This window comes from Mucilaginibacter sp., assembly GCF_041660805.1.
Taxonomy (GTDB): Bacteria; Bacteroidota; Bacteroidia; order Sphingobacteriales; family Sphingobacteriaceae; genus Mucilaginibacter.
This window is the reverse complement of record NZ_JBAZVP010000024.1, coordinates 1-57,671: the sequence shown is the minus strand read 5'-3', so window position 1 is coordinate 57,671 and position 57,671 is coordinate 1. Positions and strand designations below refer to the sequence as shown.

Sequence of the window (57,671 nt, the reverse complement as noted above, 5' to 3'; positions counted from 1 at the left end):
TAGACAGTCCTATGGCTGCATCTGCGGGCAAGGTTTTACTGCATTACCCCGATTGGTTCACCATTAGTGAAAAAGAATGCGCTCAGATGTTCAGCGGGGTAACCATCAATGATAATCATCAGCATACCCAGGCGATCATTCGTCAGCGTGGCAGCAAGATCGTACTGGCGGCAAGCGGCATGATGACAGGGGGGCGCGTTTTAGAATACCTGAAACATTATATAGGCGATGCCAGAAATACCATAGTGATCATGGGCTACCAAGCGGAAGGCACCCGCGGCAGAGCTCTGCTCAACAAAGCTTACGAAATAAAGATCCACGGACAATATTATCCGGTAAGGGCGCAGGTTATGGAGATTGAAGGCCTATCGGCCCACGCTGATCAGACGGAATTATTGGAATGGTTAGGTCAATTCAAGGAAAAAATGCCGGAGGTTTATCTCGTACATGGCGAACCCTGCGCGCAGGAAGCGCTGAGGATCAAAATCAAAGACGAGCTGAAGCTAAAAGTGATCATCCCGGAACAGTATCAAAAAACACCTTTATACACGGTCACCGCTCATCAACCGGCGAACGGGCAGGCAGCTGCGGCTGATGGCGGATTAACTGCTAAGCTGTAATCTGACTCATCATTTATATCATGTTCAACCTTCATTACGGACAAAATTATCCGTTTGTGTATCCTTGAACTCTTAGATGATGAATTTGTCAGGCATACCGGAAGTCCGGTGAAGTTATGTTACCGAATCCACTGAACTACGAAAATCAGGGCTTAAATATGCTGTTAATCATGTAATCAGGTGATCAGTGTCATTCGCCTTTAAGAAGATAATTTCAATATTTGATCAGTATAGCGATCCGGTTAACCGCCGGAATAAAGACTAAAAAATGTCATCATGAAAAAAGTTTTAATTTTAACCGATTTTTCAGCGAATGCGGAGCATGCGGCTGAAAATGCAGCCTATATTTGCGCAAAATTGAATGCAGATATACTGCTTTATCACACATCTCAGGTGATACCTATCACACCATATGACGGGGGCGGACCGTACGCCGGGGAGTTAACCAGCATTTATACCGAAGAAGACAAAGAAAAAATGACCAAACATTCGGCTAAACTTAAAGAATTTGTTAAAAGACTCAACCCGGAAAGCCGCCTGTTAATACATAACCTTCACGGCGACGGAGGCCTCGGACCAAACGTAAAAGACCTGTTAGAACATAATGATATTGAGCTGGTCGTTATGGGCGCCCGATCCGGCAGCTATCTGGATCATTTCTTAGCGGGCAGCGAAACCCAATCAGTGCTGAGGAACACAGACAGGCCATTGCTGATCGTTCCGCCGGCTGTTAATCTTGAAAAAATCAAAAATGTCGTTTTCGCTACCGACTACAATGCAAAGGACAAAGCGGCCCTGAATTACCTGATCGATCTGGCGAAACTCTTAACCTTCCGGATACAGGTTGTACATATTAATGTGTTTGGTGAAGATGCCAATAAGGATATCATAGCGGAAATGGATTTTAAGAAGTTTGCCAACGAACTAAAATTTCAGGATATTACTTATCATGCTATACGTGGTAAAGACGTTGTTCCGCGGCTTAATCGCTACTGCGAGGAATGCGGCGCCGATATCCTTGCCGTCATCCATTATCATCAGGGGTTCTTGTCTCGGCTGTTTAACGCCAGTCAAACCACGAAGGAGCTGGCTAATCAAAGGCAGTCGCTGCTTATTTTTCCGCCAAAATTCACAGCGGAATAATCTTCGTGACAGGAAGACTTTCTTTAAATTGAATATACGGCAAGTTGACTCACAGTTAAATTCATGCTCTTGTCAAGGGTTAGGTATGCTGATTAACCAGGGAGCAAATGGTGAAGTATTAAGCGAAAGGCCCGCGGCTAAATAATTATTGCTATCCCCCCTTTGGATATAAAATAATTCACCGCCAATCGTAGCTCCGGGCTGAAAAACCTGTTCGCTATGAAGTGTTCCATCGGCATTGATTTTAAGCGCCCAGCCCCTAAACACTTCAGTAAAATTAAATGATGCCAAATCAAAATCGTAGCTACTGGAAAAACCGGCTGCCAGGTATTGTCCGTTATTAAGGTTTGTCAAACTTCTGATTTCGTCAACGAGCGTTCCGCCAAACACTTTTGCCCATAACTTATTTCCGTCCTGATCAGCTTTTAACACCCAACCATCCTGATTTTGAATGCCAGGTTCAAATGGGGGGTGCAAACCTGCCACATCCCCATCTTTACTTAATGTAGAACCTACTAAAATATAATTATTGTCTTTATCAATGATCATGTCATGAGCCAGATCAACACCAGAACCACCATAAAATTTCTGCCACAACGGGATACCCCGGTCGGTTAGTTTTATTAGCAAAAAATCTGGAGATGGCCCGTTAAAGGTAGTTTCCCCTATCACAAAATTGCCCTTTTTATCCTGCACCACCCGGGTTAAGTCAATACCGGAACTAATTTTTCGGTTCCATAAAAGTTTTCCATCCTTGTTAATCTTTATTATAGTCGCTTCTCCTACCGCTGCATAATTATTATCACAGGTGCTGATTATAGAGCTGATTAAATTCGTAATCCCCCCAAAGCTCTTCACCCAAATAACCTTCCCTTTACAATCGATTTTCATAATAAAGCTCGTGCTCGCGCTGCCCTCGTCCTTTAAAGCGGCGAAATCGCCGTCTCTGCTGGAAGTCACCCCGCCTATTAAGTAGGCGCTATCTGCAATAGCCAATATAGATTCTGCTTCTTCCATGCCGGACCCGGCGATTTTTTTTACCCATACATTTTGCCCCTGCTGGTTTATTTTAATGAGCGCAATATGAGGCCGGTCGACACCTATGTTACAGGCCAGAATATAGCCATTGTTGGCATAAGTGCTGATAAACGGCGTAAAACGATTATAGCTGTAGCCGGGAAATGTCACATTAAAATTCGTGGTTGAGGGAAATGGAGCGAGATCTGAAACTTCTTTTTTTACCGTTGCCTGGATTGGCACAAGTTCCTTTTTACATGCGGCCAAACCCAGGACGAAAATTATAAGCAGGCAGGCTTGATTTTTCATTGTGGCGGGAATTACATTAAAGACATATCAAATTTACCTTATAGTTAAATGATATTGTATCACATTAACTGGCAAATAGTACACGGTTTTGGCACACCCGTTGCAATTTGTATCGGCGGTTAAGGGTCGAATGCCTGGTGTGAAAATTAAGGTCGGGGTTTAATTGGAAAACCTCATTGTACTTTTAATTTGACCGGGAAGGAGTCTGTCATTAGTTGTAGGATGGTTAGAACATTGTCGCGAAACGGTTGGGGATACAGATAATCGTTGTTTCACAAAATGGCCTGCCTTCCATAAACAGGATCAGGACGGCGCAGTATAACGTACAAGATAGTGTTGAAAATGGATTCACGTGAGCGGTTTCCACTCAGTCCCTGACGGTCCATATTTTGGGATCCAAGCGCTAATTCTTCATCCTTGACGGAATAGCGAAACCATTTATTCCATTTCCATCCACTTAATGGGAAGGTCAAAATAGGAAGTGGCCGCAGCCACCCATACTGCTGTTTAACGTGTACAACAGGCCCTACCGGCATGTCCATTTCTCGTTATGCCTAGTTAGAAGCAATTAGGCTGAAACACGGCTTTATTATTATTCGCAATTGGACTTTTTACCGCTGCCAGCGCCCGGTGAATCCCTCGGCTCATTATTTGCCGAATAAAGTGAACCAGCGCCATCCAAACTGACTGGATCTAATCGCCCCTTAACTTTGCCTCCATGCTCATGGTTGTATGCGGTACCGCCATTAGCCGTTCTTTTTGAATCAGCTTTCCGGTCGAACGGCAGACGCCATAAGTTTTATTAGCTATCCGAATCAATGCGGCTTCCAGCTGCTCAATGAACTTTTTTTGCCTTGCAGCCAGTTGGTGAATGGACTCCTTTTCAAGCGTCGCCGCACCGTCTTCCAGAGTTTGATAAGCGCCTGATGTGTCATCTGTACCGTTAGGGTTGGTACTATTCATAGAGGAAACCAGGCTATCCAGCTCTTCCCTCGCTATTTTTATTTTACTATTGATCAGAGCCCTGAACTCGGCCAGCTCATTATCTGAATATCTCGTTTTTTCTGACGCGGGTATTTGTTTTTCCATGAAGTCCATAACACAAATTATCTGGTTTGGTTTCGTGAAATTATTGAATCTTATACCTCATCGGTAAGAATTGTGAGAGACACCACCCATGCTGCTAATCAGCGTCCAGGCTTCGTTTCTATCGCCTCTTTGTCGACAGTTATGGTTTAAGCTACAGTTTGTAGTCAAACGACAACATGGGTCTATAGCTGCCGTTTGCGGCTGGCGCTACCGCCAAATGATTTGACTTCATTCTAGTTTTTTTTCCAATTAACCGTTTATTGGATTTCATTTTGTAATGATGGCTATGTACATAAATAACACCACGATGTCTAAGCGTATACTGATTATTGACGATGACGAAGACATTTTGGAAATTCTCAACGTGATATTTCAGGAAGCCGGTTATGAGGTCATCTTGTCTAATACAAGCGTAGCCGCCGGCCACATTGAAGAGATCCGTCCTGACCTGGTTATGCTGGATATCCGTATCGCTGGTTCGAAAAAAAGCGGAATGGAAATGTGCCGGGAGCTTAAAAGCAATTATGAAACCAAGAACTTGCCGGTAATGCTTATTTCCGCCGAAGCTAACCTGCATCAAATAGCCAAAGACTGTGCTGCCGATGCTTATATTTCCAAACCGTTTGATATAAATGACTTGCTCCTTCAGGTAAAAGAATATCTATCGTAGCGCTGTTTTGGCGTGCATCGTCTGTATTGTGTTTGACAAAAGCCGTCGGGCCGATTAACTGAGTTGCAAAGATCAGGTGGCCTAAATTGATCAGTATTCCACGGCGGCGATAATCATATCCGGGCAGGCGGATTGCCCAGTAAAAGAGATAGTCGCGTGGTAAATGTTACAGTAAATATTCCGGAAACGCGAGCTGCGGGTACCCGCATAATTCGTTCAACCATCAGTGAATGCGGTTGGTACGCGTAGCCGGCCAGCCACCCGGCAGATTTCTCGCTTGATCCACCTTGCCGCCCGAAAGCACCATGGAAATTTCGAGTGCAATACTTCCGCGCATGACGGTTATTTTCACGGAATCGCCCGGGGCGGATTGCGCCAGCAGTTCCCGCAATTGGGGAGCTGCAATAATTTGGTGCTGATCAAAGCTAACAATGACATCGTCCCTGCGAAGCCCGGCCCGCTCACCCGCGCCGGCACGCTGGACGCCGGTTATCAGCACGCCGGTTAAATTTTTGTTATCCAGTTTTTTGTACTGAACGTCATCCATGTCGCCGAATAATACATCCAGATAAGCATGCCGCACTATACCATACGCCAGCAGGTCGTGCCAGGCTTTCTTCACGACGCCGCCAGGAATAGCAAAAGCGTATCCCGCGAAAGTCCCGTTGGGAGAAACAATAGCCGAATTGATCCCTATCAGTTTCCCGGATCGATCCACTAGTGCACTTCCGCTCATGCCTTCGTTGCTGGCGGCGTCTGTTTGCAGATAAGAATTGATCCGGGCCGGAGTTGTGCGATCGTCCAGAGCTCTGTAGCGGGCACTTAGTATCCCGGCAGTTACAGTCGAGGTAAGATCGAACGGATTGCCTACGGCAAGTACGGGTTCACCGATTTTCACGTGGTCCGGGTTTCCCGGTTCCAGAAAATCCAAACCGTTTTCAGCTATCTTCAGCAAGGCCAGATCGGCTGCATCATCTATCCCGGTCAAAACGGCGTGGTAAGTCCTGCGGTCGGGTAAGATCACCACCAGGCTGTCGCCGCCATTTAAGATATGGGCATTGGTTAAGATATAACCATCAGGGCTGACCAGAACCCCGGACGCACTGCCGGCAAGTGTACTTCCGCCCGATCCGAGCGACCTGATTCCCATTCGCGCCGCCAGCTTAGCGTGTTTCACATATAAGCTGTCAGACACAAAAGACTGAACCCGGACCACAGCAGGCAGCGCTTTGGAAGCAGCGGAACTCAGATCGGTTTGCTGGGCTGAAGCCTGTCTGCACAGCAGAATTGTTGAGGAGCAAATTATATATAAAGTCAGCTTTTTCATAGGAAACTTTTTGTAAAACTTAGGGTCCGCATTGCTAAGCGTAACTTGACCGGCATTCGTCATTGGGCCAGGTACCCGCCGTCAACGTTGTAATAAGCGCCGGTCACAAAAGATGCTTTATCCGAATTCAGCCAAAGCGCCAGTTCCGCCACTTCCTCGGGCTTGCCTAATCTACCCATCGGGTGCAAACTTCTAATTAATTTCGTCGTGCTATCATCCAACACATCCAACATGGGCGTCTGTATATAACCAGGTCCGATCGCATTAATGCGTATGCCCTGATCAGCGTATTCAAGGGCCGCAGCCTCCGTCAATCCGATCACGCCATGCTTGGCCGCGACATAAGCCGGAGAGCCCTTGGTACCTACCTTGCCCAGGATCGATGCCATATTAATAATGCTGCCGCCGCCGGAGGTTAGCATAGCCGGTATCTGGTAATGCATCCCATAAAATACACCGGATAAATTGATCGCGATCACCTTATCCCAGCCCTCGATCGGATACTCACCAACGGTATTTAACGGACCGCCGATCCCCGCGTTGTTAACTGTAATATGTAAGCCTCCGTATCGCCGAACAGTTTGCTCAACCAATCTCTTGTGCTCGTTTGGCAGGGCGGTATCCGCTTCGACGAAAATGGCATCGCCACCATGAACTTTTATTGCATCGAGTGTGTTATTTCCACCTTTTTCATCGACATCGGCCAGAACTATCTTTGCACCCTCCAATGCATACAATAGGGCGATTGCCTTGCCAATACCCGAGCCACCGCCGGTGATCAGGGCCACTTTGTTCGCTAAATTGCTCATATTGCTCAATTATAAGTCTGACCTAAAGGTAACGACCAACATCGAATCAGCCATGTCGATGGTCAGGTTTGACGATGATCTCCGACACTTTTTCATGGAAAATTGAACCGGCAACGGGCAGGTTCAACCCGCCTCCCACCAAAGCGACATCAAGACCGGGGTACCTTTTTTCGGAGGAAGCGAATAAGGCACCGCAATGGTCGTGCCCGGGTGGATCTGCAAGAAGTCGGGGTATAGCTTACCCCCGGCGTTTACGGATCATCCGTTCCAGGGTTGTTGCGTCCTTAGTTTGCAGGTGCGCATGGGTGACAAGGGACCTGGCCAGTTGCGCGGACCTGTCAAAAAGTATATTTCGAGCTCAGCGGATAGGAATTAAAAACCGAAAACAATCGGTGTTTTGAGTAACAAATAAGCGCAAGAAAAGCAGCTGCACGTAAATCAACCGGTTATATCAATTTTATCCTGACGGAATTCAATCTATACCTAATTTATTAACAAATTAACCGTTCAAACTTTGCCGGAACTCAACGAAGCTGAGCCCTATCTGATAGTTGCTTTCGTCCCGGTAACGCTTTCTGACAGTAATATCCGTATCCGCCCGCATCATCTTATTGGTTTCCTTTAAAAAACCGGAGGCCGTAAAGTGATATGGCCCCGGTGTTAATTGCCTGAATGTTGCACTCCCGTCAGCAGCAGAGATCTGCATACTTTGATACCTGGTATTGCCCGAACAATCTTTCAGAGGTATTCCCGCATAGTAGTAAACGGGGATATCTGGTACAGGACGCTGATGGTATTGTAAAACAACGTTGACATTCCCGTTGTAGACTACGGCCTTTTCGCAACCGGAGAATACAATAACGCTGAACAGCCAGACGATCAGCGTTATTCTGAAATTTGTTTTCATCGTTGACGGATTTTTTTGAGCTTCCATTATTCTGCTTTATTTTTCATCGCCATTAGCAGTGCATATGCACCCTTGATAACATAAACGCCCGAAAGGGTTTCGCTGTCCGGTGTAATAATCTCTGTAAAGCCGTTTTCGCTTTCACCTGTTTTTACCTCGGTCATCTCATACTGGTTTCCACCCCGGACCCGGTAGACATACTGTTTACCTTCGAACCGAACGATAGCAGCTTCCGGCAGGACGGAGGCCTTGCTGTTTTTAATCTGTATTTCAGCATTCATATAAGTGCCCGGAACAAGGGTTTTATCATAAGTTTCAAAGTGGCAATGCACATCGGCGTTCCTGTCGGCAGAAAGGTCACGGCCGATCAGTAAGATGGCTGCATCATGTTTTTTTGCCGGTTCGTTGTTCGTATAAGTGGTCAGTTTTTGGCCGATGTACAATTTAGCCAGGTCTTTTTCATAGACCTTCAGGGCCAGGTGAATATCAGTAGGGTTAACGAGTTCAAACAACACCTCGGTGGGAGATACATATTTGCCGATATTGACATTTACTTTGGATACAAAACCGGCAATAGGAGAGTAAATGTTTACGCTCCGCGATATTTTAGACGCGCTGATACTCCGCGCATTTATCCCGATAAGTTGCAATTTTTCAGCTAATGAACTGATTAGCACCTGCTGGCTTCTGTATTCGGCCTCCGCCTGCTGAAAAACCTTATCGCTGCTGGCTTTACTCTGATTAAGATCCTTCTGACGGTTGTATTCATTTTCCAGGTAGCCTATTCGTGCTCTTGCAGTGAGGTAATCCTGTTGTAGCTGAATGTATTGCTGGTCCTCGATAACCGCTATGGCTTCGCCTTTGTCCACGTGCATGCCTGGTAGTAACTTGGTAGACCTCAGATAGCCGCCTAGAGGAACGCTGATGGAAACCATGTTTTGCGGCGGCACGTCGATTTTCCCGTTGAGCTTTAATACCGATGAGATTTCCCTTTGCCCGATCTTACCGGTGGCTATGGAAGCATTTTTCAGTTGGGCAGCTGTCAGGGTTACCATATTGGGATTGATTGCTTTCTCTGTATTTTCAGAAGTTGTTTTTTTACCGCCGCAGGCCGATAACAAAATAAGGATGAGTGGAAAATATATGGTGGATTTCATGATCTGAATTTTAGTTGTTTGAAAAATAGTTAAGTTGAATGATGGCCTCATTTAGGTTGCGGACAGCCTCCAGGTAATCATTTTTTATGGTTACGGCCTGGTTAACCAGTTGTACCCACTCCAGGTAGTTGATATTGCCGGCCGCTATTTGCTGGTTGGCGGTGGTGGTAATCAGTGCAGCATTTTTTAATGGCTTGCTTTCAAAATAGGTAACTGTTTGCAGCTGTTTACGATATTGAAAAATGGCCGATTGGTACGCGGAGGTCATCTGCTGCACCTCCATCGCATAATTGTTTTCAGCCATTTGTTTGTTGATCCGTGCGCTGTTGACCCGGGCCTTTTGGGCGCCGGTAAAAATTGGAATACCGACCCCTACTTGCACCGAATTAAAACGGTTTGAGCCATTGTAGAGTTTATCATCGGCACCGAGACCTTTGATACTGGTATTATTGTAGCCTATGGAAAGGTCTGGTAAAAGCCGGCTTTTCTCCAGCCGGATCGCTGCGTCTGCAACCTTTTGTTGCTGCGCTATCAGCTTTATCGCCGGGTGTTCCTTTAAATTCAAGGTATCTGTGGCAGCTGCAACGGGCAATTGGTAATCGGAACCAGCTGGCATCAATTTCTGCGTGGAGTTCAGCAGCAGTTGAAATTGTAACTGCAATACTGCTACGTCATCAATTAACTGGTGCAACTGCATTTGCACTTGCCCCAGCAGTGTTTCCGCGCTAGTTTTTTCCAGGATATTGGTTTCTCCTTTCGCCAGTCGTAACTCCGCTTTTTTATAAAAGTCGAGATACAGGCTGTCGATATGCTGCAATAACCGTTTTTTCTGTTCCAGATACACCAGGGTATAAAACACCTGGGTAACCTGCTTCTTCAAGATGGCTTCATTTACGGCAACTTTAAGGGCACTGCTTTTCCAATCGGCTTTTAACAGTTCCTTTTGCCTGCTGTAAACGGTAGGGAAGTTAAAAGACTGCGAGATCCCGAATTTGGTGTCCGTATAACTGCTGTTGATCTGACCTGCTTCGCCGAATAAGGTTGCCTGTGAGATGCTGGCTGAAGTGCCTATCAGCATTTGCTGGTATTTTGCCTTTAACTGCTCCTGTTTAACCTGTAAGTTGTTGTTCAAAGCCGTATCAATAGCTGCTTTAAGCGTAATCGGGGTCTGTGCGCTGGAAGTCTGGCTTATCACCGTCAATAAGGCCATAGTAACTAAGCCAGTTGTTGTTTTGCCAAGCACTGTTTTGAAGCCTTTTTCAAACATGATATAGAGTACAGGCAATACGAATAAAGTAAGAAATGTCGCGATCAACAAACCGCCGATAACGACAGTAGCCAAAGGCCGTTGTACTTCGGCACCTGCACCGTTACTGACAGCCATCGGGAAGAAACCCAATGAAGCCACAAATGCGGTCATGAGTACCGGCCGGAGCCTTACTTTAGTACCCATTAAAACAATGCGTTTCAGATCGGTTACACCTTCTTTTTTTAGCTGGTTAAATTCAGATATCAATACGATGCCATTGAGGACTGCCACGCCAAAGAGCGCTATAAATCCAACGCCCGCGCTGATACTGAATGGCATACCCCGTAAGGCCAGGAACAGGATACCCCCGATAGCTGATAAAGGGATGGCCGAGTAGATCAGTAATCCGTGCTTGATGGAGTTGAATGCGAAATACAATAACAGGAAAATAAGCAACAGTGAAACCGGCACCGCAATCATCAGGCGCTGTTTGGCCGCATTCAGGTTTTCAAAGGCACCCCCATAGGTTACATAATAACCCGCAGGGAATTTTAACCGTTTATCTACCTTGGCTTGCAGCTCGTTTACAATGGTCTGTACATCCCGGCCGCGAACATTAAATCCCACGACGATGCGGCGCTTGGCATCCTCCCGCTGTATTTGGTTTGGGCCATCCTTGATCTGCACATCGGCCACTTGGTATAAAGGCACCTGGGTACCCTGCGGCGTTGGTATCAGCAAATTCTGGATATCCTTAAGATCTCTTTTTTGCTCACCACTGATCCTTACCACTATTTCAAATCGCTTTTCGCCTTCAAACAGTGTGCCGGTGCTTTGCCCGGCAAGGGCAGTATTCACCACTTTATTAATATCGGTGATGTTGAGGTGGTATTGCGCTATAGCATTGCGGTTATAGCTGATGATGATCTGCGGCATACCGGCAACAGCTTCGACATACAGGTTTTTAGCGCCATTTACCGTATTAATGATCTTACCCAGCTTATTCGCATAAGCCGCAAGGGTGTCCAGGTCTTCGCCAAATATTTTACAAACCACGTCCTGGCGCGCGCCGGTCATCAGTTCGTTAAAGCGCATTTGCACCGGGAACTGGAAGCCCGCGGTAACCCCCGGCACAGCCTGCAAAGCTTTACCCATTTTTTCGGAAAGTTCATTAAAGGTTTTGGCAGATGTCCATTCGGCTTTAGGTTTTAAAATCACCATCATATCACTGGCCTCCATGGGCATCGGGTCGGTTGGCACCTCGCCACTGCCGATCTTGGTAACCACTTTTTCTACTTCCGGGAACTGTGTCTTTAAAATGTGGGCTGCCTTTTGCGTATTGGTGATGGTTGTGTTCAGGCTGCTGCCTGTTAGTACGCGTGTATCAACGGCAAAATCACCTTCTTCCAGTGCGGGAATAAACTCGCCGCCTAATGTGGTTAATACATATGCCGAAAATATAAACAGTCCCGCAACAGTTAACAAGACCACTTTCGGAAACGCTATTACCCGGTTAAGGCCCGACTGATACGCTCTTTCTACCTTCGCCATCAGCCGGTCTGAAAAATTGGGCCTGTGCTTGATCTTTTTGCTCAGGACGAGGGCGCTCATCATAGGGATATAGGTAAGCGATAAAATAAAGGCGCCTAATAAAGCAAAGGCCACCGTTTGTGCCATTGGCTTAAACATTTTGCCTTCGATGCCCTGCAAAGTGAAGATCGGCAAATAGACCACCAGGATAATGATCTGGCCAAATACTGCGCTGTTCATCATTTTGCTGGCGGAGTTGTTTACCTCCTTATCCATATCTTCCTGACCTAATACGCCAACCTTTGTAAAATGCTTACTATGGCTAAGCGTATGCATCACGGCTTCCACGATAATGACGGCCCCGTCCACGATCAAACCGAAATCCAGCGCCCCAAGGCTCATCAGGTTACCGCTGACGCCAAAAAGGGTCATCATAATAATGGCAAACAGCATCGCCAGTGGGATCACCGAGGCGACCAATAAACCTGCCCTGAAATTACCAAGGAACAGGACCAGCACGAATACCACAATAAGTGCCCCTTCCAGCAGGTTGCGCTCCACGGTACCGATGGCATTATTCACCATTTTCGTACGGTCCAGGAACGGCTCGATCACCACGCCCTCGGGCATCGTTTTCTGGATTTGTACGATACGCCCCTTCACGTTTTTAATTACTTCGCTGCTGTTGGCCCCCTTAAGCATCATGACCACCGCGCCTGCAACTTCGCCTTCATCGTTATAGCACATGGCCCCGAAACGGGTAGCATAGCCTATTTTAACATCGGCCACGTCTTTGATAAAAAGCGGTGTCCCATCTGTAGTATTTTTAATAACCGTGTTGTTGATATCATCCATACTACCGATCAGCCCCTGGCTTCGGATGTATAAAACAGTGGGGCCTTTTTCAATATAAGCGCCGCCGGTATTCTGATTGTTATTCTCTAACGCTTTAAATACATCCGTTATGGTAATATTATGCGAAAGCAGTTGATTAGGATTAACCTCAATGGAGTATTGCTTCAGCTTTCCGCCGAAACTGCTCACCTCCGCCACGCCCTTAACACCCAATAACTGGCGGCGAACGATCCAGTCCTGTATGGTGCGCAGATCTGTTTCGTTGTATTTTCCGGCATAGCCTTTTTTAGGGCGTACGACGTATTGATAAATCTCTCCCAGCCCGGTACTTACCGGGCCCAGCTCGGGCGTTCCGATGCCAGCAGGGATTTGGCTTTGCACTTTTTGCAGGCGTTCGGCCACCTGCTGCCTTGCCCAGTAAACGTCTGTGGCATCGTCAAAAACAATGGTCACCAATGAGAGGCCAAATCTGGAGAAACTCCTGATCTCTTTAAGGCCTGAAATATTGCTGTTGGCCTGCTCTATGGGATAAGTAACTAAACGTTCGATGTCGGTAGCCCCAAACGACGGGGCAATGGTAATGACCTGTACCTGGTTATTGGTAATATCGGGTACGGCATCAATGGGCAGCCTGGTAAACTGGTAGCTGCCATAGCCGATCAGGGCGATGATAAAAAGCCCTACGATCAGCTTATTCCTTACGGAAAAGGCAATAATATGATTTAACATAAAATTAGATCTTGAAAATTAGTAATTCAAAAAGTACCGCATAGCAGCAACTGCCGGGCGAAGCACAGTTAGTAAAATTGAAAGGAAGACTAATTAACAGGATTTTGGCGGCTGCCAGATACTGAATAAGTACGCAGACGGGATCAACCCATCTTTCGGTATATACATTTCCTTTTCGGGGATATAGATCACAGGATTTTCTAAAGTAGGTGCCAAATACGGAATGACTACCGGTGATACCATGGATACACAATTATCCGCCGTTTTAAAAGGCAGTTTCATGTCCTCACTGTAGTCTTTATCCCTGGGGCTGCCGTGCATATAGTGCATATCCAGGAATTGCAGGAATGAAATGTCCTTATTTTCCTTCCGGTGTTCGGCAAAATGTTCAAAAATCACCGGCAATTTCAGCAACTGGTGGAGTTCCGTTGTTGAGAACAGGAAGGCTGTTAAAAGCAATATGGCGGTGAACTTTTTCAAACTGTACAAAAATAGGCATTAATAATCAATCGTTTTTGATACAGATCACTAGATGACCAACTCTTGATCATTTGATGCCTGTAAAAATATCGGTATCCATCAGGAATGTCTGCCGCGCTACCCCGATGTAATTATCCGCCATTCCTTAATAAATATCAAAGCGGTTAGGGAGGCCGGATCTAAGGTACCCAGGCCAAGGAATACTAAAAGCGCCGGTATTATATTTCGATAGACCATTTTTTATACCTTCCTGATTTCGCGTGTCCGCCATTTATACAATTCAAACCAGACCACCGAACTAAAGCCAATAGCCACGCTTATCGCCAGCTGATAGCCGTGAAGCGGTTCGAATCCAAAGAAGTCTGCCAATGGTTTAATATAGATCAATGACGCTGTAATCAGCAGCGTGATGCCGATGATCAGCAACACCAGGTTGTTTTTATACCTGATGGTGGTAAACAGCGAATAGTAAAATGACCGGTTGACGAGGGTAAGTACGATATTAGCCGCTATCAGGCAGGTGAATACCATGGTACGGGTCAATTGCTCATCCCCTCCCTTGCTCAGGGCATATTGGTAGGTTGCCAGTGTTCCGATAGTGATCGCGAGGCCCTGTACAATACTCGTCGTTAATTCCTTCCAGTTAAAGAAAGTAGTGCTGAACGGACGAGGTTTTTGCAGCATCGTATTCTTTTCCATGGGCTCGTTCTCATAAATGATGGAACAGGTCGGCCCCATGATCAATTCCAGGAAGATAATATGCACCGGTGAAAAGATATTTGGGTAGATCCAGCCCAAAGCCAGCGGGATAAATACAGTCAATACGATAGGGATGTGGATCGAAATAATGTATTGTATCGCCTTTTTCAGGTTCGTATAAATGCGCCGGCCCATGGCTACCGCATCGGCCATTTTTGAAAGATCGTCTTCCAGCAGGATCAATGAAGCCGCCTGCTTGGCGATCTCGGTCCCTTTTTTTCCCATGGCAATACCAATATGCGCGGCTTTTAAAGCAGGCCCGTCGTTCACCCCGTCTCCCGTCATCGCTACTATTTCATTATTCGCTTTCAGGGCATTGATGATCTTTAGCTTGGCATCCGGGAACATACGGGTGAAAATATTCACGGTTTTTACCTCTTCTCCAAGCTCTTTTTCTGAAAGTTTCATCAGCGTATCTCCGCTTATGCACTGATCCGCTCCCTGAAAAGCAATTTGCCGGGCAATAGCGCCGGTAGTTTCCGCATTATCGCCGGTAATGATCTTAATCACAATGCCCGCCTGGTAAAAGTCGCGCAGAACCGCGCTGATATTCTTCTTAGGCGGATCGTAAAAGGCAACCAGCCCTTTAAAGACAAAAGGGAATTCCTGCTGCGTCGCCGGAAAGCTGTCGCCTGTAAAATGAGTCTCGCCTACGGCCAGTACCCGGTAGCCTTCCGTAGCCATTGCTTTAATTGCGGCATCAATCTGCTTTTTTTCACTGCTGTTTAAGTTACTGATGCTGATCAATGCTTCCGGCGCGCCTTTAGCCGCGATAATCCGGTGCCCCTTTCCATTTTCAAACAGGTGGGTCATCATAGGCGGCTTACCGCCCAGGGGATATTCGTGGATCATTTTATAACCCGGACGCTCGTCGCCAAGGCTCGTTTTTGAATAGGCATCGTGCAGGGCGGTTTCCATGGGATCGAAAGGGATCGGCTCGCTGGCCCACATGGCCAGTGCGATCAGCCCCTGCTCAGTGCTGCCCGGTATCTTTCCCGTCGCGTCAGCGATGCGATTCTCCTTCAGGGTGTATACTTTCGCCAGGCTCATCTTATTCTCGGTCAAGGTGCCGGTCTTATCCGTGCAGATCACCGAGGCGCTGCCCAAAGTTTCCACTGTTTTCATTTGCTTGACCACGATGCCCATTTTCATCAGCCGCCAGGCGCCTAATGCCATAAAGGTGGTAAAGGCGACCGGGATCTCTTCGGGCAAAATACTCATCGCCAGGGTAAGCGCTTTAATCAGGCTGTCTAAAACATTAGCCGAATGGAGATAGTTAATGCTCCACACGATCAGGAACACGATCGCCCCGGCGATCACCATCTTTTTTACAAAATTGTTGATCTGCAATTCCAGCGGCGTTTTTTCTTCCGTAATGGATTCCAGGCTTTGGCCAATTTTGCCCAGCCGGGTTTGATTGCCTATAGCGGTGATGGTGGCAATGGCCAGGCCGCTTGCAACCGTCGTACCATGAAAAATTAAATTGTCATCAGCCGCCTTGTCTTTATAAACCGGCAGGGACTCACCGGTGAGGATGCTCTCGTTGACGGAAAAATCATTGGAATGGACGATAATCCCATCTGCGTTTATCGAAGTTCCTTCTTCCACCATCAGGCTGTCACCCACCACCAGTTCTTCGCTTTTTATTTCTAAAACTTCTCCGTCCCGGATGACCTTGCATTTTGGTTGCGAAAAGTCCTTCAATTTTTCAAGTGCGTTCCGGGTTCGCGAGTCCTGGTATAAGGAAATACCTGCAACCAGCACAATGGCCGAAGCCAGAAAGATGCCATCGCCGGCTTTTCCGCTAATAAAGTAGATACACGAGGTAACCAGTAATAAGATCACCATCGGCTCTTTGGCCAGTCCTTTCAGGGCATCAGTAAATCCGTTTTCCTTTTTAAACGACAGGCTGTTTGCCCCATACTTTGATCTTGCTGCGATGACCTCCCGGTCGTTTAACCCCTGTATGTTGAAATTATTTGCTGTCATTGGTCTGGTCTGAGGGGATCACCATTAAAGGTATAGCCTGGTTGTCCAGCGCGGTAGCCGTTGTGGACCGGTCGAACAGGCCGGAAAGGAAACCATCCCGATGATGAACCAGCGCCAGCATATCGGAACAGCTTTCTTTGCATAGCTTGTTCAATCGCCTGATGACATCTTTTCCCCCGACCTCCTGGTAAGTGATGTGTTCCTGTTTCACCGTGTTTAGGTGAGCGAGTACCGCATTTTCTTTTACCGGGTCATCATTTTCTTCGGGCAGCGAAACGTGAACGACCTCCAGTTCAAAGCCGAGTTGTCTGCCCAGGTCAGTCATATAGCTGATCGCATTGATATCAGCCAGTTCAAACGCGATGGCCAGTGTCACTTTCTTCAATTTGTTCATTTCCGCCTTTGGCGGGATGACCAGTACCGGGCAGGCGGCATGATCGATCACATCCATCGTATCGCTGCCAAAGATGACGTGGTCGATCGCGCTGTCTGTACGACTGCCGATCACGACGAGCCCGACCTTACGCTCCTGGATGATAACGGCCATATTTTTACCGAGTGGACCTTCGCCGCATTGATAATCAGTTTGAGGTTTGAAATCATCTTTCGATATCCCGGACATGATATGCTTTAACTGAATGGCCAGCTGGCTGAGTTGGGCGGTGCTTTCATCCTTTTGAAAAACAAATTCTTCGACTACCCAGGGGCCGCCGGCATAGGTCGGCAATATTGGGTGATCATAATAGGTGTTATAAAGCATTAGGTCTGCCTTTAATTGGGGAACAAATTTAGCGGCAGTTTTCGCAGCGTGGTTCGCATTTTCAGAAAAGTCAGTGAGCATTAGGATCGTCTTCATGGCTGTTGTTTTAGATCATAAAATTGGCGGTTTACCCGCGAAAAATAAATGACAAAGATCATGAATGCGCTTGACCACGATTACTTAAATACCACGGTTAAAAATTGAACTTCGATAAAAAAAGTCATGAACGAGACACACATCCACCTGCTGATCACCCACCTGCCTATTATCTGCGCTGTGCTGGGGGCTTTTGTTTTGATCCACGGGATATGGAAAAAAAGCAATGTTACGTTGATCGCTGCTTACAATATTTTGATCATTTCCGCTATTGGCGCTGGTATAGCTTATGCTACTGGCGAAGGTGCCGAAGAAGCAGTTGAACATTTACAGGGCATATCTAAAAATGTTATTGAAGAACATCAAGAATCTGCCTTAATATCTTTGATCGGTTTGATTGTCATCGGCATCATCGCTGTAATCGGGCTGTTTGTGACATGGAGAACGTCTTCCCTGATCAGGCCGGTCGCTTTAATTGCGCTGGTGGCGGCTTTAGCCGGCTTTGGGCTCATCGCCTGGACCGGGTACTTAGGAGGGCAGATCAGGCATACCGAGATCGGCAACCATTCGGTATCACCGGCGCAGGAAGGAAATGGGAAAGACAACGATTGATGGTACGCTTCCGCATGATCGGGTTAATGACCAGTATCATTAAATGAGCCGTTAACGGTCACCTTATTTTCATGCTGTTTGGTATAGCTTTAGTTTTTCAACATCAGTAAACGCTAAAATGACTATTCAGGAATCTAAATTTCTATTTTTTACAGGAAAAGGTGGTGTGGGCAAAACTACGCTGGCTTGTGCTACCGCCGTGGCCACGGCAGATAAAGGTAATAAAGTACTTTTGATCAGCACAGATCCGGCATCCAATCTGGAAGATGTGTTAGGCACCACTGTGACCGATCAGATAACTCCGCATAAAAACTTAAATAACCTGTTTACAGTCAATATCGATCCTGAAACTGCTGCGGAAGCTTACCGTAAACGGGTGATAGATCCGCTTAAAGGAAGCGCTTCAACGGAAATGATCAATAAGATAAGGGAAGAACTCTCTGGCGCCTGTACTACGGAGATCGCTTCTTTTGACGAATTTTCACGCTTTATAACCGGGGAAGGTCTTCCGGAAATATTTGATACCGTCATTTTTGATACCGCACCGACAGGGCATACCATTCGTCTTCTGGAATTACCCGCAGCCTGGGATGATTTCCTGGGGAATAACCCGAGTGGGGCTTCCTGCATCGGGCCTTCATCAGCCTTGAATAGCAGCAGGGAAAGATATAAAAAGGTGGTGTCCAGTTTGAGAGACCCCTTGCAAACTATTTTTTTCCTCGTAACGCGGCCCGACACGACATCATTGAAAGAAGCGGGGAAAACAAGTCAGGAACTGATCGATCTGGGAATGGCCAATCAAGGTTTACTGATCAACGGAATATTTCAGGCAAAGGAGCAAACGGACACTTTTGCGTTGGAGATGGAAAAGATAGCGGAAAAGGAATTACAGGAAATGCCAGAGGCATTAAAGCGTTTAGCCGCTACCAATTATCCCTTACTGCCGTATAACGTGCTGGGCCTGGAAAAGCTGCGCTCGGTATTCAATAGTACCCTTCGGGCTAAGATCGCGGCTGAGGCGCAATTAGCAATAAACGAAATTAACCAGCCGCTGCCTGATTTGAAAGAATTGGTAGACCAACTGGAAAGAAATCGTCATAGCGGCTTAATTATGACCATGGGAAAAGGAGGCGTGGGTAAAACGATCGTAGCGGCAGTCGTTGCTACGATGCTGGCCCAACGCGGGCATACCGTCCTTTTAACAACAACAGATCCGGCAGCACATATCAGGGACTTTATGGATCAATTAGCGGTTATTCCGGAAAACTTAACCATTGAACGGATAGACCCGAAAATTGAAACGAAGAATTACATCGATAAAATCGCCGCACAAAAAGGGCAGCATTTGGATGAGGAAGGTAAAAAACTGTTGCTTGAAGACCTTCGGTCGCCCTGCACCGAAGAAGTAGCTGTATTTCACGCATTTTCTAAAGCTATTCAGCGCGCAAAACGGCAGTTCGTGGTTATGGATACCGCGCCAACCGGCCATACACTGCTTCTGCTCGATACAACGGGCAGTTATCATAAGGAAATCTTAAAAAAAATGGCGGCAAATCCGAGTAAGGTTACCACGCCCTATATGATGCTGCAAGACCATTTTTTTGCAAGAATAATCCTGGTCGCCTTACCGGAACGAACGCCGATGAGAGAAGCTGAAGCGCTTCAAAATGATTTAAAAAGAGCCGGGATTGTCCCTTATGCATGGGTAATTAATCAATGTCTTTCCGCCATACCAAATTTGCAAGACCCACTTTTAAGGAAGCGAGCATCAGCTGAAAGACTAATCATCCAAAATATAGCCGATAATTTATCAAACAGAACTATTGAAATTCCATATCTGACCGAAGAAAAATTATTACCGGCTATACTTTCACTTTACGGGTAAAGCAATTAATAATGCTTTTTGAACCGATTCCCGAATTTACCTTTTCTCTCCAATCGACAAAAACAGGCAACAAGGCACCGGGATCGAACGGCCGGCACAATATGATCGCAAACCAGGACAGCCCTGCCAGAAACGTTTTTTTAAGTAATTTACTATCGATAAATTTTAGATACTGAGAAACGGTCCAGATCCTTTTACAACTTTTGGTTGTGAGTTATTTGTTTACGGTATTGCATAAGTAAAACATGCCATGCTGCTATCTCGTCAAAAAGACTGAATAAATTGGATCGGCGACGGCTGTTTCTTTTATTCAGTACGAAGTTGTCTCAAATGACAAAGAAATGCTTGCTTTATTCTATTGGGATGGCACAACAAGCCTGATACCGGCTGTTTTGTCTCAGCCTTAGCCATTGTCCAGCCCGGTACGATCCGCTGACTCTATCGCTGAGCGAAAGCCGGCCGGCAGTTCATAAGCAGTTAGAGAACCTCGAAGGCGAAAATTATAACGCATGGATCATTACCGACAAGGAGAATAAAACCGAGAACGGCAAGTCAAAAAAGAGCACTAAAATAAAAGTTTAGTTTTTTATATTGCGAAAATTTAAGCCGGCGATCTGCCGGTTAATTGTGATAAGGTTTCCTCTAAAAATATTATCTATTAAGGCCCATTCACACATATAATTGTGTAAATTTAAAAATGGCAATTAACGATCTCGAGAAACTGTTGCATTATTTATGCCCTTTTCCTTCTGAGGTTCAGGAAAAAGCGTTGTGGTTGCGCAATTTCATTTGGTGTCGTTATCCGCAATGTAATGAACTTGTTTACGATAATTATAATGCTGTCGCTTTCGGATGGTCGCCAACAGAGAAACTGGGGCATACTTTTTGTAACGTCGCTATATGGCGCACGAACACGCATGTAATTTTAGGATTCAATTGGGGAAGTGAGCTAACTGATCCTCGGCATTTATTAGTAGGTAATGGTAAACAATTTCGATATTTATCTTCGGATGTTTGGGGGACACTTCCTGACAGTGATTTAGAGAACTTAATAAAAGAAGCCTACCATCAAGCATTAGAAAAAGTCACCAACCCAGCACAAATAGTTCAGGGTAAAACGATTTATAAATCGGAATCACCTGTTAAACGAAGTAGCAAGAAAGAATAAATAAGTCATTACAGATTTTTTCAAACAGCAAATTTTGGTTCAATTGGCTTATATTTTTATAAAATAAGTTTCCTCTGCGTTCTCGGAGCAAGCATAAAAATTACGTTTAGATACAAGCGTATTGTAAATTTACAGGTAGTAATCGGTTTTAAATTGATTATCTACGTTGTTTTTCACATTCGTTTATTGTAAATTTGACAATAGATAATCGGGTTGAAGCCGATTATCTATATATTATTTTACATATGGATCCGAAGGAAGCTATTGCACTATACAGCGGCCAGCCATTGACTTACCAGTTGCTGTCGAACATATTAAGGAATTACAAGCGGCCGAATGACAAGATCAAGGCATTGAAGGAAGAGGGCGTGATAGAATCGGTTAAGCGCGGATTATATATTCCCGGAAAGGCACTTGGTGCCAGCCGACCGGAAAACGGGCTATTGGCCAACCACCTTTACGGGCCTAGTTATCTGTCGGCGGATACGGCTTTAAGTCATTACGGGCTGATACCTGAGCGAGTTTATTCTACCATTTCGATGACCAGTAAAGCAAGCCGTGATTTTCGCACGCCCCTAGGTTTGTTCACTTACCTGCATTTACCACTACCTTATTATGCCTACGGCTTGAATTCCGTACTGCTCGGCCGGGATCAGCGCGCGATTGTTGCGTCACCTGAAAAGGCGCTTGCGGATAAGATCGTAACGACTACCGGCCTACAGATCCGCAGTACCAGCGCAGGCCGGCTTTACCTGATAGAAGACCTGCGCATGGATGAAAGTGCGCTCCGGAAGTTCGATACGCGTTTGATGTCGTTATGGCTCGCGAATGCGCCGAAACGGGATAGTTTACAGATGATCATTAAAGCAATTTCGAGTCTATGATAAAAGAATGGCTGGAAGAATATAAGCCCGCCAACCAGGGCGAAGCAAGGGACGCATTGCGGGAAATCATGCAGGAGATCGCCCTTGCCGGCCTGCAGCGCGCAGGATTTTTTGAGCACGCCGCATTTTACGGGGGAACCGCCCTGCGGATATTTTACGGTCTGGAGCGGTTTTCCGAGGACCTCGACTTCTCCCTACTGAAACCCGTCGCGGGTTTTTCCCTGGAAAAATACCTGGATGCCGTTACCGGGGAGTTCGCGTCACTGGGCATGGAGGTCTCGGTCAGGACAAAAGAAAAAAACAATAAGACCAACATTGATTCGGCGTTCCTGAAGTCCGAAACCCTATGGCGCGAACTCGTTCTGGAAGGTATCATTCCGCAGAGCGGGCTGGACCAGGTGGCCAGTATCAAGATCAAGCTGGAAGTTGATATTGAACCGCCACTGGGTTTCGAGACGGAAGAAAAGCTGTTACTGCGACCGTTTTCCTTTTATGTCAAATGCTTCTCACTCCCTGACCTGTTTGCCGGTAAGATGCATGCCCTCTTGTTCCGCAAATGGGGAACTAATGTCAAAGGTCGGGACTGGTATGATATGGAATGGTATATCCGCAGGGGCACCCCCTTACACCTCAGCCACTTTTTGGTGCGTGCGCAAGATAGCGGGGACTGGAAAAAGGAAACCATCACCGAGGAAGAGTTTCGCGGGCTGCTCGCAGACAAGATCGACAGCGTTAGGATGGATTATGTCAAAGCAGATATCAGCCGTTTCATTAGTGACACGAAAAAGCTGGAGATATGGTCGCCGGTGTACTTTCACGACCTTGTCAGCAAATTGAAAATCAGCGTTTAGGTGCGGCAAACGGCCCAGCTCATTTCAAGCCATTCGAAACCAAGCAAACTTTAAGGCGCAAATTGCTTTGTGTTAACAATCGCGACTTGCCTTAACCTTTAATCAGGCATTAATAATCAGCCCGCGTGCATCCTTTACAGATAGCGCCTCATTTCTCTTGTAGGCAAGCGACCGATTTCTCGAGCTTGCCCGATGTGGCTCCCCAGACTGACCAGATTTCGAACCAATTCATTAAGCAAATGTGCGTTCCGAGCGAATTAACACACTTTGATGAAACAGAGACTGAATAAATTTCGAACCATTTAGTTGGCTAATTGAATTTTCGTCGTTGGAGTGTAACTATAAACAGCGACGGGTCATTAGCGTCACCCGCCTTAGGTTAATCTAAACTGGTGAGTAGGCAGTTCTAGTTTTGAAGACAAATGGAATAATTTCCAATGAAAATATATTCCTTGTTACGGCCTGAAAGCATAGATACCGGTTTACCTGCAGTAGTTTGTCTTTTAATTCGGCAAAGTTGATCATTTGATCGCTTTTATAAATATGATTGAATATTTTTCAATTCAATGTTTTAGAAAATTAATATCCCGCGTAGGTTTAATAAATTTTTTAGTAGGGCTTTAAATTATTTTCCATCCGCAGTAAGGTGTCAGTAAAGGTTTTTAGGTCAATCTCTTGAGATTTTCCTTTTAACCGTTGTTCAGTGAGCGCTATGGCTTCCTGAATTTGCGGTAGTAGCTGCCTTCCTATCTCCGTTAGAATGATCTGATCGTCTTTTTTAACAGATGATACTTTTATTACGGACACATATCCGATAGTAACCAATTCCTCAAGCAATTTTATAATTGTCCGCTTGTCGTTTTCCAGATGATAGATAAGTCTTTCAACGGTTACCGGTGTTTTGCTACAGGCAACTAAAAGCATCGTTTCCGCCATGAACTCTGAGTGAGGAGGCGGAAGAAACTGACCGAGCGCTTTGATATAAAGCTTACTCATCCGGCGTAAATCATTTGCGATCATTGGATTGGCATTAATCTAAATGTGTTAAAAGGTTATGTTCCATCTGCTGCATGACGGTATAGAATATGTTTAACTGGATCAAACTCAAATTCTGGTTGATTACTTTATTCACCCTGGCAATTACTTCTTTAATTTTGGCTACAGCTGCTTCGCCTTTGGGTGTCAAAAAGGTCAAATGTTGCCGCTGATCTTCCGGATTGATCTCGGTTTTTGTAAATCCGTGCGTATTGAGATACTCCACATGTATGCTGATACGTGATTTGTCTAAATTCAGTATTTCGGCAAATTCAGTATGCGTATTATTCGTCGACCTTTGATGGATCACCAACAGTATTTCAATTAGGTTATCGAAAGGAAGTTCAGGCAAGTCCCTGGCAATAATCGTATGATAAAGCCTGGTTAATCTTTGAAACTTTTTAGAAAGTAAAAACTGCATATAAGGGTAAATAATATTACAGCAGCTGTTCAAACAGCTGCTGTAAAGTGGTTATTGGATCGGCGCACCATCTTTAATATCGTCACCGGCGTTCAACACGATCCGGTCGTTAGCTGTTAAAGCACCGAATACTTCGGTATCTTTTTTTCCCGTTAAGCCTTCTTTAACATCTACCAGCTTAGCTTTACTATCTTTCACGATAATCACATATTGCCTTTCGGTAGACCTGACGATAGCCGTATTCGGCACCAGCAAAGACTTTGCTCCTGATAACATCAGGATCTTCACTTCACCATACATTCCCGGCTTAAGCTGCCCGTCTTTATTAAGCACGTCAATTTCGATAGCTTCTGAACGCATACTGGTCAGAGCGTTGGCCGATCGGCTTATTTTAGCAGTATGCTCCACACCGGGCATAGCATTAAAGGTGAACTTAACTGCTTGTTTGAGATCAACCTTGTCAACATAATTCTCCGGTATGGCAACCTCTAAACGAAGTTTGCGGGTATCCTGTAAGATTAGCATCGGCTGATCGGTCGCTTTACCCGGCGCAACCAATGCACCTGGTGAAACATTACGCTGCACGATCATTCCGTCAAATGGTGCATAAATGCGTAAATAACCCTGCATGGTGCGCACAGATTCCATGTTTGACTTTTCTGAATTGGCTATGGCCAGGTCAGACTTCATCCGCGATAGCGCGTTATCCAGATCAAGCGGTGATACCGAACCCGGTTCAGCAGCAGCCTGCTTTAAACGGTTATATTTTTCCTTGCTGGCGTTCGCCGCTTCCTGGGCCTGGAGATACCTGGAATTCGCTGCTTGTAAAGCTGATTCCATTTCAGGCGCTTCAAGTGTTAACAGTAACTGTCCCTTGCTCACGTGCGAACCCCGGTCAACGAAGATCCGTTTCACAAACCCGTTAGCTTTAGGGAACAGGTTTACTTCGTTAAACGGCTTAAGCTGGCCCGGTAAACGCGCATAACTGGATAAGGCCTTTTCAGTTATATTACCGATTTCGTACTTTTTATTGGCCGATGACTTATTTTCGGTCAGGTCAACCGGCTTTTGATTGCCCGAACAGGCGGCTAGAAAGCTTACGGCCGAGGCTAATATGATCAATTTCGTTTTCATGTTTTTTATAGTGTTGAGGTTTGAATATCTGTTGATTCTTCAGGCATCAGGGACGGTGATTCATAGGTTGTTTTACCTTGAACCCACGCAAACACTAATGGCAAGATGAATAATGCAGCCAGTGTGGAGGCGAACAGGCCGCCGATTACCGCCCTACCTAACGGCGCAGTCTGTTCACCAGCTTCTCCCATGCCGGAAGCCATCGGGATCATTCCCGCCATCATGGCTAAACTCGTCATCAGGATCGGACGTAAACGTATTGCGGCGCTGGTTATCGAAGCACGGGTCGCATCTTTGAATTCTAATCGCAGCTTCTCGCCATTCGTTACAATCAGGATCGCATTGGCTACGGACACGCCGGTTGACATGATCATACCCATATAAGATTGCAGGTTAAGCGTAGAACCGGTAATCAGCAATGCTGTCAGGGATCCTAAAATTACTGCAGGGACTGTAGAAAGTACTGTAAGTGATAACTTAAACGATTGGTAATTAGCAGCCAACAACAGGAAGATCACCAATATCGCAAAGCCTAATCCACTTTGTAAGCTGCCCATTGTTTCCACTAATAAACTAGTCATGCCTTTTAATTCCGGTACCAGGCCTTTCGGCGGTGTACCTATCTCTTTGATCGCCTTCTGCACGTCAGTCGTTGCCGTGCCCAGATCCATTTTATTGATATTGGCGCTGACCGTTAAAAATCTCCTTGGCCCGGCACGGTCAAACTCGCCCGGTGCGTAGGTCATTTTAAATTCCGCGACATCAGCCAGGGTGGGCGCGCTTTGTCCTTTTAGTAAAGGGATTTCCTTTAATTCATCCATCGTATTCATGGTGTATTCCGGTATTTGCACCTGTACCTGGTAAGTATATTGTTTGTCTTCATCCAGCCACTGATTTTTTTCGGTAAAACGGCTGGAAGAAGTACTGGCAGTAACTGAACGTGCAATATCGGTCACATTCAGCCCTAACTGTGACACCTTTTGCCTGTCGAGCTTAATAGCGATCACAGGTATTTTTAACGGTTGAACAATCTGAACATCGCGCAGATAACTGATCTTTTTTAATTGTGCGACCGCTTTGTTAGCATAGTTTTCAATCTGCGCCATGTCCTTACCAGCCACCCTTATTTCGATTGGCGTGGCAGCACCCTGGCTCATGATCTTTTCGGTCATATCTATAGGCTCGAAGGTGATGCGCAGATCAGGCATGGCATGTCCAATATTTTTACGCAATGCATCTTTCAGCTCATCCATATTGACTTTATAGTTCTCATCGAGCTTGACCTGCAAAACAGCCTCATGGGTACCGGTATTAAAAATGTATAGGTTACTGCTGCCGTAACTGCTGGGAATGATACCCACATAGCCGGAACTGATCTCAATGTGATGATCTACGGTCTTATCGATAATGCTTAACACCTGTTTGAATTTATCTTCGGTCCGTTCTAAACGGGTACCGTCAGGGGCTTTGATACGGATCAGAAACTGTCCATTATTTAGTTTAGGCATCATGTCCTTACCGATGATGACAAATCCTATTCCGGCCAATACAATGACCAAAACCAGGTAAACCGGTACGATCAGCTTTTTATTCGGCATCCAGCGGGTGATAATACCCATGAAATGCATCTTTACTTTTTCAAAGAAATCGTTATCCTCCGGATGTTCCTGTTCTTCTTTCAGATGTTTGTTTACCTGTATTTCTTCTTTACGGTTTAATGCTTCCCCAGCATGCGCATGCAATTCACCATGATGGTAATGCTGGTATTGTTCGGCCTTGATCAGCCAGTTGCTTAAGATCGGCACCAGCGTTTGGGCGAGAACATAGGACACGATCATCGTTAACCCAATAGACATTGACAGCGGCAGGAACATCGCTTTGGGCACGCCGTTCATCAGGAATGACGGCGCAAATACCGCGAGGATACAAAGCAGAATCAGCAATAAAGGGAAAGATATTTCCTCGCAGGCATCATATATAGCCTGCTTTTTTGACTTTCCCATTTCCAGGTGCTGGTGAATATTCTCTATGGTTACTGTCGCCTGATCGACCAGGATGCCGATAGCCAGCGCCAATCCGCTTAACGTCATAATGTTGATCGTTTGGCCGAATGCGCCTAACAGCATCACCCCTAAAAGAATGGACACCGGTATCGTTATGACCACGATCAGGCTGCTTCGCCAATCCCGCAGGAATAGCAAGACCATCAATCCGGTCAGTAAAGCGCCTAACCCGCCCTCTGTCATCAAACTTTTAACCGCGTTAATTACAAAGACAGACTGGTCAAACTCATAGGAGACTTTGATATCGTCAGGAAGCAAGCTTTGCATTTCGGGTAGCTTGGCCTTTAATCCCTGTACTACCGACCAGGTAGAGGCATCGGCGGTTTTCACGATCGGAATATAAACGGACCGCTTACCGTTGATCAGGGCATAATCTACGGTAATGTCAGAGGCATCCGCTACCCGAGCCACGTCTTTAACCAGTACCGAAACGCCGTTCTTGGTTTTAATCGGGATATCTCCAAATTCCTCCGACTTCTGCACCAGCGAATTGATGGTCGTGGTAAACATGGTATTATCAATGCGGAGGTTGCCGGACGGCGACATGGCGTTAAATTTAGCCAGGGCTTCCACTACCTGGTCGGGAGTAAGATTATAACTGCGCATCTTAGCAGGATCTACACTAACCGTAATTGACCGGGAGTTGGCCCCGAATGGAGGTGGTGCGGATAACCCCGGCACGGATGCAAACATTGGCCTTATTCGGGTAGCGGCCATATCATATATTTCCTTAAGGCTACGCCCCGGAGCTGATAATACCAACTGGCCAACAGGTAACGATGATGCGTCATACCGGACTACCTGCGGAGGTAACGCCCCTGGCGGAAAGAACTTCATGGCCCGGTTCACCTGCAAGGCTACCTGCGCCTGGGCTTCGGCCATGTTGGTGCTTTCATAAAAGCTGATTTTCAGCATGGTAAGGCCCTGAATATTTTTGGTAGAAATATTTTTAATACCATTCACATAAAGGAACTGGTCCTGCAGTCGGGTACTGAAAAAGCCCTCCATTTGCTGCGGGGACATACCGCCATAAGATTCGATCACATAGATGGTAGGCAGATTTAGCTGCGGAAAAATATCTATGGGTATATTAATAGCGCTGAGTACGGCGAAGATCATTAAACTCATGGTAATAACTACCACAGTAATGGGCCGTTTAAGCGCGGAGGTGACCATTGACATAATTTTTAATTTAAAAGATTTAAGATGGAACTGACCTGGTTACCGGTAACCGCTTTTTGGAATAAAGCACTGGCATATGCAAACCTTGCCTGCGCGTAATCTGTCTCCGCCCGATATAAAATATTGAGGGCGGCATTCAACTCGATGATATCTGTTAAGCCGCTTTTATATAATGACAGCTTTTGACGGTAGCCTGCGTTTGCCGCTTTTAATTGATTGGGAATTTCCATCAATCGCTGTTTGGCTGTATTCAGTTCCACATCGGCCTGACTAATGCCCAATGCAAGCAGGGACTTCTGTTCGTCCAGTTCCCTTAATGCGTAGTTTGTCGTTGCCTTTTGCGTACGAAGCTTTAGCTGTTTTCGTCGCAGGTCGAACAGATTATAGGAGACACCAACGCCAACCAAATAATTGTTCCGGCTGAATCCCCAGCCGCTTGATAGGTTGTTAAATTGGTCGTTAGCATCGACGCTGGACCCGCGGCCCCAGGCAGCGGCTTCCAGCAATATCTTTGGATTATACTGTTTTTTAACGAGTTCCTCCCTTTGCCGGCTATTGTCAACAATGGACTTGTAATAGTTGATAATGGGATGGTTGGCTGTATCCATAACAATGGTTTCAGGTAAATTTGCCTGTGCTACCAACCGGGTTTCTGCAACGGTATCGGGAACAATTGCCTGATAAGGCAAGCCGCTAACGGCAGCTAATTGAAGCTGTGTCTGTTTGAGCTGGTTATCCAGTTCGATATAAATCAGCCGTGCTTTGGAAAGTTCGGCTTCCGCAATACTTGTATCCACGCCCGGCCTGATACCGCTTTTAGCGAGTGATTGAATAGACCGTCTGATCTGCTGATTACGGTCGATATTTCGCGATTGTATAGAAATATAATCCTGCAGCCGAAGCAGCTGCAAGAAGTTACCAATGGTGTAGGCCTGAAGTTTATATTTAGATTGCTGGAATTGATTTTGTTCAACTGCAATATCAGATCCGGCTACTTTATTTTGTGCCGCATATGCGCCGAAATTATAAATTTCCCAATCCAGGGCAGCGATGCCGAGGTTTGTTAAAACAGCGGAGGTATTATTTTCTGTACGCACCCCGCGGGAGTTAGAGGGTATTATTCCAAAGCCGAAATAAGGGCCGGCGGTGTTGTTATTTGTACCGATATCAGCCTGGTAATTCAATTTTAAATTAGGCAGCCAATTGCTGCGGGTCTCAACCGCCTGCGCCTGTCTGATGGCAATTGAAGCCGAATCTGCGATTAAAGCCGGAGCTCTCTGCTCAACTCTGCTTAACAGGTCTTTGAGCGTAACCCGTTGCTGGGCATGGACGTTTATTGCAATGAAACACAATATTGCCATGCACCCGTATCTTTTAAGATAGTGCATCTGATAATTTGTTAGAAAAAATAAAGAAATAGAAATCAGTATAGCCTCGTCACTGGCTACGTTAGGATGTCCCGGAAAAAATTTGGGAAACAGTATATCAAATGATCAATTTACCTGAAAGCAGGTAACGATGCAGCGGAGGGAATAAACTTAAATGTAAAGCTGACAAAAAGCCTGTAGTAATCTGACGTAATTTCCCGGAAATTGATGGAAATAAGGTAGTAAGAAAGAAAGAAAAAAGGATCGTTAACGGAAGCAGTGGATTTGCTAAACGTTTTTGGACGGCGGAAGCATCGAAGGCGCTATCTTGAACATATTCTATCTTCCGTTTCGTGAAAGCCTTTATACAAATGCCAATAGGTTTACCGTCTTTGATTTTCTTAATAACAAGAAAGCCCAGAAATGGCTTAGCAGCCAGCATGAACACGGCAAAAAATAAGAAATAACAGAATTTTTTCGCACTCATACGTCTAATAACGCAATTTTTTGCCCAAAGTTGATAAGAAATTTTCAAGCAATGTGAATGTAACAGTAAAGTTGCTAAATTGTCTTTGGCTTGATTGTAATTATTAAGCCTTCAATAATTTGAAAATCCGTAAATCTTGGTCTAACCCGAACATATAAATAGGCTGATTTCATGAAAATAATATATTTTAATATAGACACCAAGTTAATGACAATTAATAAATCGGTGTTATAGCAAGACGGGACAGATTCGTTAAGTATAAGTTCTGAGATGAAGAGGTGACCACCAAGCGAATAAACGTCAACTTAGATATAGTCGAAAGGCGTTATATCATTAACATAAAGGGGGCAGAAATGTCTGGAATTCAGTCAATAAAAACCGGCAGTTCGCGGAAAAGTGCATTGAAGGGTTTCCTTAATTTTTCGCAAGGCGGTTGCCGAATTGCTGCCCCACGTAAAGGGAATTCCTCTTTGGGTTGGCATAGGGTCACCCGCTTGTTGCCTAATTTCTCCTGCACTATCCAAAACTGATCTTCGGAAACTATCGCTTTATGCACGCCTTTTACATATCACGAACGTAATATTCATTTATTCAGCTTTAATGCAAAGACCGGCGCATTGGTCTCAGAAAAACAATTAGATAAATATCCTCGTGAAAATGGCGGGCAAACAACGGTAAGCTTTAGTGCTGACGGCACCAAACTGGCCGTTAGTACCTGGGGAATAGCTCATTTTGCAACGACCATGACCTCTTTGACTGAACAACATCCAAGCAGGGTTTATGTGTATAATTTTGACAATGGTAATGTTAGTGGTAAACGATACTTCGAGGAGGCGGGAATAGCGGGCTCTATTGGGTTTAGCTGGACCAAAGAGGGAAACTCGAGACTATTTGTATCTAATTTCAATTTGATACCAACCAAACTGGACAATAGTGTAACAGTGTTGACTGACAACGGCTCAACGGTTACTAAAACCGCAAACTTTAGTGCGACGGCGGGCGCGGCGATAAATGAGGCTTGCTGGACAATTCTGAACCCAACAGGAAATAATTTATATGTTGCCAGTTTCGCGACTAATACGGTATCTACATTTGATGTAAATGCAACATCATTGGGATTTGGTGCTGCAACGACAAGAATAGGCCTGGCTCCGGCAGGTGATTCCAAAGATTTATGGGTATCGCCTGATGGGAAGTTCCTGTATAATCTTGGCGCATTTCAATCTTATTCGATCAACAGTTTTTCTATAGGTAGTAATGTAACCTACCAAAATCAAACGATCTTGAAAACCACTGCGTCAGGCACGGGCACTCCTGGAAAATATAATTTTTTAGGTTTGACCGGCTTTGATATTCAATAACTGCTCATAAAATATAACGGAGCTTTTACGTCTCCTTCAGTCCCAACATACTTAAAAGCCGGCGCAAAATATTGCCCGGCTTTTTTACATTTCCCTGCACCTACAAGCTTTAATTGTGCTCACTTTGATCCGATATGAGCAATGATGTGCTGGCCGCCGACGGTAACTTGAGATAGTCGTTCATTACCAGCTGCAGAATACAACAAACCCCACATTATAAGTAGGTTTTTAGTTCGACAAATCAATTCGAACATCGTTACTTTGTGACTGCTTTAACGCTTACAGATATTTATGCGTAGGTATTAACGCGGTCAAATTGGTCACTGATCTCGTTAGATTTCGGCACGCACTTCACTGCGTTACTTAATGAGTTACGGTCGTGATCCTGTTAGGCCGATGAAGCTTTGTAAAGATCAATAAAGGCATTGAATGCTCTTGTCAGCGGTATGCCTGGCCTTGTTACTAAAAGTGTGGTCATGGTGCCAAGATCCTTGCTTAAGGGAAACAGGTTAAATTTACGGGTCGGATAATATTCATGCGCTAATTCTTCCGGAAGCATACTGATCCTTAAACCGGCCTCCACAAAATTGATTATACCTTCGAGTGAATTAACTGTGATCCTTCTGTATTCCACGATACCCTTGGTACTTAGATAGGACTCTAAACTGGACCGGAAGATACACCCTGATTCGAAAACTATGATCTTAAGCGGGACCGCACGCAGATTCTCCTCCAGTTTTTTGTGTTTGGCAGGTGGTAAGGTGGCCATTTTCTCATTTTTGACTACGACCTGTCTTAAATTGGGATCGCTGATCGGTGCGGATACAAAAGCCGCATCCAATTTGTAGTTTAACACGTCGTTGATAAGTTCGGTTCGCATTCCAAATTTGAATTCCAGGTCAACTTCCGGGAATTGCTCGCTAACTGTTTGATAATACCAGGGGCCTTTAAGGCCATTGTTGTTTCTATACATCCTATTTCGAGGCTACCCGAGATGCGCCCGCTTTTAGTCAATTCTTTTTTTGCTTCTTCCATCAGGTGTCCGATCTGTTTAAAATACTGATCAGTATTATTCCGGACGCAGTTAGTTCTACTTTGCGTGCACTCCTGTTAAAAAGTTCTACACCAAATTCCTCTTCCAAACTTTTGATCCGGACCGTTACGTTCGATTGCACGGTAAAGGCCGCTTCGGCGGCTTTCGTGAAGTTTCCGTTTTTGTCCTGTACAAAAAACAAATACATGAAAAAGTTATCGCAATTTATCCTGATCCTGACATTAAGCGCGTTCGGCGAGCAGGTATTCGCACAGTCGAACCTGACCAACCTTAAAAACATACATTTTCAAAACGTTAGTGCCGGCGGCCTGAATATTTTTTACCGTGAAGCTGGTCCTAAGAATGCTCCCGTGATCTTGTTATTGCAAGGTTACCCGACCTCTTCAGATATGTTCAGGAATCTTATTCCGATCCTTGCCTGTAAATACCATGTGATCGCGCCCGACCTTCCCGGATTTAAATATTCCGATGTCCCTGCCAGAAGCGACTATAATTATACCTTTGATCACCTGGCCCAAACGATGCAGTCATTTATAGAAGTTTTATCGTTTAAAAGATCCCGTTGTCAGCGTAAGAATTACAGCACGGACAATCTCATCATAAGTCAAGGTTTGATTTGGAAAAACAAAAGGATAAATAAGCTGAAGTCCTTTATAGATCCACCTGACATTTTTTTTCGCTTTCAACGGAATATATAACCTGGTCGGAAGCTGTAAACACCCTTAAAAGTCAGTTTATTTAATGTGTTCTCTGTTTTGCCCCTAATCCTTACCCACATTATCTTTTTATTTTCTGAACTATCTGCATAAACTCCAGATAGGTAAAAGAAAAGCATATCTGGATTGAAACGGGCAGTTGCTTTGCAAACATTAGAATGGTATAAAAAGTAATGTGGTTGTATCTACCCTCTTCATACCAAAAGAGCTTATCCCTGCGCAATATAATCAGCCATCGTAGTCAGTTAATTGGTCGCTATAAGCAGCTATATCTGTAAAATCTTTTACGATCAGTTCAGAAAGCTTGGGATGCCTTAACGGAGACAGTCTTCTGTTCACCATCAATATCTCGGTAATATCGGGATCATCAAGAGAGGCCAGCAAAACACCTTCACCAATCATTCCTGTGGCTGGCGGAGAAACCGATTATATTCGTAGAAAGAAAGAAATGGCAACCGGCTAAATGGAAGAGAAACATCTACAGATCTGCTACAATTGGCTCAGATTTAATCTTCCTCATTGCTGAAACATCAAATTAATAGCAAAAAAAATATAAAAATAATTTGTAAGGATTTTAGTCGGGATACGACAATTCAAAAGAAAAAGCTGCTGCTTTAAATAACAACCTGAAGCATCGGTGAGTATTTAAATAAACGGCCTGATTGTCCATGCAGTTACGCCCTTTATCCATGTTGTAAAACCGGGCAGCACCGCACCTTTGTGCTGTCAATGAAGACAAGAAAAACTTAAAAAAATGTCACGTTTAACCGCACTAAATCCTGAAACAACCACAGGGAAATCTAAAGATCTTTTTACCGCCATTCAAGGCAAGCTGGGCATGGTTCCAAATATGATGAGGACGATGGGTAATTCACCAGCCGTTTTAAATGGCTACCTTTCTTTCAGCGGCGCTTTAGGCGAAAGCTCTATCGGCGGTAAGCTTGGTGAGCTGATCGCACTTACTGTTGCCAACGCTAACAGCTGCGAATATTGTAATGCCGCACACAGCTTTATCGGCGAAAAATTAGTTCATATCGATGCCAACAGCATTACAGACGCCCGTGAAGGTAAATCAGCAGATGCAAAAATCCAGGCAGCGCTTGATTTTTCAAGGACGATCGTTGAAAAAAGAGGCCTGGTTAATGATGCCGATGTGGACGCCCTGAAAAACGCCGGCTTCAGCGAAGCAGGAATTGCAGAAATTATCGCGCATGTTGGCCTGAACCTGTTCACCAACTATTTTAACAATGCTGCAAAGGTAGTGGTAGATTTCCCTGCAGTTGAGCTGGTGGAAACAGCCGCTATTTAGTTATGTTCGTCCCTAAAAGAATGGATAAATTCGTCTTTATCCATTCTTTAATTTAAACTTTACTATGGAACAAAAACTCCCGCTACCTCCGTTTACCATGAAGACCGCATTGGAAAAGGTCCAGCTTGCTGAAAATGCCTGGAACAGCCGCGATCCGGAAAAGGTTTCCCTGGCTTATACCATTGATACGGAATGGCGCAACCGCACCGAATTCGTTAATGGCAGAGAAGAAGTGAAAGCCTTTTTAACCAGGAAATGGGAAAAAGAGCTGGATTATAAACTAAAAAAGGAACTATGGGGATTTCGCGAGAATCGCATGGCCGTCCGTTTTGAATACGAGTGGCGCGATCAAACAGGCCAGTGGTACCGGAGCTATGGAAATGAACTTTGGGAATTTGATGAAAACGGTTTGATGCGCAAGCGATACGCCAGCATCAATGATCTGGAAATTTCTGCAGCCGATAGAAAATTATTTTAATTGGTATCAAACCTAAACATTCAGATCTTGACAGCTCAAACCGCCTTTACATTGATCAATCCCCAAACGAAGGCATTAGCCTTTAAAATCTTTGCTTTTGAGGATGATTGCTATTTTAACCAGCAGAAAAACTACAATTACTACTCCGTGATCCTGGTTACTAAGGGAAAAGGCAGACTAACTGCAGATTTTTCTGAATACGAATTTAAGGAAAATAGCCTGATGAGCTTTTCTATTTACCAGCCGTACATGATCAAGGCGGAAGGTGAGTTTAAGGGGCTTTTAGTCAACTTTCATCCTGATTTCTTCTGTATTCATAAGCATCATAATGAGGTCGCCTGTAATGGGGTACTCTTTAATAATATTTATGAATCTCCGCTGGTGCAGTTACAGGAAAAGGAAATGGACCTCCTGACCGGCTTGGTTAATCAGTTAAAGGCTGAAATGCAAAACACAGCAGTTGCCCAATATGAATTAATGATTGCTTACCTGAAGATATTTTTGATAAATGCCTCCAGGATAAAGATCAACACGCAATTGCTTAAAGCATTAGGTACAGAAAAAGAGCCCTTCATATTGAAAAACCTAAAGGATGCTATTGAAGAGCATTATAAAAGCAAACACAGTCCAAGCGATTATGCCGATCTGCTGCATATCTCTGCCAAGGCACTGAACAGGATTAGTAAAACGCACTTTAATAAAACTTTGGGTCACCTGATCGCAGAACGGATCGTTATCGAAGCAAAACGCGAATTGTACCTAACCGCAAAGCCGATTAAAGTGATCGCATACGAACTGGGTTTTAACGATGAGTTCTACTTTAGCCGGTTTTTTAAAAGCAATGCGGATGTCTCTCCCCAAATCTACAGGGATACGGTAGGATTTGCAAGGGCCAACGCCTGAAAGATCTCTTAAATCTTACTTTACCAGTAGATCTAATAACTACAGTATTATTCGGTATTGGAGCATGTATGCCTTCCATAAATGTGGATAAACATCTCGGAAATCTGGATGTTGTAAAATATGATACATGATATAAACTCCTTTTTGTCCCCGAAAGGATTAATTTTGTAGCACTTACTCCAAAATAACTGATATGGCTCGCCCGCAAATTTTCAATCAAGATACCGTAATCGATAAAGCCCTGGATGTTTTTTGGCAGAAGGGGTTTGGTGGTGCCTCCACCAAAGACCTGATCAATGCCGCAGGGATAAGCAATGGCAGTTTCTTTAACAGTTTTGGCGATAAAAAAGCACTTTATCTAAAATGCCTGCAAAAGTACGATACGGTTTATATCACTGCCCTGGAAAATCTGCTTATAGCGCCCCTGAAATTCAAAGAGAAAATTAAAAATGTTTTGCTGGAAGCCACTAAAAAATCTCCCGGTAAAGACACCTACGAAGGCTGTTTCTTTTTTAATACATCGATCGACAGCAGCGTAGATGACGCCGGCATCCTGGGCCTCGCCGACGCAATCCATCAACGGATCGAAAAGGCCTTCGTTTCAGCCGTCGATATGGCTAAAGAAGCCGGTGAAATTTCAAAAGATATTGACAGTACCCGGTTAGCCCAATATCTTTTTAATATCGTTAATGGGTTACGAGCCCTTTTACTCAATTCCCCGCCCCAGTCCACCATCAATAACATTATTAACACCACACTGGATCTGCTGCCGTCTTGACCGTCATTTAAATGTAATACGATAAATATTTTAGAGCAATAACTCTAAAATAAATGACATTTGTATAGTTGTGGAGTAATTGCTCTATAATATAAATTAAAACAAATGAAAGCAGTAGTATTAAATGAAATCGGCGGTGTATTGGAACTCCGGGAAGTTGCAACACCGCGTCCTGGTAAATCCCAGGTGTTGATCAAAGTCGAGTCCTCGGGTGTGAATTTTGCAGAAAGTCAAATGCGTCAGGGGGTTTACCCGGTCATACCGGATACACCGGTCATTCTAGGCGCCGAAGTGGCGGGTGTGGTCGAGCAGGTCGGCGAGGATGCTGATGCGGATTTACTGGGCAAACGCGTCGTAGCCGTGTTGTTCGCAACGGGTGGTAATGGCGGATACGCGGAATACGCGGTCGCGTCAGTCGATGAGGTGATACCCATTCCGGACAACGTCTCGTATGACGATGCGCTGGCGATCCCGGTACAGGGATTAACCGCTTACTTCCTGTTAACGGAAGCTGCTAAAATATCGGGCACCGATACCGTCCTTATTCATGCGGCTGCCGGCGGTGTCGGCTCTATCGCCATCCAACTGGCAAAGATCCTGGGTATTGGAAAGGTATTTGCCGGTGCAAGCAGCACATTTAAATTGGACCTGGCAAAATCGTTGGGAGCCGACGTGCTGGTAAATTATTCCGATCCGGATTGGATGCAGCAGATGCAGACCGTAACGGATGGGCAAGGTGTCAGCGTTATCCTTTCATCCGGAACAAGCGACATCGTCAAACAAAGCTTTAATTTGCTGGCTCCATACGGGCGGTTTGTGGTTTATGGTTCCTTAGACATTCTATCGTCCTCTTTCGGGCCAGACCAGGTGATGCAAATGGTTTTTAATAATCAGTCATTGACCGGCTTCTACATCGGGGCCTACACCGCTATACCCGGAAACTTCAAAAGGGCCGCCAACTACCTGCTACACCTGGTATCGAGCGGGGCGTTAAAAATAGTCACCAGCAGCCGGTATGAATTGAAAGATGCCCAGCAGGCGCATGAGGATATGGCCAACAGGAAAACAGTAGGTAAGGTTGTATTGGCAGTAAACGGTAATTGAGCATGAGAACAAAAATTTCTACGGTTTTAAGCTTTGTGCTGGTTGTTTTCGGTTTTACGGCCATGGCGCAGCGAAGCAATGCAGGATATCAAAAAGTTGTGTACAAAACGATCAAAGTAGATGGCCTGGATGTATTTTACAGGGAAGCCGGGAATCCTGATAAGCCGACCCTGCTGCTATTGCATGGCTTCCCGTCATCATCCTTTATGTACCGCGATCTTATCAACGACCTTGCAGCCGACTACCATTTGATAGCGCCTGATTACCCAGGCTTTGGCTCAAGTAGCCGGCCATCTGTGTCTGCATTTGATTATTCATTTGATCACCTGGCGGCTGTGATGGAGGATTTTATCAGGCAGCTCAACCTCAAACACTTTAGTTTGTACATGCAGGATTATGGCGGCCCTGTAGGTTTCCGTATAGCGGTAAAACATCCAGGTTGGATCAGCGCCCTCATCATCCAGAATGCCAATGCTTACCAGGAAGGATTAGGGACCGGCTTCAAAAAGATCATGGCGATGGAAGGTGCCGGGGATAAGGCCGGGGTTGAAAACAGCCTTAAATCCATCATTTCATTTGAAGGCATCAAAGTACAATACACCGAGGGTGCAAATAACCCCGCCCACATCGGTCCCGATGCTTATTTAATGGACCATCAATTTATCAAAGGGGATGAGAATGAGCCCATCCAAAATGCGTTGTTCCAAAACTATCATTTCAACTTAACGATGTACCCGGAATGGCAACAATACCTCCGCCGGCATCAGCCACCAGCACTGATCGTGTGGGGAAAAAATGATCCGATATTCATTGCCCCCGGGGGATTAGCTTATCAAAAGGACCTGAAAAATACAGAAGTGCATTTATTGAACGGAGGGCATTTTGCACTGGTGGAATACCACGCCGAAATAGCGGCTTATATCCGGTCGTTTTTACACCGCAAGGGTATTAATTAACTGGTTTTCTTAATAGCACAGCCCGCAATGATCGGTTGCGGGCTGTGTTTCTAATCAGATAAATTCGGCACTATCGCTTAATATACCTGTCTTTTAAAAGGCGATTCATCACTTCTTCCTGGTAGTTTAAACCAACTGTGATCTTAACCCCGCCCATCCGCAGCATATTGCCCTCAATGGTTTGTACTTTATTCATGTTTACGATATGGCTTTTGTGCACCTGCATAAATTTATCGGCTGGTAGTTTTTCCAGGATGCCTTTAATAGTCAGGTACACCACAAATTTGCCGCCGTCGGTATATAACGTGAGGTAATTGGCCATCGCTTCTATATAGTTCAGCTCGGCATATACTATTTTTTCTATTTTGCCATCACACTTTACAAAAAAATGATCGGGCTCCCCGTTGTTATAGACCGCCTTTTTCTCCTTCAGTGATTTTAACTCCAGTGCCTTTTGTGTGGCTTTTAAAAAACGCTCAAGGCTAAAGGGCTTGACCAGGTAGTCTACCACAGCCATCTCAAAACCATCCAGTGCATATTGGCCGTAGGCCGTCGTCATGATCACCATAGGTAAATTTACGGATGAACGTAAAAAATCGAGCCCATTCATTTTGGGCATATTAATATCCAGGAATATCAGGTCGATCTCCAGCTGGCTGATCAGCCCCGCAGCTTTTAACGGATTTTCGGCTGTACCCACCAAATTCAGGAAATCCGTTTCTTCGATATATTCCTGCAGCAGTTTGCGGGCAATAGGTTCATCATCGATGATCAGGCAGTTAAGTTTCATATATCGTAAAGGGTTAGGATGATCTCATAAGTGTCTTCTCCATTCGCTATGACCAGTTCATGTTTGCCGGGATAAAGTAGTTCCAGGCGCCTTCGGGCATTGGCTATACCTAAGCCCGAGGCCGTTGCCGAATGATTGATAAATGCATCCTTGGTATTCCATATCGAAAATATCAGCCTGCCGCTGCGGCAATTCAAATTGATGTCGATCCGGTTTTCTTTACCCTCATTAAAGCCCACATATTTGAACGCATTTTCAATAAAAGTGATCAGCAGCAAAGGAGCAACCTGAATGTTCCCGTTGATCTCGCCGGAGTTAAATGAAACAGCTATCCGTTCATCGATCCTGCTTTTTTGCAACGCAATATAATTACGGATATAATTCAATTCCCTGCTCAGCTCTATTTGTTCTACATTACATTCATATAACTGGTAACGCAGCATTTCAGAAAAAACCAAGAGCATACCGCGCGCATCTTTGTTCGATTTATCAATGTGTCCGTAAATAGAATTGATGGAGTTGAACAAAAAATGCGGATTAAACTGGGCCCGTAAAAAATTCAGTTCGTTGGTTGCTTTCTCTTTTTCTATCTGCTCTATATAGATCTGCGAGCGTGTCTTTTCGATCACCATTTTTGCGGCGAGTATGCAAAGCACCCAAAAGAAGATATTGATGAATGAGTCGATAAAGATATTTAACAAGTCGAAATGGGGCTTTGGCACCTTGAAAATATAGGTGACCACCAGCATGGATACCGGTATCCGGATCAGCGCAGTAACTACAATTCCGCCAATAAACAGGATGCTGAATTTTACATAACGCTTTCTGTTAAGCAATTTTGGTATGGTGTACAGCGCGTTAAAATAGTAGTTTACCGATATGAACGCGAGATAACAGAACTGTATGGTAATGGTATGTGTCAGCACCAGCGCCCCGTTCCTGAAAACAAATATCCAGAAAAAGTAGGCCAGCAGCCAAAATAAAAGATGATATATTATTTTGTTGATCTTCAATAGCGGGTTCAAATTATAAGTAAGGTAACAAAAAGCTATTTAATTTTGCTATTGGGGTTCTGCACCGTCAGGAAAGGCCTGTCCTTTGTGGCAAGTACTACATTGTACAACCAGCGCCGGATCTCCCAATCGCGGATGTTTGTTTTGCAGCCAGCGCTTATTCAGGTCAAGCGTCATGCGCATCATCCTCCGGCTTATGGCTTTTTCGGGCTTGGCATCGCTGGCAAAATCAAGGCCATGGCCATCCGGGGCATTAGCATGGCAAAAACCGCAGCTTACACCCAGGCCATCCTCAAAATCATCCGTCATAATACTTTGCAGGTCCCGCGAACTGATGTTTTTGGGTAATACTTTCAAATTAGTGTATTTAACAGGGTCGGAAGACCTGATCGTGGCCGCAGCCATTATAAATATAGTGGCCGCAAGGCTTGCTATCAGTAATAACTTTTTCATTTTTTTGCAATCACGTTAATGCTCACCTCCAACTCATCCGATACCGTACTCGTTCCTCCTACGCCAAAATCTTTCCTTTTCATTTTAAAGGAACCCTTAAAAGCATAAACATCCGCCGACAGAACGGCAGTGAAGGGAAAGGATATGGGCTTTGATTTGCCTTTTATCGTTAGCGAACCATTAAATTGATACGCGCCTTTCCCTGCAGGCGTGATCTTGGTTGACGCTATCTTTATATGCGGACTGTTTTTAACATCAAAATAGTTACCCCCTTTTAAGTGTTCATCGCGAAGGCTGTTATCTGTATTGATGGTCGCCGCATTGATCGTTACATCAAATTTACTATTGGAAAGGTTTTGAGGGTCGAAGTCGATCGTCCCCTCAAAACCACTAAAACTACCCCCGACATCAAAACCTAAATTTTTGATGGTAAACTTTAAGGATGATCCCAGTTCAAGGGGTTTATACTGTGCTAAGCTGACTTGCGATATACCGGATATCAGCACGAGCAATAGGAGTTTCTTCATGATCTTAACCTATTTCTGTTCGATCATGGATTCTGCCGTTATCAGTGGCGTGTCGGTTATCGCCAGGGTATGATCGTGTTCGACATAGTTCACGCTGGTCAGCCCCAAATAGCTGCGCAGTTTTTCCGCCGGAACTTTCATCGGTCCCGGAGATGGTGCCGCGCCCGGTGCCGGTTGCGGAAACGCGGTAGAATTGGCCGTATGAAACGTAATATTACCTTCCACCTTTTGTATAGTTTGATGAATATGGCCATTCAATACCGAAACCGAGCCGAATCGTTTTAGTAATGCCAAAGCTTGACCGCTGTCATCCGTTCCCCAGCCCCATTGCGGATAAATGGCCCAAAGCGGAATATGGGCGAATACGACAATAGGCGTACTGTTCGATAACGGCTTCAGGTCTGCCTCCAGCCATTTTAACTGGGCAGCCCCGATATAACCCAATCCGCCATCTACGTGGTTAGTTACGTTGTTGAGGCCAATGAAGTGAACGCCATGCGAATCAAAGCTGTACCAGCCGTCGCCCAGTGTGCCTTTACCATAGCGTTCCAGGTATAGTTTTCCGTTGTCGGTAACATCGTGTTCACCGGGCACATAAAAGATCTTCTCGGTCTTGACGCTTTTCAACGATTGTTCGAGCGTATCAAACTCATCAGCCTGGGCAAGGTGGGTGAGGTCGCCTGTATGCAATACAAAAGAGGGCCTTACCGGCATATTGTTGATCTTGGAAATAGCTGCATTCAAAGTTCCGACCACGTCGGTATTGGCCGGCTTGGTGAAGCCAATGTGGCTGTCGCTGATCTGCACGAAGCTGAAATCAGATTTTGGCATAACCAGCCCTTTTTGCAATCCTCCGGTTGTTTTATCGATCATCTGGCTCATGCCATACGATTTTAAAATGCCTCCCGACATCATCCACAGCACGCCGGTACCGGCCCATGCCATGCATTCCAGGAAACCTCTGCGGTCAATACCGTCGTTATTTGCTTGCGGGGCATGCTCATCCCCGTCGTGAAAATGTTTTTTCATGATCTGATCTGTTTATGTTATTTATTTTGTCCGAAGAACCATTAATAAAAACCAGCGTCGTAAATTTTTACACGAACCGGGAAATATTCTTGATGAATACAGTTTTTTTTAATCTTACTGATTGTTATCCAAAAGGAAATTACTGCCATGGGGCGATCAATGAGCTTCCCCCAAAACGCTGTTCTATTAGAAAAACAACACCTGAACGTCATACAAAAATAAAAAACATACAAACCTGTCTGTATATTAAAATTAAATTTTACATTTGTCCCATGAAAACAAGTGCCGTAAGAAACCAGATCGTTGAAACCGCATCCAGATTGTTTTATAAGCAGGGCTATAACGCTACGGGCATTAACCAGATCATTGAAGAGGCCGGTGTCGCTAAAGCGTCCTTGTACCAGCATTTCCATTCTAAGGAAGATCTGCTGGTAGAATACCTGACCGTAAAGGGCGCGGAAACCAATGCAGCCTTAAAAGCCGAAGCTGAAAAATTTGGAGCGCCGAAGGAAAAGGTACTCGCCGTATTTGACTTTTTAGCAGAGGTATCGGTGCAGCCGGAATATTATGGCTGCAATTTCCTGAATATTGTTTCGGAATTGCCGGTCGACAGCGAAAAGGTCCGGGGGATCATACGTAAACAAAAAGATGGGGTGAGGGCCATGTTCGCAGATATACTCAGGCCCGTGCATAAGGAAAAACTGGCAGACGAATTGTATATGCTGTTCGACGGTGCATTGATCACTAATAAAGTACATGGCAATGCCTGGCCAATTCAGACAGCAAAAATCCTGGCCGGAAAGATCTTATAACTAAACGTTACCGGACGCGGAGAGCCATATTACACTAAAAAAATTTAGCACAATTAAAACAGACTTGTCTGTATATATTTTATCACCAAAACAAAAAAAATGAAAACAAAGATCATCGTCGCCTCGCTATTGCTGGGCAGTGCCTTTAATTTAAGCCCCGCAGCCCATGCAGCAGCTCAACCGGCACAAATCACTCATCAAACGCCAAAAGCGAATCGCCAGGCAGGCGTTTATTTCAGGACCATAAAGGTGGATGGGTTAGACATCTTTTACCGGGAGGCCGGAGATAAAAATAAACCAACCATTTTATTGCTTCACGGCTTTCCCTCTTCGTCTCACATGTTCAGGGACCTGATCAGGGACCTTGCCCCTAATTATCATTTGATCGCGCCGGACTATCCAGGTTTTGGACAAAGCAGTGCACCGGAGCCAACAGCATACAACTATACCTTTGATAACCTGGCTGCAACCATTAACCATTTTATCGACGCGCTGGGTTTAAAAAAATTCAGCCTTTACGTGCAGGATTACGGCGGCCCTGTCGGATTCCGTATCGCGGGCGCGCGCCCGGGATTGATCCAGTCTATCATTGTGCAAAATGCCAATGCTTATACCGAGGGGCTCGGCGACGCACTGAAGCCATTGGTTGCCTATATTCAGGATCCTGGTGAGTCGACCGTAGGCCCGGTGAAAGGTTTTTTAACCATTGGAGGAACGAAATGGCAGTACACCGACGGCGCTGAAGATGTTTCGAAAATAGACCCTGACAGCTATATCACGGATCAGTATTATTTAGACAGGCCCGGCAACCAGGATATCCAGCTTGCGCTGATCCGTAACTACGGGACAAATCTACCCTTATATGCAGAATGGCAGGCTTATTTCAAGAAATACCAGCCATTGACCCTGGTTATTTCCGGGAAAAATGACAAGCTTTTTGTCGCTGCAGGGGCGATGGCCTATAAAAAAGATCTCCCGAAGGCTGATATCCATTTATTGAACGGCGGCCACTTCGTGCTGGAAGAAAAACATGAGGAAGCGGCCACCCTGATCAGGTCATTCTTGGTACAAAACAACATCAAATAATTTTTTATCAATATAAAACAGACTGGTCTGTGTGTGATATGAACGAGTATATTGCATATTTCCTGTTGAGGGCCGGGTTAGGCCTTAACCTATTGCTTCACGGGCTGGTAAGGCTTAAGAATGGTCGGGGGCTGTTCGTGACCGCCTTAGCACGGGAATTTGAGGACTCATGCTTGCCGCCTGTTGTCACAAGAACCACCGGCAGCATACTGCCTTACCTGGAAACAGGCATCGGCCTGCTGTTGGTATGCGGGTTAGAGACACAGGGTGTACTGATAGCGGGTTGCCTGTTGATGTTTCTCTTACTGGCGGGTAAAAGCCTGGTGTCGGATTGGGCCACAGTTACCTTTCAAATGATCTATATCCTGGTGTACTGCATCCTGTTGTTCTATCTGCAATTCAACCGTTTATCAGCCGACGTATTTTTTGCCCTGCAACCTTAATTCCTATAAATATCAAACCATATTAAAATGAAAACAACAATTTATTACAAAAATGAGATCGTAGACGGTGTCAACATTTTTTACCGGGAGGCCGGGAACAAAGAGAATCCAACTATTTTACTGTTGAACGGTTTCCCTTCATCTTCTATTTCTTTCAGGGACCTGATCAACGACCTGGCAGGAGATCACCACCTGATAGCGCCGGATTATCCCGCATTTGGCAATAGCGGCGTTCCTTCCCGCGATGAATATGAATACACCTTCCACAACCTTTCGGTGACGATCGAAAAATTTATCGGCCAGATCGGTTTGAAGCAGTTCAGCCTGTACGCTTTTGACTACGGCGGCCCGGTTGGTTTCAGGATCGCCGCCCGCAGGCCCGAGTTGATCCAGTCGCTGATCATCCAGAATGCGAATGCGTATATGGAAGGCATCGGCCCTGCTTTCGGATTAGCGATGCCGTTTTTACAAGACCGTAACCCGGAAACAGAGCAACCGATCAGGGGCTTAATGACCCTGGATGGCATCAGGATATTCTACTTTGACGGAGCTGAAGACCCTGCAAAAATAAACCTGGACGGCCCCATGATCGACTTGTACTACCTGACCAGGCCGGGTTTGGTAGATATTCATTTGGACCTGTTGCATAATTATTCCACAAACGTAGCGGAGTATGCGAACTGGCAAAATTATTTCCGGACCCACCTGCCGCCTACCTTGCTCACCTGGGGTAAAAATGACCAGTTCTTCCCGCTTGCTGCTGCTGAAGCTTACAAAACAGACCTGCCTCACGCCGAGTTATTTGTATATAACACCAGTCATTTTGCACTGGAAGAGTATCACACGGAGATCGCGGAGAATATCAGGGAGTTTTTAACCAGGAATGATATCCGGTAAGTAAGTTAACCCGCGTCCCCTGCTTGTCAAAAACGGATAAGCACGGGACGCTTTAACAATTGATCCATGAATAACGTTTCTTATATATTGGCCACCCTGATGGTTGGCATGTGCCTGCCGCTCATGGCATCCAGTAACGGCGCCTTGGGGAAGACGCTCGGCAGCCCTTATCTGGCTACTTTATGCGCTTTTTTAATAGCTGCGCTAATAGTAGGCCTGCTGATAGCCGTTACCCGTACGCCCCTGCCGGTGGACGGACAACTGTTAAAAACAAATTGGGTAATGTGGCTTGGCGGGGTCATCATCGCCATGAACATCTTAACGTTCAGTATCGTGCCCCAAAAGATTGGTGTCGGGAATACCATTATCTTTTTTATCGCCGGGCAGATCATCTCTTCGGTCATCATTGAACATAACGGCTGGCTGCATTACGCGGCGCACCCTGTCAACTGGGCCCGGGTTGCCGGGATCATGCTCTTGGTTACCGGGGTGATATTGATCAAAAAGTTTTAAGCCGGGCAAAATTTTATCCCGCAAAAATAATCTCATCAACATGACTAAAAAGGAGATCAATCCTCTTAACGGAAATAATCGTTTTAAATGCTCCTTATCGCCATTTTGCCTGCGCCTACTTTTTAACAATATCTGGACTTCATAAAATAACTTTTCTGAGATAAGGGGCTCATGAACTGCTTTAACAAATTCCATTTCTTCGGTTTTATTTGCGGGAACAGTGATAATACCACAATAGACCGGATTGTGTAGAAGTTTCCAAAAATTGTTCCTGCTACACCGAAGGCCGTTAATACAAGCCATTTTCCTAACCTGACTAATGGAGTATATACCTTTTGCGAACTGTTCAAATGACCATTTAATATAACGAGCCTCTGGTTGTTTAGGGATAATAAGTTTCTTTCCGTCCAGATCAGTTTGATTTATATAACCTATCGGTCCTTTTCCTGGCCAACGGCCCATTTTTCTTGCCCTTCTCATACCGTCTGAAGTATTCAATCCACGTCTTGTATTTTCTGCTTCAGGAATAGATAAATAGACAGCCAGCATCACAATGCTTTCGGGGACTTCAAAATCAATTGGTTGATCCACAGCCATTGCCTGCACATTAAGATTTCTCAATATTCTAATCATTTGATATGCAAATTCTATACTGCGGCTAAAACGATCCCACTTGAGGAATAAAATATTTTCTGGCTGCCTCTGCTTACTTCTTTTAATTGTATTTATTAGTTTTTTCCATTCGGGACGATTAAAATCCTTTGCAGAAAAATCTTCACGGTAAATACCCTTAACTTTTATATTGTTTATTTCACAGTGACTCAGAAGGCGTTTTTCTTGTTCAACAAGGGAAAAACCTTTCTTTTTTTGTTCATCGGTACTAACCCGAACATATAAATAGGCTGATTTCATGACAATAATATATTTTAATATAGACACCAAGTTAATGACAATTGATAAATCGGTGTTATAGCAAGACGGGACAGATTCGTTAAGTATAAGTTCTGAGATGAAGAGGTGACCGCCAAGCGGATAAACGTCAACTTAGATATAGTCGAAAGGCGTTATACCATTAACATGAAGGGGGCAGAAATGTCTGGAATTCAGTCAATAAAAACCGGCAGTTCGCGGAAAAGTGCATTGAAGGGTTTCCTTAATTTTTCGCAAGGCGGTTGCCGAATTGCTGCCCCACGTAAAGGGAATTCCTCTTTGGGTTGGCATAGGGTCACCCGCTTGTTGCCTAATTTCTCCTGCACTATCCAAAACTGATCTTCGGAAACTATCGCTTTATGCACGCCTTTTACATATCAGGCCGATAAACCGGAATTTTCGAACCTTTTTTGAAAGATTTGAAAAATTTGGCAGCAACAGCAGAGAACATTTTTAAGAAAGTCCAAGATAAATTAGAAGAATAATACTCCATGATTATAAGAAATGTAACGCTAATTATGAATATTAACTTTCTTCTTCAGAATCAAAATCAAGTGATAATTGTTTCGGTACACCACCGAGCGTGGACAATCCAGAGGCACTGACCATACGGTTCCGAGCTCCACGCTCGTTCAGTTGTGTTACATAAGTATTTTAAAATATAGTGAAAGTAAAACAATTAAAATGGTCAAAGTGTAACACAACAACTGGCTTGCCATTTCAGAATAAAATGATCGATCGTGTCAGAATCTCCATTTAATTCACCGCCCTATATTTCAGCTTCGCCGGGCAAAGGTTAATTATTGAATAAATATTAAATTAGCTTTATACCATGGATAGAACTGAAAACCGTATTTGCTGGTATAGTTCCCTTTTAATTGCCCTGATGATGAATTCGGCAAGGCTGCTGGCTTTGCGCGAAAATGGAATAGTTGCCCGCTACTGGCACTTTAATTTAGGCGAATGGAGTTTCCAGGTGCTATTTAATCTGGCATTTTGCTGGCTGCTGTTTTATCTTAATGTTAAAAACAGCGGTCGCTTTGCTGTATACCGCAATCAAAAAAAATATGGTATTTATATCCTGTACAATAGCGTGGTTGTGTTAACATGCATAGTTGCTGGCAGCATTATACAACGCATTTGCTTTGGCTATAAAGGCCCTCCGGGGATATTGGGAAGTGGTTATTTTGCACGCTTGGTGTTAAGCGCCGTGCTAATAGGCATCATCATTAAAATTATACTATTAATGCGCGAGGGTAAAAAGAAGGAGTTAGAGAACCAGCGGTTAAAAAGTGCCTATACGGTTGCCGAACTGGAGTTGCTGAAAGAGCAAATGAACCCGCATTTTTTATTCAATTCCCTGAGCAGCCTTTCGGGAGTGATCAGGGAGGACCCTGAAATGGCTCAAAAATACTTAAGGGAACTATCCAATGTATTTCGCTATGCCATTACCCAATCAAAAGCTGACCTGGTAACTGTTGAGGCAGAACTGGCTATGCTGCGTTCATATGCACAATTGATTAACCTGCGGCTGGAAGGCGCCTTTAAACTTGACATACAAGTACATGAACCTTATTTGTTATACAAGCTGCCCCACCTGTCGTTACAGCCCCTGCTTGAAAATGCGGTAATACACAATGCCGCTACCATCATGAAACCATTAAAAGTGGTTATTGATATACAACAGGAGCATTTGGTGATAAGTAATAACATTTGGCAGATCCCGCAGCCCGAGAGCAGCAATGGCATAGGGCTGGCAAACCTAAGCGAGCGTTTTAAAATAATGATGCAGCAGGAAATTGAAATTATAAAGACCGATGAACAGTTTGTTGTTAAATTACCATTAAAAACATGAATACACTACGGATTATAATAGTAGAGGATGAAGCGGCAACAGCCCGCAACCTCGCGCATTTATTACACAGTGCGGATGATGGTATATTCGTAGTGACTACACTAACCTCTGTTACTGATGCTGTGGAATGGTTTAACCTGAACCCCGAGGGGTATGACCTGTTGTTTATGGATATTCGCCTGGCTGATGGTGTATCGTTCGATATATTTAAAAAAGCGGTTATTTTAAAGCCGGTTATATTTGTAACCGCCTATAATGATTACGCCATACAGGCCTTTAAAAATAATGGCATCGATTATATACTAAAGCCGTTTGATGAACAGGAGATATATAAGGCCTTGCAAAAGTATAACAACCTTTTTTTATCCGGACAAAAAGCTCCCGACACTTTACAGATAGGGCAACTGTTTGAACAGATAAACCAGCTTACGCGGTCATACAAAAAAGCATTCCTGGTACATTTTCGCGAAAAGCTGATCCCTGTTGAAACGGTTAAGATCGCCTGGTTTTATACCGCTAATGAAATTGTTTATGCCCATACAACCGACGACCGGCAGTATATTATGGAATATACCATGGAACAGTTGGAACAACAGCTTGATCCACATTTGTTTTTCAGGGCCAACAGGCAATTTATTATTAACCGTTACGCCATAACCGAAGTTGATTTTTATTTCAACGGGCGCCTATCTATAAAAGTTAAACCCGAACTACCCGAGCGTATATTAATCAGCAAAGCACGGGTACCCGATTTTAAAAGCTGGATGAACAGCTAATACACCTCAACCCTGACTTTTTCAGCCTCACCGGGTTTTGCCCGCCTTCTCCCCGTTTTCCTAGTCACTTTTATATCGTGATTTAAAAACTGAGAAAATGAGACATCAAGTCGGGCCTTACAGAATTTACATATTATTGTTCCTGCTGATACTGGTAACTGCCGAGATCATCTGGAGCTGGAAAAAAGAACGCGGCGCTTATGAGGTTAAGGAAACCCTGGCCAACTTAACCGTATTTGCTGGATTTCAGTTTTCCAAATACCTGTTTGCCGGTTACCAACTGGCCATATTGGGGGTTTTCTCGGGCCTTACCCCCTTAAAATTTCCGCACAACGGCTGGGTATTTTTATTAACCTTTATCACCGCCGATTTTATTTATTACTGGTTTCACCGCATATCACATAGCTGGAAACCCCTGTGGGCCTTTCATCTTATTCACCACTCGGCCATGCACATGAACCTTACCGCGGCTTACCGGCTCAACTGGTTCTCGGCAATTGTAAGCCCTTTGTTTTTTATACCAGCTGCGTTGCTGGGTATGCCGTCGGATTTTATTGTGATATCCTATGTATTTAACCTGGCTTACCAGTTCTTTATGCATACCGAAGCCGTGGGCAAGCTTGGCGTTATTGAAAAGGTGATGGATACCCCATCATCGCACCGGGTGCACCACGGCAGCAACCCCATTTATATCGATAAAAACTTCGGCGGCGTACTGATCCTCTGGGACAGGCTATTCAAAACCTACCAGCCCGAAACAGAACCGGTGAAATACGGATTAACTACTGGCTTTTTAAGTCACAATCCATTTAAGTTGGTATTTCAGGGTTTTATGGATTGGTTTAAGCCGGTTAGTTCACCCGTAAGCAAGGGCAATTCAACGCCGCATTTGGAAGCTTCGCCCCGAAAGTAAAAACTCAGCATATAGCTTATCGTCAAACACATATCAGTTAATTAAAAAAAATAAAACATGAAAAAGATCATCTTAATCCTGAGCCTTGCATGTGCAGGCATCCTAAACGCCAGTGCGCAAACAAGGGTAGTTGTCCGTACACCCGCCCGTAGGGTAGTGGTTACCCGCAGGCCCGTAGTAGTGCCGGTAAGGGCCGTTGTTGTAACACCGGTAAGAACAGTAGTAGTCAGACCAGCGGCAGCCGTTGTTGTAGCGCGCCCGACAGTGGTAAGAAGGCGTGTTGTAGTAGTTCGCCACTAATCCATTCATTTTTTATAAATCAAATCTTAAAATTACGATCATGAAAACCACACTAAAAAGCAGATCAGCCTTATTTAGCTTAATGATAGTGGCAGGCCTGGGCCTGGCTATCTCATCATGCAAAAAAGAAGCATCAACTCCAACCGATGCAACCGTAACCGAGGCCGACGCCGCTGAACTGGCAACAAATGCGGTTGTACCGGCCAATGGCGGCCTTACATTGCAGGTAAACAGCTCCGTTACTATATGCAAAACCGTTACCCTGCAATGCGGCGTTGAAAAAGATTCATCAATAACCCAGTCAAGCGCTAGCGGGGCAAGCCCGTCATATAGTTATGCTTTAAACTGGAACTACCTGTTAAATTGTTCAGGAGCGGTACCCAGCCAGCTTACCTTTAACTTTACGGGCGGCAGTAAATACGATGGCCCGCGCATGTCCTCAGACGATAAAAGCACCGGGGGCTTTGTGTTAGCAGGTCTCACACCCTCCTCATCGGCCTATGTATTAAATACCACGTATAACCGTACAGGTAGTCAAACATCAAAAATTGGTCGCAAGTATACTTTCAATAGCAATCTTATCATTAAATCAGCAGATATTACGATCGACAAAAGCAGTCTTAAAATTTTATCTGGAACAGCAACCGTAGCCATAAGCGGGGCTTCATCATCGGGCAAAAGTTTTAACTTTAATGGCACGTTAACGTTTAATGGCAATAATAAAGCTACGCTGGTTTTAAACAGCGGTGTATCCTACAATATTCAATGGTAAAACTTAAACTATAAAAAAGATAAAATGTATCATGATGCTGCCCATGGCTATCCTGTTTTTTACACAAATGGTCATGGCACAACAAGCCACCGACCTAAAAAATAAAACGCCTGAACAAAGAGCAGGGTTTCAAACCTCGATGATGAAAAGCAAACTAAATCTTGATTCGGACCAGGCTGCAAAAGTGCAGGCCATCAACCTGAAGTATGCACAAAAATTTGAACCTATTATTAAAAGCGACGACAGCCGGTTCTCGCGTTTAAGGCAGGCCAGGGCCTTGCAAAAGGCTAAAGACGCGGAGCTAAAAACTGTGTTTACGGCAAGTCAGTATAAGCAATACCAGGATTTTGAAGCCGAAATGAGAGAGAAACTAAAAGATAAAATGGCCGGCAATTAATTGATCATCGTCAAAATGAAAATCAAAATAATCATCGTGGCAACCCTCCTTTCTGTTACTTACGGAAAGGCCCGGGCACAGCAGGGATTTAAACGTGTTAATGCCTGGCTAAGCGAACATACCCATGAGATGGGCGGCAGGGCTATCTTACTTGTATATAAGGATGGCAAGGTTATTTATAACCATAGCGTAAACGACATGAGCATGAAGCAAAAGTTTGTGCAAAAGATGGTTGCCAAAAAGCAGGGTAAATCCGCCGGTCTGGATGATTATAACGCAACAACGCGGCAGGCGATTGCCAGTTGCAGCAAATGGTTGAGCGCTGCCCTGGTTATGACGTTTGTGGATGAAGGCAGATTAAAGCTAAGTGATACGGTCGGCAAATATTTGCCTGTGCTTTCTCAGCATGGTAAGGGCCATATCACTATTGTCCAATGCTTGTCGCACCTTACGGCCATTAAGGCTGCGCCATTAAAGCAAAACCTGCAGGAGATGAAAAACATCAGTTCCATGGACCAGGCTATTCAGGATATTGCCATATTACCCATGGAGGGCGAGCCGGGAAAAGTTTTTCACTACAGTAATGCGGGATTACAGATAGCTGGCGCCGTATTGGAAAAAATAAGCGGTAAAAGCTTTGAGACCTTATTTGCAGAACGCATAGCCCGGCCATTAAATATGCAGAACACCGATTTTGGAAAGAGAAGGGTAGCGCTCCCGGCCGGCGGCGCATTCAGCACACCACAGGATTACCTGAATTTTTTAGCAATGATATTAAACAAAGGCATCTTTAACGGCAAAAGGATACTTAGCGAAGCCAACATTACCCAAATGCAGATAAACCGCATTACTCCAGATGTAAAAGTAGCCTATTCGCCTGCCGAAGCGGGCAATTTTGGATATGGTTATGGCGAGTGGATAATGGGGCTCCATACCGTAAGCAGCCCCGGCCTGTTCGGTAGTTATCCCTGGGTTGACACGCATAAAAAATATGCAGCTTTCCTGATGACCTTCTACCTTAAAAACGACGGCAGACAGGAACGCTACGTGGAGTTAAAGAAACTGGTTGACGAGGCACTTCAATAGCCGGGAGAACAATATGAGGGGCATTGGCAGTCTGGGCCACCTTTGCGATAATGGTGAATGGGAAATGCATTTAAAAGTATACGATTAGTCTTTATTTGCTTACTTCCCTAACCGTCTTAACTTCATATTTATTTTACTGCCTCGTAGTCTCCAATATCCACTTCCAAAACTGTAGTAGAAAGAAACTTTCCCGTACTTAATATGCAATTTAACGCTTGTTCGATAGATCCATGCCTTGTTCAGGCACATATTTATCATATTCTATTTGTTTTGCAATTGCTTCAGCTACTTCTTTACCCTTCAATTTTGCAACCAGATGTAGCACACCATCAATACCAGCCGATATTCCAGCTGTGGTAATCCGGCCCCCTTCGAAACCTTTGGTCCTTATAATGATCCCCACCGCATCGATCAGTTTCCGTTTTGTTTGTTCTTTATCTTTCATCGTATAAGCACTTATGCAATTTCAGCCAAATTTAGCGGAACCTGCCTGCGCTTGATCTCAGGGAATGTGAAGGTTCAGGTTATAGCGCAAGTTACCGCAGCCGGTGCGACCCGTTGTTGTTCAGTAATTGCTTATTAGTCAATAAATGCTCAGAATCCTTACATATTATTTTTCGATGATCACTCCCTGGGGAAAGGTCATCAACTACACCCAAATCGGCTGAACGACTGACACCGAATTTGTATTCGCAAAATGCTTTAAAAAAGAAAGGAAGCCCGCAGGCTTCCTTCTTTTAAACAGTTAATTTCAGGTTATTTCTTATTCTGACTATCGGACTTCGTTACCTTATCCGCTAAAGCGAGTAAAGCATCGGCGGCGATCAAGCCCTCGTTTTTAGCGATCAGGTTACCCTCGGTGTCAATAAAATATAAGGAAGGATAACCCTGGACCTCATATTTTGTTGCAAATGGTATGCCTTCCCCCTTTTCCGCATCAAGGGCAACACTGATAAAGTGGTCATTGAAATAAGCGGCAACCTTTGGGTCTTTAAAGGTAGTTTTTCTCAGTTGTTTACAGGGGACACACCATGCCGCAAAAGCATCTACGAAGATAAGCTTACCCTGCTCTTTGGCCTTGACGGTAGCGTCCGCCAGCTTGTTTTCTATAAACTGGATGCCAGCCTGTTTTTTGGTCTTCTCCTGGGCGTGTGCCGCAAACGAAAATGCAAAAAGCAAGAGTGGCAATACCAACATTAACCTGGTTAATGCCTGTGACAAAATAACGAGACCAGTTTTTTCTTTAGTTTTCATTTCTTTATATCGTTTAAACAAGAGCTGTTAGTGTAGCTCCCGTCGATCCAGTACTATTTGCTATCCTGTTTGATCATAACGTTGGCGGCTGCCTGAAGCAACTCCGAGCTGATCCTTTGGGTCATGTCCGGGTTTATGTATTCAAATTGAATATTTCCCTTGGTACTCAAAATAAATACAGATGGCACAGGAAGCAGTTTATCCACGTTTTTTCCGTTAGAACCCGAGATCAGGGTATTTGAATAGTTCTTTGGCGCTACAAAAGCCAGGCCGAACTGCTTGGTTACGGAAAGGTCGCTGTCAGAAAGCAAGCCATAAGTTAGTTTCTGCTTGCCCATAGTTGCGGTGAGATTTTCAGGGCTATCTGTGCTTATCCCAATGATCTGGTAACCGGTCTTTCGTAGGTCGCCCTCTATACTTTGCAGACCTGCTAACTGTTTATTGCAAAATGGGCACCACCCTCCGCGATAAAACACCAGGATAGTGGGTTTTTGCGCTACGAGTTGTTTAAGGCTAACGGGCTTGCCGGATGCATCAGCAAGCGTGACGTCGGGTATAGCCTCGCCAACCAGCAGCGGACTGATATCGGTCGGCTTTTGTGGTACGGCCGCCATGGTCATGGTTTTTACCGTATCCCGATCGGTTGCCGCCTGGGCGCGGTCAACAGATAGTCCGCAGAATAATAGTACAAAAAGAATGGAAAGCCTGTTCAATTTGATCGTTGTGCTTAAATTTTTCATTTTAAAGAAGGGTGGTTAAATTATATAAATGTTTTTTTGTATTCGCTTCATTTGCGCCCGTCCATCAGCCTTCATGCTAGCCTTTCCCATTACAAAGTGCCGACCGGTGACAAAGTTTACCGCACGCTATCATGGACGTACATGGGCTTGGTCGGAAATACGCACTAATCCTTACAATCTTTTTTGGAAATAAAATGTTCCAGAGCGCGGCGCAATAACGAGCATTAGTCCAGCCAGTTTTTTTGGAGACAGGAGCGCAGATTCACTTTAGCCCGGTGAATGATCACCCAAAGATTGGTATCAGAAACTTTCAGTTCCGTACAGATCGTTGTGGTGCTTTCTTCATCCATATGTTTCATTGTAAATATGGCCAGCCACAACGCGGGCAGCTTTTGCATGCATAATTTTAATATCCGGTTCAGTTCTTTGTCATGCAAGGGATCTTTATCCTCCACGCCGAGCGCCTGGGGCCAGTGCTCCTTTTTCCAGTTATTCATTTGCGGATCAAAAAATTCCATTTCCTCCTCATGCTCACCGACGATTTGCATAAATGGCGGTCTTGACCGTTTGCGGTAAACGTCAATGATCTTATTTTTCAATATAGCGGTCAGCCAGGTGCGCTCCGAGCTTTTGCCCTCAAAGCGATCCAGCCGCTCCAGCGCCGCCAGGAAAGTCTCCTGAACCAGGTCGCGTACCTGCTCTTCGTCGTTGATCCGGGTAATCGCATAGGCATAAAGATAATCGGCATGCAGCTCTACCCATGTATGGGGATCTGATCTTTCGGCGATCGGTGATATGTGCTCTTTCATAGTCGTGTGGTTCTGATTAAATTCTTATTGATGAAAATATCTGTTATGCGGTGACCAGGTGTTCCTTACCTGCCAGGTATCTTTCCGCATCGATAGCGGCCACGCAGCCACTACCCGCAGCTGTTATCGCCTGGCGGTAGATATGGTCCTGCGCATCTCCGCAGCAAAAAACGCCTTCAACGTTCGTCAGCGAAGAGCCCGGCCGCGTTTTGATGTAGCCTACAGCGTCCATATCGATCCAGTCCCGGAAAATGTCGGTATTTGGGTGATGGCCTATGGCGACAAAAAAGCCGGTAACCTGAAGATCCGTTGTCGCATTGGTTTTGTTATTGATCACTTTAACTCCGGTCACATTCAAGCCATCGCCTAAGATCTCCTTGGTTTCCGTATCATATAACAGCTCAATATTCGGCGTATTTAAAACGCGGCTTACCATCGCCTTTGACGCGCGGAACTCATTACGCCGGGCCAGCATATAAACCTTTCGGCAAAGTTTGGCCAGGTAGGTGGCTTCTTCGGCGGCTGTATCACCGGCACCTACGATGGCGACATCCTGTCCTTTAAAAAAGAACCCATCGCAAACCGCACAGGCAGAGACGCCAAAGCCATTGTATTTTTGTTCCGATTCCAGGCCGAGCCACTTGGCAGTTGCGCCGGTTGAAATGATCACCGTATCTGCGGTGATGGTTGTCGTCTCATCGACAACGACCTTGTGCGGCAAGCCGGAGAAGTCGACAGCGGTGATATAGCCAAAGCGGATGTCCGTTCCCAGGCGTTCTGCCTGTTTCCTGAAATTTTCCATCATCTCCGGTCCCCGGATACCATCCGGATAGCCGGGATAGTTTTCAACCTCTGTCGTTTGGGTGAGCTGCCCGCCCATAACGATGCCTGTGTATAATACCGGCCGCAGGTCTGCCCGAGCCGCATATATTGCGGCGGTATAGCCTGCCGGGCCTGATCCGATGATCAGGCATTTAACGTGTTCAGTTGCTGATGACATTTTATTATGAAGTTTATAGCTTGATCGAAAAAT

General features: G+C 45.0%; 57 protein-coding genes and 1 pseudogene (1 of these 58 running past the window's edge). 28 read left to right on the top strand and 30 right to left on the bottom strand.

Features of this window, described 5'->3' with window-relative positions:
* A protein-coding gene (locus tag WC743_RS21600) for an MBL fold metallo-hydrolase RNA specificity domain-containing protein (protein ID WP_373015476.1) crosses the window boundary here: on the top strand, window positions 1-620 show its 3' end. The gene continues 856 nt to the left of window position 1, outside the view; 620 of the gene's 1,476 nt are visible here — the last part of the coding sequence; its start codon lies off the left edge, out of view; it ends in the stop codon at window positions 618-620.
* 276 nt (window positions 621-896) lie between these two features.
* Window positions 897-1,763: a universal stress protein gene (locus tag WC743_RS21595; protein WP_373015474.1), complete on the top strand. Its 867-nt coding sequence runs from the start codon at window positions 897-899 to the stop codon at window positions 1,761-1,763.
* Window positions 1,764-1,835: 72 nt separating this feature from the next.
* Here WC743_RS21595 and WC743_RS21590 read toward each other — a convergent pair whose 3' ends face one another.
* Both WC743_RS21590 and WC743_RS21585 read right to left on the bottom strand, forming a co-directional pair.
* Window positions 1,836-3,089, bottom strand: a complete 1,254-nt coding sequence (locus WC743_RS21590; RefSeq protein ID WP_373015472.1) for a hypothetical protein — start codon at window positions 3,087-3,089, stop codon at window positions 1,836-1,838.
* A 693-nt stretch (window positions 3,090-3,782) separates the two neighbouring features.
* Complete coding sequence (locus tag WC743_RS21585; protein WP_373015522.1) at window positions 3,783-4,178, bottom strand: TraR/DksA family transcriptional regulator; 396 nt, start codon at window positions 4,176-4,178, stop codon at window positions 3,783-3,785.
* Between the two features lie 307 nt (window positions 4,179-4,485).
* Between WC743_RS21585 and WC743_RS21580 the strand changes: the two genes are divergently transcribed.
* Window positions 4,486-4,848: a PleD family two-component system response regulator gene (locus WC743_RS21580; protein ID WP_373015470.1), complete on the top strand. Its 363-nt coding sequence runs from the start codon at window positions 4,486-4,488 to the stop codon at window positions 4,846-4,848.
* Window positions 4,849-5,071: 223 nt separating this feature from the next.
* On the opposite strand, the gene WC743_RS21575 is transcribed toward WC743_RS21580, so the two are convergent.
* The 8 genes from WC743_RS21575 to WC743_RS21540 form a co-directional block, all read right to left on the bottom strand.
* On the bottom strand, window positions 5,072-6,175 hold the full coding sequence (locus tag WC743_RS21575; protein ID WP_373015468.1) for a S1C family serine protease: 1,104 nt from the start codon (window positions 6,173-6,175) through the stop codon (window positions 5,072-5,074).
* Window positions 6,176-6,234: 59 nt separating this feature from the next.
* A complete protein-coding gene (locus WC743_RS21570; RefSeq protein WP_373015466.1) occupies window positions 6,235-6,984 on the bottom strand; it encodes an SDR family NAD(P)-dependent oxidoreductase in 750 nt (249 codons plus the stop codon).
* 499 nt (window positions 6,985-7,483) lie between these two features.
* Entirely contained in the window at window positions 7,484-7,891 is a 408-nt protein-coding gene (locus WC743_RS21565; RefSeq protein WP_373015464.1) for a hypothetical protein, read from the bottom strand.
* A gap of 26 nt (window positions 7,892-7,917) precedes the next feature.
* Entirely contained in the window at window positions 7,918-9,048 is a 1,131-nt protein-coding gene (locus tag WC743_RS21560) for an efflux RND transporter periplasmic adaptor subunit (protein WP_373015462.1), read from the bottom strand.
* 10 nt (window positions 9,049-9,058) lie between these two features.
* On the bottom strand, window positions 9,059-13,411 hold the full coding sequence (locus WC743_RS21555; RefSeq protein ID WP_373015460.1) for a CusA/CzcA family heavy metal efflux RND transporter: 4,353 nt from the start codon (window positions 13,409-13,411) through the stop codon (window positions 9,059-9,061).
* A 93-nt stretch (window positions 13,412-13,504) separates the two neighbouring features.
* Window positions 13,505-13,891 carry a hypothetical protein gene (locus WC743_RS21550; protein WP_373015458.1) on the bottom strand — a complete coding sequence of 129 codons (387 nt, stop codon included), beginning with the start codon at window positions 13,889-13,891 and terminating at the stop codon, window positions 13,505-13,507.
* Between the two features lie 240 nt (window positions 13,892-14,131).
* Window positions 14,132-16,639 (bottom strand): cation-translocating P-type ATPase, encoded by a 2,508-nt coding sequence (locus WC743_RS21545; RefSeq protein WP_373015456.1) that lies wholly within the window; start codon window positions 16,637-16,639, stop codon window positions 14,132-14,134.
* Complete coding sequence (locus tag WC743_RS21540) at window positions 16,626-17,495, bottom strand: universal stress protein (protein ID WP_373015454.1); 870 nt, start codon at window positions 17,493-17,495, stop codon at window positions 16,626-16,628. The genes WC743_RS21545 and WC743_RS21540 overlap by 14 nt, the downstream gene beginning before the upstream one ends.
* A 126-nt stretch (window positions 17,496-17,621) precedes the next feature.
* Here WC743_RS21540 and WC743_RS21535 point away from each other — a divergent pair, with 126 nt between their 5' ends.
* The 5 genes from WC743_RS21535 to WC743_RS21515 all read left to right on the top strand — a co-directional run bounded on the left by WC743_RS21535 (window position 17,622) and on the right by WC743_RS21515 (window position 22,895).
* Complete coding sequence (locus WC743_RS21535) at window positions 17,622-18,107, top strand: hypothetical protein (RefSeq protein WP_373015452.1); 486 nt, start codon at window positions 17,622-17,624, stop codon at window positions 18,105-18,107.
* A gap of 118 nt (window positions 18,108-18,225) precedes the next feature.
* Window positions 18,226-19,992, top strand: coding sequence for an arsenical pump-driving ATPase (gene arsA / locus WC743_RS21530; RefSeq protein WP_373015450.1), 1,767 nt, complete (start codon window positions 18,226-18,228; stop codon window positions 19,990-19,992).
* A 697-nt stretch (window positions 19,993-20,689) separates the two neighbouring features.
* Window positions 20,690-21,160 (top strand): hypothetical protein, encoded by a 471-nt coding sequence (locus WC743_RS21525; protein WP_373015448.1) that lies wholly within the window; start codon window positions 20,690-20,692, stop codon window positions 21,158-21,160.
* 245 nt (window positions 21,161-21,405) lie between these two features.
* Window positions 21,406-22,044: a hypothetical protein gene (locus WC743_RS21520; protein WP_373015446.1), complete on the top strand. Its 639-nt coding sequence runs from the start codon at window positions 21,406-21,408 to the stop codon at window positions 22,042-22,044.
* On the top strand, window positions 22,041-22,895 hold the full coding sequence (locus WC743_RS21515; RefSeq protein WP_373015444.1) for a nucleotidyl transferase AbiEii/AbiGii toxin family protein: 855 nt from the start codon (window positions 22,041-22,043) through the stop codon (window positions 22,893-22,895). The genes WC743_RS21520 and WC743_RS21515 overlap by 4 nt, the downstream gene beginning before the upstream one ends.
* Before the next feature lie 609 nt (window positions 22,896-23,504).
* Here the strand turns inward: WC743_RS21515 and WC743_RS21510 are convergent.
* From WC743_RS21510 to WC743_RS21485, 6 genes are all read right to left on the bottom strand, one after another.
* Window positions 23,505-23,915 carry a hypothetical protein gene (locus WC743_RS21510; RefSeq protein WP_373015442.1) on the bottom strand — a complete coding sequence of 137 codons (411 nt, stop codon included), beginning with the start codon at window positions 23,913-23,915 and terminating at the stop codon, window positions 23,505-23,507.
* A gap of 10 nt (window positions 23,916-23,925) precedes the next feature.
* On the bottom strand, window positions 23,926-24,351 hold the full coding sequence (locus WC743_RS21505; RefSeq protein ID WP_373015440.1) for a MarR family winged helix-turn-helix transcriptional regulator: 426 nt from the start codon (window positions 24,349-24,351) through the stop codon (window positions 23,926-23,928).
* A gap of 51 nt (window positions 24,352-24,402) precedes the next feature.
* Complete coding sequence (locus tag WC743_RS21500; RefSeq protein ID WP_373015438.1) at window positions 24,403-25,485, bottom strand: efflux RND transporter periplasmic adaptor subunit; 1,083 nt, start codon at window positions 25,483-25,485, stop codon at window positions 24,403-24,405.
* A gap of 5 nt (window positions 25,486-25,490) precedes the next feature.
* The gene (locus tag WC743_RS21495; protein ID WP_373015436.1) at window positions 25,491-28,730 is read right to left on the bottom strand and encodes an efflux RND transporter permease subunit; all 3,240 of its coding nucleotides are present in this window, start codon (window positions 28,728-28,730) and stop codon (window positions 25,491-25,493) included.
* A 5-nt stretch (window positions 28,731-28,735) separates the two neighbouring features.
* A complete protein-coding gene (locus WC743_RS21490) occupies window positions 28,736-30,091 on the bottom strand; it encodes a TolC family protein (RefSeq protein ID WP_373015434.1) in 1,356 nt (451 codons plus the stop codon).
* A 124-nt stretch (window positions 30,092-30,215) separates the two neighbouring features.
* Entirely contained in the window at window positions 30,216-30,584 is a 369-nt protein-coding gene (locus WC743_RS21485) for a hypothetical protein (RefSeq protein WP_373015432.1), read from the bottom strand.
* 617 nt (window positions 30,585-31,201) lie between these two features.
* On the opposite strand from WC743_RS21485, the gene WC743_RS21480 reads away from it, so the two are divergent.
* Window positions 31,202-31,945, top strand: coding sequence for a hypothetical protein (locus WC743_RS21480; RefSeq protein WP_373015430.1), 744 nt, complete (start codon window positions 31,202-31,204; stop codon window positions 31,943-31,945).
* Between the two features lie 388 nt (window positions 31,946-32,333).
* On the opposite strand, the gene WC743_RS21475 is transcribed toward WC743_RS21480, so the two are convergent.
* The gene (locus WC743_RS21475; protein WP_373015428.1) at window positions 32,334-32,918 is read right to left on the bottom strand and encodes a LysR substrate-binding domain-containing protein; all 585 of its coding nucleotides are present in this window, start codon (window positions 32,916-32,918) and stop codon (window positions 32,334-32,336) included.
* A gap of 61 nt (window positions 32,919-32,979) precedes the next feature.
* Window positions 32,980-33,186, bottom strand: a complete 207-nt coding sequence (locus WC743_RS21470; protein WP_373015427.1) for a LysR family transcriptional regulator — start codon at window positions 33,184-33,186, stop codon at window positions 32,980-32,982.
* On the opposite strand from WC743_RS21470, the gene WC743_RS21465 reads away from it, so the two are divergent.
* Window positions 33,185-33,697 carry an alpha/beta fold hydrolase gene (locus WC743_RS21465; protein WP_373015425.1) on the top strand — a complete coding sequence of 171 codons (513 nt, stop codon included), beginning with the start codon at window positions 33,185-33,187 and terminating at the stop codon, window positions 33,695-33,697. The genes WC743_RS21470 and WC743_RS21465 overlap by 2 nt on opposite strands.
* 246 nt (window positions 33,698-33,943) lie before the next feature.
* On the opposite strand, the gene WC743_RS21460 is transcribed toward WC743_RS21465, so the two are convergent.
* Window positions 33,944-34,117, bottom strand: a complete 174-nt coding sequence (locus WC743_RS21460) for a hypothetical protein (protein WP_373015423.1) — start codon at window positions 34,115-34,117, stop codon at window positions 33,944-33,946.
* A 352-nt stretch (window positions 34,118-34,469) separates the two neighbouring features.
* Here WC743_RS21460 and WC743_RS21455 point away from each other — a divergent pair, with 352 nt between their 5' ends.
* The 6 genes from WC743_RS21455 (at window position 34,470) to WC743_RS21430 (ending at window position 39,243) form a co-directional block, all read left to right on the top strand.
* Entirely contained in the window at window positions 34,470-35,024 is a 555-nt protein-coding gene (locus WC743_RS21455; RefSeq protein ID WP_373015421.1) for a carboxymuconolactone decarboxylase family protein, read from the top strand.
* 64 nt (window positions 35,025-35,088) lie between these two features.
* Entirely contained in the window at window positions 35,089-35,502 is a 414-nt protein-coding gene (locus WC743_RS21450) for a DUF1348 family protein (RefSeq protein ID WP_373015420.1), read from the top strand.
* Between the two features lie 27 nt (window positions 35,503-35,529).
* Entirely contained in the window at window positions 35,530-36,405 is an 876-nt protein-coding gene (locus tag WC743_RS21445; RefSeq protein WP_373015418.1) for a helix-turn-helix domain-containing protein, read from the top strand.
* A gap of 193 nt (window positions 36,406-36,598) precedes the next feature.
* Window positions 36,599-37,183, top strand: a complete 585-nt coding sequence (locus WC743_RS21440; RefSeq protein ID WP_373015416.1) for a TetR/AcrR family transcriptional regulator — start codon at window positions 36,599-36,601, stop codon at window positions 37,181-37,183.
* A gap of 105 nt (window positions 37,184-37,288) precedes the next feature.
* The gene (locus WC743_RS21435; RefSeq protein ID WP_373015414.1) at window positions 37,289-38,287 is read left to right on the top strand and encodes a zinc-binding alcohol dehydrogenase family protein; all 999 of its coding nucleotides are present in this window, start codon (window positions 37,289-37,291) and stop codon (window positions 38,285-38,287) included.
* Between the two features lie 2 nt (window positions 38,288-38,289).
* Entirely contained in the window at window positions 38,290-39,243 is a 954-nt protein-coding gene (locus WC743_RS21430) for an alpha/beta fold hydrolase (RefSeq protein WP_373015412.1), read from the top strand.
* Between the two features lie 70 nt (window positions 39,244-39,313).
* On the opposite strand, the gene WC743_RS21425 is transcribed toward WC743_RS21430, so the two are convergent.
* The 5 genes from WC743_RS21425 to WC743_RS21405 are packed head-to-tail and all read right to left on the bottom strand — an operon-like array spanning window position 39,314 to window position 42,941.
* On the bottom strand, window positions 39,314-40,033 hold the full coding sequence (locus WC743_RS21425; protein WP_373015410.1) for a LytR/AlgR family response regulator transcription factor: 720 nt from the start codon (window positions 40,031-40,033) through the stop codon (window positions 39,314-39,316).
* Window positions 40,030-41,046 carry a sensor histidine kinase gene (locus WC743_RS21420; protein WP_373015408.1) on the bottom strand — a complete coding sequence of 339 codons (1,017 nt, stop codon included), beginning with the start codon at window positions 41,044-41,046 and terminating at the stop codon, window positions 40,030-40,032. The genes WC743_RS21425 and WC743_RS21420 overlap by 4 nt, the downstream gene beginning before the upstream one ends.
* 48 nt (window positions 41,047-41,094) lie before the next feature.
* Entirely contained in the window at window positions 41,095-41,499 is a 405-nt protein-coding gene (locus WC743_RS21415; protein ID WP_373015406.1) for a c-type cytochrome, read from the bottom strand.
* Window positions 41,496-42,026, bottom strand: a complete 531-nt coding sequence (locus tag WC743_RS21410) for a YceI family protein (protein ID WP_373015404.1) — start codon at window positions 42,024-42,026, stop codon at window positions 41,496-41,498. Before WC743_RS21410 ends, WC743_RS21415 begins: the two co-directional genes overlap by 4 nt.
* A 9-nt stretch (window positions 42,027-42,035) precedes the next feature.
* Window positions 42,036-42,941 carry a metallophosphoesterase gene (locus tag WC743_RS21405; RefSeq protein ID WP_373015402.1) on the bottom strand — a complete coding sequence of 302 codons (906 nt, stop codon included), beginning with the start codon at window positions 42,939-42,941 and terminating at the stop codon, window positions 42,036-42,038.
* A 386-nt stretch (window positions 42,942-43,327) separates the two neighbouring features.
* On the opposite strand from WC743_RS21405, the gene WC743_RS21400 reads away from it, so the two are divergent.
* From WC743_RS21400 to WC743_RS21380, 5 genes and pseudogenes are all read left to right on the top strand, one after another.
* Window positions 43,328-43,867, top strand: a complete 540-nt coding sequence (locus WC743_RS21400) for a TetR/AcrR family transcriptional regulator (protein WP_373015400.1) — start codon at window positions 43,328-43,330, stop codon at window positions 43,865-43,867.
* A gap of 99 nt (window positions 43,868-43,966) precedes the next feature.
* The gene (locus WC743_RS21395) at window positions 43,967-44,953 is read left to right on the top strand and encodes an alpha/beta fold hydrolase (RefSeq protein ID WP_373015398.1); all 987 of its coding nucleotides are present in this window, start codon (window positions 43,967-43,969) and stop codon (window positions 44,951-44,953) included.
* A 38-nt stretch (window positions 44,954-44,991) separates the two neighbouring features.
* Entirely contained in the window at window positions 44,992-45,396 is a 405-nt protein-coding gene (locus WC743_RS21390; RefSeq protein WP_373015396.1) for a hypothetical protein, read from the top strand.
* A gap of 27 nt (window positions 45,397-45,423) precedes the next feature.
* Window positions 45,424-46,293 carry an alpha/beta fold hydrolase gene (locus WC743_RS21385; protein WP_373015394.1) on the top strand — a complete coding sequence of 290 codons (870 nt, stop codon included), beginning with the start codon at window positions 45,424-45,426 and terminating at the stop codon, window positions 46,291-46,293.
* Between the two features lie 66 nt (window positions 46,294-46,359).
* Window positions 46,360-46,731, top strand: a pseudogene (locus tag WC743_RS21380) (DMT family transporter); the annotation flags it as partial.
* Here the strand turns inward: WC743_RS21380 and WC743_RS21375 are convergent.
* Complete coding sequence (locus WC743_RS21375; RefSeq protein ID WP_373015392.1) at window positions 46,612-47,718, bottom strand: recombinase family protein; 1,107 nt, start codon at window positions 47,716-47,718, stop codon at window positions 46,612-46,614. The pseudogene WC743_RS21380 and the gene WC743_RS21375 sit on opposite strands and share 120 nt — an antisense overlap.
* 850 nt (window positions 47,719-48,568) lie before the next feature.
* Between WC743_RS21375 and WC743_RS21370 the strand changes: the two genes are divergently transcribed.
* The 7 genes from WC743_RS21370 to WC743_RS21340 all read left to right on the top strand — a co-directional run bounded on the left by WC743_RS21370 (window position 48,569) and on the right by WC743_RS21340 (window position 53,835).
* On the top strand, window positions 48,569-49,591 hold the full coding sequence (locus WC743_RS21370; RefSeq protein ID WP_373015390.1) for a sensor histidine kinase: 1,023 nt from the start codon (window positions 48,569-48,571) through the stop codon (window positions 49,589-49,591).
* Entirely contained in the window at window positions 49,588-50,367 is a 780-nt protein-coding gene (locus tag WC743_RS21365) for a LytR/AlgR family response regulator transcription factor (RefSeq protein ID WP_373015388.1), read from the top strand. Before WC743_RS21370 ends, WC743_RS21365 begins: the two co-directional genes overlap by 4 nt.
* 97 nt (window positions 50,368-50,464) lie before the next feature.
* Window positions 50,465-51,280: a sterol desaturase family protein gene (locus tag WC743_RS21360; protein ID WP_373015386.1), complete on the top strand. Its 816-nt coding sequence runs from the start codon at window positions 50,465-50,467 to the stop codon at window positions 51,278-51,280.
* A gap of 57 nt (window positions 51,281-51,337) precedes the next feature.
* A complete protein-coding gene (locus WC743_RS21355; RefSeq protein WP_373015385.1) occupies window positions 51,338-51,580 on the top strand; it encodes a hypothetical protein in 243 nt (80 codons plus the stop codon).
* Window positions 51,581-51,620: 40 nt separating this feature from the next.
* Complete coding sequence (locus WC743_RS21350) at window positions 51,621-52,352, top strand: hypothetical protein (RefSeq protein ID WP_373015383.1); 732 nt, start codon at window positions 51,621-51,623, stop codon at window positions 52,350-52,352.
* 31 nt (window positions 52,353-52,383) lie between these two features.
* The gene (locus WC743_RS21345) at window positions 52,384-52,749 is read left to right on the top strand and encodes a hypothetical protein (protein WP_373015381.1); all 366 of its coding nucleotides are present in this window, start codon (window positions 52,384-52,386) and stop codon (window positions 52,747-52,749) included.
* A 15-nt stretch (window positions 52,750-52,764) separates the two neighbouring features.
* Window positions 52,765-53,835: a serine hydrolase domain-containing protein gene (locus WC743_RS21340; protein ID WP_373015379.1), complete on the top strand. Its 1,071-nt coding sequence runs from the start codon at window positions 52,765-52,767 to the stop codon at window positions 53,833-53,835.
* Between the two features lie 208 nt (window positions 53,836-54,043).
* On the opposite strand, the gene WC743_RS21335 is transcribed toward WC743_RS21340, so the two are convergent.
* From WC743_RS21335 to trxB, 5 genes are all read right to left on the bottom strand, one after another.
* Window positions 54,044-54,280: a hypothetical protein gene (locus WC743_RS21335; protein WP_373015377.1), complete on the bottom strand. Its 237-nt coding sequence runs from the start codon at window positions 54,278-54,280 to the stop codon at window positions 54,044-54,046.
* A 311-nt stretch (window positions 54,281-54,591) separates the two neighbouring features.
* Window positions 54,592-55,089 carry a thioredoxin family protein gene (locus tag WC743_RS21330; protein ID WP_373015375.1) on the bottom strand — a complete coding sequence of 166 codons (498 nt, stop codon included), beginning with the start codon at window positions 55,087-55,089 and terminating at the stop codon, window positions 54,592-54,594.
* A 53-nt stretch (window positions 55,090-55,142) separates the two neighbouring features.
* On the bottom strand, window positions 55,143-55,829 hold the full coding sequence (locus tag WC743_RS21325) for a peroxiredoxin-like family protein (RefSeq protein ID WP_373015373.1): 687 nt from the start codon (window positions 55,827-55,829) through the stop codon (window positions 55,143-55,145).
* A 224-nt stretch (window positions 55,830-56,053) separates the two neighbouring features.
* The gene (locus WC743_RS21320) at window positions 56,054-56,638 is read right to left on the bottom strand and encodes a sigma-70 family RNA polymerase sigma factor (RefSeq protein WP_373015372.1); all 585 of its coding nucleotides are present in this window, start codon (window positions 56,636-56,638) and stop codon (window positions 56,054-56,056) included.
* A 43-nt stretch (window positions 56,639-56,681) separates the two neighbouring features.
* Window positions 56,682-57,638 carry a thioredoxin-disulfide reductase gene (trxB, locus tag WC743_RS21315; protein ID WP_373015520.1) on the bottom strand — a complete coding sequence of 319 codons (957 nt, stop codon included), beginning with the start codon at window positions 57,636-57,638 and terminating at the stop codon, window positions 56,682-56,684.
* Between the last annotated feature and the right edge of the window lie 33 nt (window positions 57,639-57,671).

Coding starts and splice junctions, on each gene's coding strand:
- WC743_RS21455 (WP_373015421.1), top strand. CDS start 34,470: ATGTCACGTTTAACCGCACTAAATCCTGAAACAACCACAGGGAAATCT.
- WC743_RS21560 (WP_373015462.1), bottom strand. CDS start 9,048: ATGAAATCCACCATATATTTTCCACTCATCCTTATTTTGTTATCGGCC.
- WC743_RS21395 (WP_373015398.1), top strand. CDS start 43,967: ATGAAAACAAAGATCATCGTCGCCTCGCTATTGCTGGGCAGTGCCTTT.
- WC743_RS21440 (WP_373015416.1), top strand. CDS start 36,599: ATGGCTCGCCCGCAAATTTTCAATCAAGATACCGTAATCGATAAAGCC.
- WC743_RS21595 (WP_373015474.1), top strand. CDS start 897: ATGAAAAAAGTTTTAATTTTAACCGATTTTTCAGCGAATGCGGAGCAT.
- WC743_RS21360 (WP_373015386.1), top strand. CDS start 50,465: ATGAGACATCAAGTCGGGCCTTACAGAATTTACATATTATTGTTCCTG.
- WC743_RS21335 (WP_373015377.1), bottom strand. CDS start 54,280: ATGAAAGATAAAGAACAAACAAAACGGAAACTGATCGATGCGGTGGGG.
- WC743_RS21325 (WP_373015373.1), bottom strand. CDS start 55,829: ATGAAAAATTTAAGCACAACGATCAAATTGAACAGGCTTTCCATTCTT.
- WC743_RS21345 (WP_373015381.1), top strand. CDS start 52,384: ATGATGCTGCCCATGGCTATCCTGTTTTTTACACAAATGGTCATGGCA.
- WC743_RS21340 (WP_373015379.1), top strand. CDS start 52,765: ATGAAAATCAAAATAATCATCGTGGCAACCCTCCTTTCTGTTACTTAC.
- WC743_RS21500 (WP_373015438.1), bottom strand. CDS start 25,485: ATGAAAACGAAATTGATCATATTAGCCTCGGCCGTAAGCTTTCTAGCC.
- WC743_RS21465 (WP_373015425.1), top strand. CDS start 33,185: ATGAAAAAGTTATCGCAATTTATCCTGATCCTGACATTAAGCGCGTTC.
- WC743_RS21350 (WP_373015383.1), top strand. CDS start 51,621: ATGAAAACCACACTAAAAAGCAGATCAGCCTTATTTAGCTTAATGATA.
- WC743_RS21450 (WP_373015420.1), top strand. CDS start 35,089: ATGGAACAAAAACTCCCGCTACCTCCGTTTACCATGAAGACCGCATTG.
- WC743_RS21460 (WP_373015423.1), bottom strand. CDS start 34,117: ATGATTGGTGAAGGTGTTTTGCTGGCCTCTCTTGATGATCCCGATATT.
- WC743_RS21405 (WP_373015402.1), bottom strand. CDS start 42,941: ATGATGTCGGGAGGCATTTTAAAATCGTATGGCATGAGCCAGATGATC.
- WC743_RS21520 (WP_373015446.1), top strand. CDS start 21,406: ATGGATCCGAAGGAAGCTATTGCACTATACAGCGGCCAGCCATTGACT.
- WC743_RS21510 (WP_373015442.1), bottom strand. CDS start 23,915: ATGATCGCAAATGATTTACGCCGGATGAGTAAGCTTTATATCAAAGCG.
- WC743_RS21320 (WP_373015372.1), bottom strand. CDS start 56,638: ATGAAAGAGCACATATCACCGATCGCCGAAAGATCAGATCCCCATACA.
- trxB (WP_373015520.1), bottom strand. CDS start 57,638: ATGTCATCAGCAACTGAACACGTTAAATGCCTGATCATCGGATCAGGC.
- WC743_RS21415 (WP_373015406.1), bottom strand. CDS start 41,499: ATGAAAAAGTTATTACTGATAGCAAGCCTTGCGGCCACTATATTTATA.
- WC743_RS21590 (WP_373015472.1), bottom strand. CDS start 3,089: ATGAAAAATCAAGCCTGCCTGCTTATAATTTTCGTCCTGGGTTTGGCC.
- WC743_RS21570 (WP_373015466.1), bottom strand. CDS start 6,984: ATGAGCAATTTAGCGAACAAAGTGGCCCTGATCACCGGCGGTGGCTCG.
- WC743_RS21410 (WP_373015404.1), bottom strand. CDS start 42,026: ATGAAGAAACTCCTATTGCTCGTGCTGATATCCGGTATATCGCAAGTC.
- WC743_RS21555 (WP_373015460.1), bottom strand. CDS start 13,411: ATGTTAAATCATATTATTGCCTTTTCCGTAAGGAATAAGCTGATCGTA.
- WC743_RS21370 (WP_373015390.1), top strand. CDS start 48,569: ATGGATAGAACTGAAAACCGTATTTGCTGGTATAGTTCCCTTTTAATT.
- WC743_RS21430 (WP_373015412.1), top strand. CDS start 38,290: ATGAGAACAAAAATTTCTACGGTTTTAAGCTTTGTGCTGGTTGTTTTC.
- WC743_RS21375 (WP_373015392.1), bottom strand. CDS start 47,718: ATGAAATCAGCCTATTTATATGTTCGGGTTAGTACCGATGAACAAAAA.
- WC743_RS21505 (WP_373015440.1), bottom strand. CDS start 24,351: ATGCAGTTTTTACTTTCTAAAAAGTTTCAAAGATTAACCAGGCTTTAT.
- WC743_RS21585 (WP_373015522.1), bottom strand. CDS start 4,178: ATGGAAAAACAAATACCCGCGTCAGAAAAAACGAGATATTCAGATAAT.
- arsA (WP_373015450.1), top strand. CDS start 18,226: ATGACTATTCAGGAATCTAAATTTCTATTTTTTACAGGAAAAGGTGGT.
- WC743_RS21495 (WP_373015436.1), bottom strand. CDS start 28,730: ATGTCAATGGTCACCTCCGCGCTTAAACGGCCCATTACTGTGGTAGTT.
- WC743_RS21400 (WP_373015400.1), top strand. CDS start 43,328: ATGAAAACAAGTGCCGTAAGAAACCAGATCGTTGAAACCGCATCCAGA.
- WC743_RS21515 (WP_373015444.1), top strand. CDS start 22,041: ATGATAAAAGAATGGCTGGAAGAATATAAGCCCGCCAACCAGGGCGAA.
- WC743_RS21365 (WP_373015388.1), top strand. CDS start 49,588: ATGAATACACTACGGATTATAATAGTAGAGGATGAAGCGGCAACAGCC.
- WC743_RS21390 (WP_373015396.1), top strand. CDS start 44,992: ATGAACGAGTATATTGCATATTTCCTGTTGAGGGCCGGGTTAGGCCTT.
- WC743_RS21575 (WP_373015468.1), bottom strand. CDS start 6,175: ATGAAAAAGCTGACTTTATATATAATTTGCTCCTCAACAATTCTGCTG.
- WC743_RS21470 (WP_373015427.1), bottom strand. CDS start 33,186: ATGTATTTGTTTTTTGTACAGGACAAAAACGGAAACTTCACGAAAGCC.
- WC743_RS21580 (WP_373015470.1), top strand. CDS start 4,486: ATGTCTAAGCGTATACTGATTATTGACGATGACGAAGACATTTTGGAA.
- WC743_RS21330 (WP_373015375.1), bottom strand. CDS start 55,089: ATGAAAACTAAAGAAAAAACTGGTCTCGTTATTTTGTCACAGGCATTA.
- WC743_RS21485 (WP_373015432.1), bottom strand. CDS start 30,584: ATGAGTGCGAAAAAATTCTGTTATTTCTTATTTTTTGCCGTGTTCATG.
- WC743_RS21355 (WP_373015385.1), top strand. CDS start 51,338: ATGAAAAAGATCATCTTAATCCTGAGCCTTGCATGTGCAGGCATCCTA.
- WC743_RS21545 (WP_373015456.1), bottom strand. CDS start 16,639: ATGACAGCAAATAATTTCAACATACAGGGGTTAAACGACCGGGAGGTC.
- WC743_RS21425 (WP_373015410.1), bottom strand. CDS start 40,033: ATGAAACTTAACTGCCTGATCATCGATGATGAACCTATTGCCCGCAAA.
- WC743_RS21490 (WP_373015434.1), bottom strand. CDS start 30,091: ATGGCAATATTGTGTTTCATTGCAATAAACGTCCATGCCCAGCAACGG.
- WC743_RS21385 (WP_373015394.1), top strand. CDS start 45,424: ATGAAAACAACAATTTATTACAAAAATGAGATCGTAGACGGTGTCAAC.
- WC743_RS21525 (WP_373015448.1), top strand. CDS start 20,690: ATGGCAATTAACGATCTCGAGAAACTGTTGCATTATTTATGCCCTTTT.
- WC743_RS21435 (WP_373015414.1), top strand. CDS start 37,289: ATGAAAGCAGTAGTATTAAATGAAATCGGCGGTGTATTGGAACTCCGG.
- WC743_RS21535 (WP_373015452.1), top strand. CDS start 17,622: ATGAACGAGACACACATCCACCTGCTGATCACCCACCTGCCTATTATC.
- WC743_RS21475 (WP_373015428.1), bottom strand. CDS start 32,918: ATGTATAGAAACAACAATGGCCTTAAAGGCCCCTGGTATTATCAAACA.
- WC743_RS21565 (WP_373015464.1), bottom strand. CDS start 7,891: ATGAAAACAAATTTCAGAATAACGCTGATCGTCTGGCTGTTCAGCGTT.
- WC743_RS21540 (WP_373015454.1), bottom strand. CDS start 17,495: ATGAAGACGATCCTAATGCTCACTGACTTTTCTGAAAATGCGAACCAC.